The sequence below is a fragment of the Arthrobacter sp. CJ23 genome (genome assembly GCF_024741795.1).
Lineage (GTDB): Bacteria > Actinomycetota > Actinomycetes > Actinomycetales > Micrococcaceae > Arthrobacter.
In genome coordinates this window covers 2118894-2176564 of the sequence record NZ_CP102950.1, presented here as the reverse complement: position 1 = coordinate 2176564, position 57671 = coordinate 2118894, and the positions used below count along the sequence as shown (strand labels likewise).

At 66.5% G+C, this 57671-nt stretch carries 42 protein-coding genes (2 of these 42 cut by a window edge); 17 read left to right on the top strand and 25 right to left on the bottom strand.

Translation table 11 applies throughout. From position 1 onward, the window contains the following. The 9 genes from NVV90_RS09590 to NVV90_RS09550 form a co-directional block, all read right to left on the bottom strand. Window positions 1-1036: the 5' portion of a DUF5605 domain-containing protein gene (locus NVV90_RS09590; RefSeq protein ID WP_258440912.1), read on the bottom strand. 740 nt of this gene lie to the left of the window's left edge; 1036 of the gene's 1776 nt are visible here — the first part of the coding sequence; it begins with the start codon at window positions 1034-1036; the stop codon falls past the left edge of the window. Between the two features lie 31 nt (window positions 1037-1067). Next, window positions 1068-3944 carry an alpha-L-rhamnosidase gene (locus tag NVV90_RS09585; protein ID WP_258440911.1) on the bottom strand — a complete coding sequence of 959 codons (2877 nt, stop codon included), beginning with the start codon at window positions 3942-3944 and terminating at the stop codon, window positions 1068-1070. Between the two features lie 53 nt (window positions 3945-3997). Beyond that, window positions 3998-5560, bottom strand: coding sequence for a glycoside hydrolase family 43 protein (locus tag NVV90_RS09580; protein ID WP_258440910.1), 1563 nt, complete (start codon window positions 5558-5560; stop codon window positions 3998-4000). Continuing rightward, entirely contained in the window at window positions 5557-8070 is a 2514-nt protein-coding gene (locus NVV90_RS09575; RefSeq protein WP_258441129.1) for a beta-glucosidase, read from the bottom strand. Before NVV90_RS09575 ends, NVV90_RS09580 begins: the two co-directional genes overlap by 4 nt. 41 nt (window positions 8071-8111) lie before the next feature. Beyond that, entirely contained in the window at window positions 8112-9578 is a 1467-nt protein-coding gene (locus NVV90_RS09570; RefSeq protein WP_258440909.1) for a GH1 family beta-glucosidase, read from the bottom strand. Window positions 9579-9620: 42 nt separating this feature from the next. Further along, window positions 9621-10481: an ATP-binding cassette domain-containing protein gene (locus NVV90_RS09565; RefSeq protein WP_258440908.1), complete on the bottom strand. Its 861-nt coding sequence runs from the start codon at window positions 10479-10481 to the stop codon at window positions 9621-9623. Beyond that, window positions 10478-12337 (bottom strand): dipeptide/oligopeptide/nickel ABC transporter permease/ATP-binding protein, encoded by a 1860-nt coding sequence (locus NVV90_RS09560; protein WP_258440907.1) that lies wholly within the window; start codon window positions 12335-12337, stop codon window positions 10478-10480. Before NVV90_RS09560 ends, NVV90_RS09565 begins: the two co-directional genes overlap by 4 nt. After that, the gene (locus NVV90_RS09555; protein WP_258440906.1) at window positions 12334-13275 is read right to left on the bottom strand and encodes an ABC transporter permease; all 942 of its coding nucleotides are present in this window, start codon (window positions 13273-13275) and stop codon (window positions 12334-12336) included. The genes NVV90_RS09560 and NVV90_RS09555 overlap by 4 nt, the downstream gene beginning before the upstream one ends. Window positions 13276-13351: 76 nt before the next feature. Then, window positions 13352-14872 (bottom strand): ABC transporter substrate-binding protein, encoded by a 1521-nt coding sequence (locus tag NVV90_RS09550; protein ID WP_258440905.1) that lies wholly within the window; start codon window positions 14870-14872, stop codon window positions 13352-13354. Between the two features lie 185 nt (window positions 14873-15057). On the opposite strand from NVV90_RS09550, the gene NVV90_RS09545 reads away from it, so the two are divergent. Further along, complete coding sequence (locus NVV90_RS09545; RefSeq protein ID WP_258440904.1) at window positions 15058-15696, top strand: TetR/AcrR family transcriptional regulator; 639 nt, start codon at window positions 15058-15060, stop codon at window positions 15694-15696. Between the two features lie 16 nt (window positions 15697-15712). On the opposite strand, the gene NVV90_RS09540 is transcribed toward NVV90_RS09545, so the two are convergent. From NVV90_RS09540 to NVV90_RS09530, 3 genes are all read right to left on the bottom strand, one after another. After that, window positions 15713-16468 carry an SDR family NAD(P)-dependent oxidoreductase gene (locus NVV90_RS09540; RefSeq protein WP_258440903.1) on the bottom strand — a complete coding sequence of 252 codons (756 nt, stop codon included), beginning with the start codon at window positions 16466-16468 and terminating at the stop codon, window positions 15713-15715. 91 nt (window positions 16469-16559) lie between these two features. After that, entirely contained in the window at window positions 16560-18476 is a 1917-nt protein-coding gene (locus tag NVV90_RS09535) for a hypothetical protein (protein WP_258440902.1), read from the bottom strand. Window positions 18477-18652: 176 nt separating this feature from the next. Beyond that, window positions 18653-19396, bottom strand: a complete 744-nt coding sequence (locus NVV90_RS09530) for a FadR/GntR family transcriptional regulator (protein WP_258440901.1) — start codon at window positions 19394-19396, stop codon at window positions 18653-18655. A gap of 209 nt (window positions 19397-19605) precedes the next feature. Between NVV90_RS09530 and NVV90_RS09525 the strand changes: the two genes are divergently transcribed. The 6 genes from NVV90_RS09525 (at window position 19606) to NVV90_RS09500 (ending at window position 25822) form a co-directional block, all read left to right on the top strand. Beyond that, on the top strand, window positions 19606-20973 hold the full coding sequence (locus NVV90_RS09525) for an MFS transporter (RefSeq protein WP_258440900.1): 1368 nt from the start codon (window positions 19606-19608) through the stop codon (window positions 20971-20973). Between the two features lie 115 nt (window positions 20974-21088). Then, the gene (locus NVV90_RS09520; RefSeq protein WP_258440899.1) at window positions 21089-22876 is read left to right on the top strand and encodes a dihydroxyacetone kinase family protein; all 1788 of its coding nucleotides are present in this window, start codon (window positions 21089-21091) and stop codon (window positions 22874-22876) included. Continuing rightward, window positions 22873-23343, top strand: a complete 471-nt coding sequence (locus NVV90_RS09515) for a ribose-5-phosphate isomerase (protein ID WP_258440898.1) — start codon at window positions 22873-22875, stop codon at window positions 23341-23343. The genes NVV90_RS09520 and NVV90_RS09515 overlap by 4 nt, the downstream gene beginning before the upstream one ends. After that, complete coding sequence (locus NVV90_RS09510) at window positions 23327-24136, top strand: triose-phosphate isomerase family protein (protein ID WP_258440897.1); 810 nt, start codon at window positions 23327-23329, stop codon at window positions 24134-24136. The genes NVV90_RS09515 and NVV90_RS09510 overlap by 17 nt, the downstream gene beginning before the upstream one ends. Further along, entirely contained in the window at window positions 24133-24960 is an 828-nt protein-coding gene (locus tag NVV90_RS09505; RefSeq protein WP_258440896.1) for a sugar phosphate isomerase/epimerase, read from the top strand. Before NVV90_RS09510 ends, NVV90_RS09505 begins: the two co-directional genes overlap by 4 nt. 1 nt (window position 24961) lies before the next feature. Next, on the top strand, window positions 24962-25822 hold the full coding sequence (locus NVV90_RS09500) for a phosphogluconate dehydrogenase C-terminal domain-containing protein (protein ID WP_258440895.1): 861 nt from the start codon (window positions 24962-24964) through the stop codon (window positions 25820-25822). Between the two features lie 85 nt (window positions 25823-25907). Here NVV90_RS09500 and NVV90_RS09495 read toward each other — a convergent pair whose 3' ends face one another. The 3 genes from NVV90_RS09495 to rhaI are packed head-to-tail and all read right to left on the bottom strand — an operon-like array spanning window position 25908 to window position 30598. Next, on the bottom strand, window positions 25908-27383 hold the full coding sequence (locus tag NVV90_RS09495) for a rhamnulokinase family protein (protein WP_258440894.1): 1476 nt from the start codon (window positions 27381-27383) through the stop codon (window positions 25908-25910). Continuing rightward, a complete protein-coding gene (locus NVV90_RS09490; protein WP_258440893.1) occupies window positions 27380-29422 on the bottom strand; it encodes a bifunctional aldolase/short-chain dehydrogenase in 2043 nt (680 codons plus the stop codon). Before NVV90_RS09490 ends, NVV90_RS09495 begins: the two co-directional genes overlap by 4 nt. A gap of 9 nt (window positions 29423-29431) precedes the next feature. Further along, window positions 29432-30598: an L-rhamnose isomerase gene (gene rhaI, locus NVV90_RS09485; protein WP_258440892.1), complete on the bottom strand. Its 1167-nt coding sequence runs from the start codon at window positions 30596-30598 to the stop codon at window positions 29432-29434. Window positions 30599-30738: 140 nt separating this feature from the next. On the opposite strand from rhaI, the gene NVV90_RS09480 reads away from it, so the two are divergent. Further along, entirely contained in the window at window positions 30739-31806 is a 1068-nt protein-coding gene (locus NVV90_RS09480) for a LacI family DNA-binding transcriptional regulator (RefSeq protein ID WP_258440891.1), read from the top strand. Between the two features lie 25 nt (window positions 31807-31831). On the opposite strand, the gene NVV90_RS09475 is transcribed toward NVV90_RS09480, so the two are convergent. After that, window positions 31832-33052, bottom strand: a complete 1221-nt coding sequence (locus NVV90_RS09475) for an ROK family protein (RefSeq protein WP_258440890.1) — start codon at window positions 33050-33052, stop codon at window positions 31832-31834. Window positions 33053-33062: 10 nt separating this feature from the next. Further along, window positions 33063-34334 carry an FAD-binding protein gene (locus tag NVV90_RS09470; RefSeq protein WP_258440889.1) on the bottom strand — a complete coding sequence of 424 codons (1272 nt, stop codon included), beginning with the start codon at window positions 34332-34334 and terminating at the stop codon, window positions 33063-33065. 239 nt (window positions 34335-34573) lie between these two features. On the opposite strand from NVV90_RS09470, the gene xylA reads away from it, so the two are divergent. From xylA to NVV90_RS09455, 3 genes are all read left to right on the top strand, one after another. After that, window positions 34574-35764 carry a xylose isomerase gene (gene xylA / locus NVV90_RS09465; protein ID WP_258440888.1) on the top strand — a complete coding sequence of 397 codons (1191 nt, stop codon included), beginning with the start codon at window positions 34574-34576 and terminating at the stop codon, window positions 35762-35764. A gap of 19 nt (window positions 35765-35783) precedes the next feature. Further along, window positions 35784-37268, top strand: coding sequence for a xylulokinase (xylB, locus tag NVV90_RS09460; RefSeq protein ID WP_258441127.1), 1485 nt, complete (start codon window positions 35784-35786; stop codon window positions 37266-37268). Window positions 37269-37552: 284 nt separating this feature from the next. Beyond that, a complete protein-coding gene (locus tag NVV90_RS09455; RefSeq protein ID WP_258440887.1) occupies window positions 37553-38638 on the top strand; it encodes an AAA family ATPase in 1086 nt (361 codons plus the stop codon). An 899-nt stretch (window positions 38639-39537) separates the two neighbouring features. Here the strand turns inward: NVV90_RS09455 and NVV90_RS09450 are convergent. Beyond that, window positions 39538-40161: a hypothetical protein gene (locus NVV90_RS09450; protein WP_258440886.1), complete on the bottom strand. Its 624-nt coding sequence runs from the start codon at window positions 40159-40161 to the stop codon at window positions 39538-39540. A gap of 633 nt (window positions 40162-40794) precedes the next feature. Here NVV90_RS09450 and NVV90_RS09445 point away from each other — a divergent pair. Continuing rightward, the gene (locus NVV90_RS09445) at window positions 40795-42024 is read left to right on the top strand and encodes an IS110 family transposase (protein WP_258441126.1); all 1230 of its coding nucleotides are present in this window, start codon (window positions 40795-40797) and stop codon (window positions 42022-42024) included. A gap of 264 nt (window positions 42025-42288) precedes the next feature. On the opposite strand, the gene NVV90_RS09440 is transcribed toward NVV90_RS09445, so the two are convergent. Together NVV90_RS09440 and NVV90_RS09435 are read right to left on the bottom strand one after the other, a co-directional pair. After that, complete coding sequence (locus tag NVV90_RS09440; protein ID WP_258440885.1) at window positions 42289-42996, bottom strand: RraA family protein; 708 nt, start codon at window positions 42994-42996, stop codon at window positions 42289-42291. A gap of 39 nt (window positions 42997-43035) precedes the next feature. Continuing rightward, complete coding sequence (locus tag NVV90_RS09435; RefSeq protein WP_258440884.1) at window positions 43036-43653, bottom strand: LysE family translocator; 618 nt, start codon at window positions 43651-43653, stop codon at window positions 43036-43038. Between the two features lie 125 nt (window positions 43654-43778). Here NVV90_RS09435 and NVV90_RS09430 point away from each other — a divergent pair, with 125 nt between their 5' ends. The 5 genes from NVV90_RS09430 (at window position 43779) to NVV90_RS09410 (ending at window position 51508) form a co-directional block, all read left to right on the top strand. Beyond that, complete coding sequence (locus NVV90_RS09430; protein WP_258440883.1) at window positions 43779-44231, top strand: Lrp/AsnC family transcriptional regulator; 453 nt, start codon at window positions 43779-43781, stop codon at window positions 44229-44231. Window positions 44232-44620: 389 nt separating this feature from the next. Then, window positions 44621-45214 carry a molybdopterin-dependent oxidoreductase gene (locus NVV90_RS09425; protein ID WP_258441125.1) on the top strand — a complete coding sequence of 198 codons (594 nt, stop codon included), beginning with the start codon at window positions 44621-44623 and terminating at the stop codon, window positions 45212-45214. Window positions 45215-45224: 10 nt separating this feature from the next. Further along, the gene (locus NVV90_RS09420; protein WP_258440882.1) at window positions 45225-45962 is read left to right on the top strand and encodes a ferredoxin reductase; all 738 of its coding nucleotides are present in this window, start codon (window positions 45225-45227) and stop codon (window positions 45960-45962) included. After that, on the top strand, window positions 45959-46306 hold the full coding sequence (locus NVV90_RS09415; RefSeq protein ID WP_258440881.1) for a DUF6510 family protein: 348 nt from the start codon (window positions 45959-45961) through the stop codon (window positions 46304-46306). The genes NVV90_RS09420 and NVV90_RS09415 overlap by 4 nt, the downstream gene beginning before the upstream one ends. 351 nt (window positions 46307-46657) lie before the next feature. Continuing rightward, window positions 46658-51508 carry an NAD-glutamate dehydrogenase gene (locus tag NVV90_RS09410; protein WP_258440880.1) on the top strand — a complete coding sequence of 1617 codons (4851 nt, stop codon included), beginning with the start codon at window positions 46658-46660 and terminating at the stop codon, window positions 51506-51508. A gap of 8 nt (window positions 51509-51516) precedes the next feature. Here the strand turns inward: NVV90_RS09410 and NVV90_RS09405 are convergent, their stop codons facing one another. From NVV90_RS09405 to NVV90_RS09385, 5 genes are all read right to left on the bottom strand, one after another. After that, window positions 51517-52644 carry an acetyl-CoA C-acyltransferase gene (locus NVV90_RS09405; RefSeq protein WP_258441124.1) on the bottom strand — a complete coding sequence of 376 codons (1128 nt, stop codon included), beginning with the start codon at window positions 52642-52644 and terminating at the stop codon, window positions 51517-51519. Window positions 52645-52829: 185 nt separating this feature from the next. After that, entirely contained in the window at window positions 52830-54887 is a 2058-nt protein-coding gene (locus tag NVV90_RS09400; protein ID WP_258440879.1) for a 3-hydroxyacyl-CoA dehydrogenase NAD-binding domain-containing protein, read from the bottom strand. A 113-nt stretch (window positions 54888-55000) separates the two neighbouring features. Further along, window positions 55001-56161, bottom strand: a complete 1161-nt coding sequence (locus NVV90_RS09395; RefSeq protein WP_396125394.1) for an acyl-CoA dehydrogenase family protein — start codon at window positions 56159-56161, stop codon at window positions 55001-55003. Then, window positions 56161-57396 (bottom strand): CaiB/BaiF CoA-transferase family protein, encoded by a 1236-nt coding sequence (locus tag NVV90_RS09390; RefSeq protein WP_258440877.1) that lies wholly within the window; start codon window positions 57394-57396, stop codon window positions 56161-56163. Before NVV90_RS09390 ends, NVV90_RS09395 begins: the two co-directional genes overlap by 1 nt. Before the next feature lie 33 nt (window positions 57397-57429). After that, window positions 57430-57671: the 3' end of an MFS transporter gene (locus NVV90_RS09385; RefSeq protein WP_258440876.1), read on the bottom strand. Its footprint extends 1042 nt past the window's final position; 242 of the gene's 1284 nt are visible here — the last part of the coding sequence; its start codon lies off the right edge, out of view; its stop codon occupies window positions 57430-57432.

Genomic DNA, 57671 nt, shown 5'->3' with positions numbered 1-57671 from the left:
TCCGGTGCGACGCCAGCCGGGCCACCACATACTTCAGGTAGCGGTCATCCTGGCCCGGGGTCATGGCGGAGAAACCCCAGCGGTCGTAGGCGTGGAACAGGATGAGGTCAGCTTCGATGCCGAGTTCGTCCAGCTGGCTGATGCGCTGTTCGAGGTGGCGGTAGAACGCCGGGTTGGGCCGCTCGTAGTCGAAGCCGGCAGACAGCGATCCCTCGAAGGGGTAGAACTCAGGCTCGTTCTCGTTGAACAGGTAGGACTTCGGGAAGACGCACATGCGCATCTTGTTGAACGGTCCTGCGGCGAGCGTGTCCAGTGTCTGCTTCTCCAGGGCATCGCCCTGGTGGGTCCAGGCGTAGGCGGTGGTGCCGATCGGCAGGTAGGGCGTGCCGTCCTGGTACGCGAAGTGGAAGGTGTTGGCCACCCGCACCACGCCCCGCACGCCGGCCGCGGCCTCCCCTGCAGCGAACGAACCGGTGATGCCGTCCAGCGAGCGGGCGTTGCTGAAGGTGGCAAAGGTCCAGTCCCCCGTTTCCGGGAGCAGGAGCCTGGCCTTGTAATTGCCGTCGCCGTCGTAGAAGCCGGGGACGCTGAGCACCGTGCCGGACGGGGCGGTGAACTCCACACGGAGTTCGACGTCGGTGAACGGGTTCCCGTGCGAGGGCCCGGCGAGGGCCACTTCGAAGCGTGCCTGCGCGGCCGCCGTCGTGGGCAGCGTCACGGCGGCGCTGGCGCGTTCCACGGTTTCCGGCTCGTAGCCGGCATCCGGGGCGGGGACGTCGACGGCGGCTGCCGCCTCGCGCTGGGCGGCGGTGTCCTCGGGTTCCAGCTCGCCGATCAGGCGGAGGATCTCCGCGACGTCGGCGGGCTTCCCCTTCAAGGCCTCTTCCGTCCCCAGGATCATGCCCACCTCATGGAAGTACAGGGTGTGCAGCAGCGGGTTGTTCGTCAGCGTGGGGACGCGTTCATTCAGGATGCGGTGGCCTTCGGCGTGCCGCATGACGAAGTACAGGGGGCTCTCAGCGGTGAAAGTTGTCATTGGTGCCTTCTTGATTTCGGGGCTTGGGAGGTCAGGAGTTTTCGGTGGTACGTGCGGAGCGTTTGGTGGAGAGGGCGGCCAGTGCGGCGGCGATGTCCGCTTTGACTGCGGGCTGGGTGAAGATCAGGCTCTGGTCCAGGGTGGTCTGCCGGTACCAGACGGTGTCCTTGCGGAACGCTGTCGCCCCGGCGGGATCGTGGGCTTCCATGGCCTGCCACGCCGCGGCATAGGCTGCGGGGTCGTCCATGATGTCCGCCAGCGGGGAGTGCAGCGAGACCGCGCCAGGTTCCGGAGCCGCCGCCGCGGCGGGAACGTCCCAGCGGTGCCGGCCCGAGCCCACCACAAATTCTGCGGAACCGTCAGGGAGTGAGACCTCGGCCGTGGTGCCCGGCGGAACGGTGGCGTCCACCAGGATCCGGTCCCCGTCGTGCTTCCACGCCACCCGGGCCAGCCCGTAGGGGGTTTCGTGCGAGGTCGAAGCGTGCTGCAGGCTGCGCAGCGGGCGTGGTGCGATGCGGAGTTTCCGGTAGCCTGGCGCGGCCGGGGCCAGGCCAGCCACGGTGCGGTGCATCCAGTCGGCGATGGCGCCCAGCGCGTAGTGGTTGAAGGAGGTCATTTCGCCGGGGTTGACACTGCCGTCCTCCAGGATGGAGTCCCAGCGTTCCCAGATGGTGGTGGCGCCCTGCGTGACAGGGTACAGCCAGGACGGGCACTCGGTCTGGGTGAGCAGCCGTTCGGCGGCCTCCAGGTGCCCGGTGGCGGTCAGGGCGTCGGCGATCAGCGGTGTGCCCACGAATCCGGTGGCGATCCGGTAGCCACCCAGCCGGGCGAGCTCGGCGAGCCGGTCGCCCAGGGCCTGGCGCTGAACCGGACCGGTGCTGATGCCGAACATGAGGGCCAGCGAGTAGGCGGTCTGGGCGTCCGACACCATGCGGCCGGCGGGCGTGACGTACTCGGCCAGGAACGCCTGCCGGGTCTCCTCGGCGAGCGCAGCGTAGGTGCCGTGGTCGTCGTCGTTGTCCAGGACGGCGGCCGCCCGGGCGACGAGGTCCAGGGAGCGGAACAGGTAGGCGCTGGCCACGATGTCGCCATGGGTGCGGGCGGCGCCGGGCTTGTCCGGCGGTGCGGCGGGGTCCAGCCAGTCGCCCAGCTGCATCTGGCCCTGCCACAGCCCGGAACCGTCCCGGACCTTCAGCAGGGCGTCGGCCCAGTCCCGCATGCTGGCGTATTGCCGGCGGAGCAGTCCGGTGTCCCCGAAGCGTTCGAACAGCACCCAGGGGACCACCGTGGCGGCGTCGCCCCAGGCAGCCACCGGTGATTCGAGCATGCCCAGCACGGACGGGACGATGATGGGGACCACGCCGTTGCGGTGGCCCTGTTCGAGGGCGAGGTCCTGCAGCCAGGAGCCGAGGAAGCCCAGCGAGTCGTACAGGTAGCTGGCGGTGGGGCTGAAGACCTGGATGTCGCCGGTCCATCCCAGCCGTTCGTCGCGCTGCGGGCAGTCGGTGGGGAGTGCCAGGAAGTTGCCGCGCATGCCCCAGAGGGCGTTTTCGTGGAGGCGGTTGAGCAGCGGCTCGGAGCACTCGAACCAGCCGGTGCGGCGCATGTCGTTATGGATCACGACGGCGGTGATCGCCGCCGGGTCCAGCCCGCCGGGCCAGTTGTCCACCTGGGCATAGCGGAAGCCGTGGAAGGTGAAGCGTGGTTCCCATTCCTCTTGACCGTTGCCGGCGAGGGTGTAGCTGTCGGTGGCGGCCGCCTGGCGCAGGGGGCGGAGGGACAGCTCGCCGTCTTCGAGCACCTCGGCATGCCGGAGCGTGATGGTACGGCCTGCTTCGCCGCTGACCCTGATCCGCAGCCGGCCCACCAGGTTCTGGCCGAAGTCCAGCACGGTGGCGCCGGAGGGCGTGGTCAGCACCTCCACCACGGACAGCTCCTCGATGCGGCGCACGGGCGGGGCGATGGCCGGGGTGGCCTCCGCCCAGTCGCCCTCGGTGAGCGGCGCGGGGAGCCAGTGGGCGTCGTCGAAGCCGGCTGCGGACCAGCCGGCCTCGGCCCGGCGGGCGTCGTGGGCTTCGCCCGCATAGATGCCGCTGGAGACGAGCGGCCCGCCGGTGGTGGCGCGCCAGCCCTGGCCGCTGGCCACGGTTTCCCGCCACCCATCAAGGTATTCGAGCAGCAGCTCCACCTTCACGGCAGGCTGCTCCCCATAGAAGGGTTTGGCGAAGCCATGGAAGCCGTACTTTTCGGTGAACCAGCCGCCGGCCAGCCAGATGCCGATGGCATTGGCGCCCGGCGTCAGGAGTGCCGTGACATCCGTGGTTTCGTGGCTGAGGCGGTCCGCGTAGGCCGTCCAGCCCGGTTTGAGGACTTGGTCATCCACCTCCGTCCCATTGATCTCGGCCTGGTAGACGCCGTGGGCGGTGGCGAACAGCGTGGCCTTGGCCAGCCCCTCCCCCACCGTGAATTCATGCCGGAGCTGGCCGGGCTGTCCCAGCGGCACATCCCCGGCGGGTGCCGGCAGGCCGATGGCCTGCGCCTGCCAGGGACCACCCAGCCAGCCGCCCACCAGGGTCAACGGCCCGCTCCACTCGGTCGTGCCGCCGTCGTTCCCGGTGACCCGGACTTCCACGTCCACCTGCTCGCCCGCGGAGATGGCCCCGAAGGGCCACTCCACCAGCACGGACTCCGGGCCCTCGCAGACCGTGGACTCCACGGCGCCGGCACGGGTGATCCGGAGCTCCGCCCGCGTCTGCTGCCAGTCGCGGCTGTCCGTGGCGGTGACCCAGCTGAGCCGGGGCCGGGGCACAGCCACGACCGGGGTGTCCTGCCGGTACTCGGCCGTGAACCGGCTGACGGCTGCCTGCTGGCGGATGGCTGACTGCGGCGTCAGGGACGTGGATGTCACGGAAGGCCTTTCGGAAGGAGGAGCAAGGTATCGAGGCTGCTGCGGTGCCTGGCCTAACTGGGTTCGCGGCCTGTGCTGCGGAACCAGTCGAAGGCCACGGCGCCGCGGCTGGCGTAGACGCCCGACACCCGGCCGGTGAAGGACGCGGCGGTTTCGGCCGAGAGGTACCGGCCGTCGAGTTCGGCGAGGGTCACCGTTTCGCCGTCGATGACCGCCTGCAGCGCGATGGTGTCCGGGCTCAGGTGGTTCAGGCCCGCGCCGCGTTCAGGCTCGCGGGTCTCGATCCGGAGTTCCAGCGGCCCGGCGGGCGCAGCGTGGGTCCAGCTCTGCTCGATCGAGGAGATCCGGGCCCGCGCGGTGATGGTGGTGCCGTCGGTTTCGATGGAGTAGTGGTGGGCCTCGTCGTAGCGGACGGCCAGGCCGCCTGCGCCGTTCCCTGACTCGGACGACCCCGCGGATTCACGAACGCCCGCGTCCACCAGCGCGGAGATCGTCTCCACCTGGGACTGCTGGCGGCGGCCCAGGAACGCGGGCCGGGCATCGTCCAGGCCGGCGCCGTCGCTGCTGAGCGTGAGGCGGCCGGGGTCTTTTTCGGTGGAGGCGAACGCGCCGGGGAAGCGCCGCACGGCGATCCAGCCGCCGTCGAGCTCCGCGTCGGCAAAGTCATCCTCGTACGAGAACCCGCCCTCGCGGGGGTTCAGGATGACGGGCTCCGCGACGGGCCAGCCGTCCTCCCAGGTGACGGGGGTGATGAACGTTTCCCGGCCCAGCGCGGAGAAGGCGCGGGTCATTCCCTTGGGCCGCATGCCCAGGAGCACCATGGCCCAGCCCCCGTCGGGGGTTTCCACCAGGTCGCCGTGGCCGGTGTTCTGGATGGGACGGTCGGTGCTCCGGGCGCTCAGGATGGGGTTGGCCGGGTTGCCCTCGAACGGCCCGGCCGGGGAGGTTCCGCGGGCGATGCTGACGCTGTGGCCGCGCTCGGTGCCGCCCTCGGCGATCATGAGGTACCAGTAGTCGCCGCGCTTGTAGAGGTGCGGCGCCTCGGGGAACATCAGGCCGGTGCCGGACCAGACGCTCCGGGGTTCCTCCAGCGCCTTGCCCGTTTCCAGATCGACGCGGACTTGGAGGATGCCGCCGTGCCCGTCGATGGTCCCGCTGACCGTGTCCAGCCCGGAGTAGCTCATGTAGGCGGTTCCGTCCTCGTCCCAGGCGAGGTCCTGGTCGATGCCGATGGCGCCCTCGATGGCGAGTCCGTCGCTCCAGGGGCCGGCAGGGTCCGTGGCCGTGAACACCAGGGTGCCGCGTGCCATGGCGTCGGTGACGGCCACGTAGAACAGGCCGTCGTGGAAGCGGATGGTGGGCGCCCAAGCACCGCCCAGGGTGGGCACGTCGCGGGAGTCCAGCTGGCCTTCCCGGTCCACCACGTGGCCGATCCGCGTCCAGCTGAGCAGGTCTGTGCTGTGGTAGACCGGGATGCCGGGCAGGTATTCGAAGGTGGAGGTGGCCAGGTAGTAGTCGCCGCCCACCTTGACGATGCTGGGGTCCGGGTTGAAGCCGGGGATCAGCGGGTTGGGCAGTGCTCCCGCGGGCAGCTTTGCGGGGTCAAGCGGGGTCATGCGGCACCTTCCAGGGTTGTTGCGGACGCGGTCAGGGCGAGGGTGGTTTCCAGCGGCAGTTCGCTCACGGAGGTGCCGATGCGGAGGGTGTAGTCGCCGGGTTCGTAGCTCCAGCCGTTGTCCCAGTAGGCCAGAAGCCGGGTGGGGACGTCCAGGACGGCGGTGACGCTTTCGCCGGCTTCACCCCAGACGGGGGCGGAGGCCACGAGCCAGCGGACCGGGCGGTCCACGGCGGAGCCGTTCTTCTCGGCGTAGACCTGCACCACGTTCTTTCCGGGCCGGCTGCCGGTGTTGGACAGGGTGACGGTGAGCGGAACGATTGCGCCGGGTGTGGCGGTGGCGGGAGCCTGCAGGGAATCGAGGCTCCAGTCCGTGTAGCCGAGCCCGAAGCCGAATTCGTAGGCCGGCCGGGCGCCTGCCCTGAGCCAGGCCCGGTAGCCGATGTGGATGCCTTCGTCATAGCTGAGGGTACCGTCGGCCGCGGGGGTCACGTTGATGACGGGAACGTCTTCCTGGATGGCGGGCCAGGTGGTGGGGAGCCGGCCGCCGGGTTCGCTGGTGCCGGTGAGGATGTCCGTGAGGGCGTGGCCGAATTCCTGGCCGCCGAAGTAGCCGATCAGGATGGCGGCCACTTCGTCCCGCCAGGGCAGCAGCACCGGCGAGCCGGAGTTCACGATCACCACGGTGCGCGGGTTGGCGGCAGCCACTGCGTGGACCAGCCGGTCCTGCAGGCCCGGCAGGTCCAGGGAGGTCCGGTCGTAGCCTTCGGATTCGACGCGGGAGTTGGTACCCACCACGACGACGGCGACGTCAGCCGCGCGGGCGGCCTCCACGGCGTCGTTGATGAGCGCGTCAGGATCTGCGTTGTCCGCTTCGACGCCGATGGTGATGGCCAGGGCGTTGGACAGGGCGCCGGTGCGGTCATTGGTGTCCAGTTCGATCCGGACGTCCAGCGGTACCCCGGCGGTGGCCTGCACGGCCACGGAAGCGGACGGCGGGGCAAGGAAGGCCGCGCCCAGGTCCGTGCCGGTCGCCTCAATGGTGGCCTCGCGGGCCAGGACGCCGTCCACGAAGATCCGGCCCCGGCCCACTGTGGAGAAGCCCAGGCGGACCGGTCCGGTTTCGTCCGGGGTGTAGTTGGTGTGGAACTGGACCATGGAGGACGCCGCGATGGGGGCGTCCCCGCCGAACCAGACCAGGGCGGTGGAGCGGCGGTCTTCGGCGAAGAGCTCCTGGCCGCCGGCGTCCAGGAAGCGCACGCGCAGGCCCGGGCCGCCGGTGGCGGGGTTGGTGAGTTGCTCCAGGGGCAGCTCGGCGATGCCTTCCTGGACCACGGCGCCCACGCTGTAGCTGACCTTGTCCGCACCGAAGGCGGCACGGATGCCCTCCAGCGGGGTGACGATCTTTTCCGGAACCACGGTGGCGGAGCCGCCGCCCTGGGTCCGGGCGTAGCGGGCGTTGTGCCCGATCACGGCGATGCGTGACGCAGCGGACGCATCCATTGTGGACGCAGCCAGCGGCAGCACGCCGTCGTTCTTCACCATCACGGTGCCGGCGGCGGACGCTTCGCGGGCGAACGCGATGGGGTCTTCCAGCTCCACCGGTTCCGCCTGCACGGCGTCGAAGCCCTCCAACGCGCCCACGCGGGCGGCGAGCTGCAGGATTCGCAGGACCTTGCGGTCGATGGCGGACTCCGCCACGTCCCCGGCCCTGACGGCGGCCACGAGCGCGTCGCCCCAGGGACCGTCCGGGCCCGGCATGGCCAGGTCCTGGGAGGCGTTGGCGCTGTTGATGCTGCGCACGGCGGTCCAGTCGCTGATGACCACGCCGTCGAAGCCCCATTCGCTGTTCAGCGGGGTTTCCAGCAGCTCGTGTTCGGTGGCGGTGGCGCCGTTGATGGAGTTGTAGGCGCTCATGACCAGCCAGGCCTTGGAGTCCACAATGGCCTTCTCGAACGCGAGCAGGTAGAGCTCGCGCAGCGGCCGCTCGTCCACCTTCACGTCCACCGTGAAACGGTCCGTTTCGGAATCGTTGGCGACGTAGTGCTTCGGGGTGGCGCCCACGCCGTTGCGCTGCACACCGGACACATAGGCCGCGGCAAGTTCCGCCGTCAGGACCGGATCCTCGCTGAACGCCTCGAAGTGGCGGCCGCCCAGCGGCGAGCGGTGCAGGTTGATGGTGGGGCCAAGGACAACGTCCACGCCCTTGCGGCGGGCCTCGACGGCGGACGCGGCGCCCAGCCGGTCCGCGATGGCCGGATCCCAGGAGGAGCTGATGGCCGCGGCGGAGGGGAAGTTCATGGACGGCTCGCGCTCGTCCCACACCTCGCCCCGGACCCCGGTGGGCCCGTCGGAGAACAGCATGCGGCGCAGGCCGATCTTTTCCAGCGGCCAGGTGGTCCAGAAGTCGCGGCCGGTCAGCAGCTGGACCTTTTCATCGAGGGTGAGTTCGGCGAGGAGGGATTCCAGGCGCAGTTCCGTGGCGCGGTGGTCTGGGGTGAGGGTTTCCATGGTGGCTTTCCTAGCTGTTCCGGTGGCGGAGGTATCGATGCTCATGCTGTGGCACCGGCGGTGGCGGGGGTTGCATTAGCGGCGCTGTGTAGGCCGGTACTCTGGGAACCGGCGCTGTGGGCGGCGATGGTGTCCCGGTACCAGTAGGCGCTCTGCTTGGGGATGCGGGTTTGCGTGCGGTAGTCCACATAGACCAGTCCGAAGCGCTTGTCGTAGCCTTCGGCCCATTCGAAGTTGTCCATGAAGGACCAGGCAAAGTAGCCGCGTACGTCCACGCCGTCCGTGATCGCCTCGCCCACCGCGGAGATGTAGCCGCGGAGGTAGTCGATGCGCCGGGGGTCCCGGACCTCGCCGTTCGGGTCCACATAGTCGTGGAAGGTCACGCCGTTCTCGGTGACGTACAGCGGCAGCTGCGTGTATTCGGCGGCCACCCGCTTGAGGACTGCCTTGAGGGCGCCGGGCGTGTTGGACCAGCCGAAGGAGGACGGTGCCGGCTGGACGTGGGTCCAGTTGGGCGTCCCGTCGGCGCCGGGCCCTGCGGAGACCAGCATGTTGGTGTAGTGGTTGATGCCGGCGAAGTCGCCCGGCGCGGAGATGATCTCCAGGTCGCCCGGCTGGACCAGGTCCCCGGGGCCGGCGCCTTCGCCCGTGGCGGTCAGGCCGAACTGACCGTACGCCGCAACCGTGGAGTCGGCGTAGCGGCCGCGGTAGACGGGGTCCAGGAAGATCCGGTTGCTGATGGCATCCCAGTATTCGGTGGCCTCACGGTCCGCCGGCGAATCGCTGGCCGGGTTCAGGTTGCCGATGATGTTGGTGATGCCCAGCTTGGTGCCGGGCCGGCGGGTGCGGAATTCGGCCAGTGCCAGGCCGTGGGCCAGGAGCAGGTGGTGCGCGGCGGGGACGGCCAGGCTGTCGTCCCTGAAACCGGGGGCCTGCATGCCCCACGAGTGGCCCAGGAACGCGGCGCACATCGGTTCGTTGATGGTGATCCAGTGTTCGGCGAGGTCGCCCAGGGCCTCGGCCACCAGTCCGGCGTAGTCGCCGAAACGGTAGGCCGTCTGCCGGGCCGGCCAGCCGCCGTCGTCCTGCAATGCCTGCGGCAGGTCCCAGTGGTACAGCGTCACATAGGGGGTGATGCCGCGGGCCATGCAGCCTGCCAGGAGGTCCCGGTAGAAGCGGACGCCGTCGGGGTTCAGCGGGCCGGTGCCGGTGGGCTGGAGGCGGGACCAGGACAGCGAGAGGCGGTAGGAGGGAATCCCCAGGTCCGCCATGAGATCCAGGTCCGCTTCCCAGCGGTGGTAATGGTCGCAGGCAATATCGCCGTTGTCGCCGTTGATGGTCGTGCCGGGCCGGTGCGAGAACGTGTCCCAGATGCTGGGGCCCCGGCCGCCTTCGTTGACGCCGCCTTCGATCTGGTAGGCGGCGGTGGCCACGCCCCAGGCGAAGCCGGGCGGGAAGCTTGCATCGGAGGATAGCTCGGGGCGTGCGGGGGCTGCTGGCTCCGTCATGGGCGCGCCTTTCATGTGGTGTGGACTGTGGTGGGATGGTGCTCAGGCGACGCCGGCTTGGACGTCCTGCTCCTGCTGGAGTTCCAGGAGCCGGAGCCTGTCCGCGCGGTGCTTGGCCTGCCGGTCGGGATCGGGGATGGGCGCGGCCATGAAGAGCCGCTGCGTGTAGGGGTGTTCGGGGGCGCCGGTGACCTGCTCGCCGTCACCCCATTCCACGATCTCCCCGTGGTACATCACGGCCACGCGGTGGCTGAGGTGCCGCACCACGGCCAGGTCGTGGGAAACAAAGAGGTAAGCCACGCCGGTGCGTTCCTGGATCTCGATGAAGAGCTCCATGACGCGGGCCTGGGTGGAGAGGTCCAGGGCGGAGACGGGTTCGTCGCAGACGATCAGCTTGGGATCCAGGGCCAGGGCGCGGGCGATGGCCACGCGCTGGCGCTGGCCGCCCGAGAACTCGCGCGGCAGCCGGTGCGCGGCACCGTGCGGCAGCCGGACCTGGTCCAGCAGCTCGGCCACGCGCTTGTTGGCGGCCTGGCGGTCCACTTTCCGGACCGTGAGCGGCTCGGTGAGGATCTGCTCGATGGTCATGGACGGGTTCAGGGAGGTGTAGGGGTCCTGGAACACCACCTGGATCTCATGGCTGAGCTCCTTGCGCTGCGCGCGGCTGGCCTGGGAGATCTCCTGGCCGCGGTACTTGATACTGCCGCCGGTGACCGGCGCCAGGCCCAGCACGGCGCGGCCCAGGGTGGTCTTGCCGGAACCGGATTCGCCCACCAGGCCAACGGTCTCGCCCGGGCGGATGTCCAGGGAGACGCCCCTGAGGGCTTTGAACGGTGCTCGGCGGAATCCCTTGAGCGGGTATTCGACGACGACGTCTTTGATGTCGAGCAGTGCCTCGCTCATGACGTCACTCCTTTCAATGTCTTGGGTCCGGCAGCGGTGGACCGGCCACCTGCAGCCGGCTGGCCGCCGGTGTTGAGCGGTCCGCGCGGAGCGGTGTCTTCGAGGATCGCGTCCAGCAACTGCCGGGTGTACGGGTGGCGGGCGTCGTTGAAGATGGCCCGGACGGGCCCGGTTTCCACTACCCGGCCGCTCTGCATCACAGAGACGCGGTCGCACAGATCGGCCACCACGCCGAAGTTGTGCGTTACTAGGATGACGCCCATGTTCAGCTCGGCCTGCAGCTCGCGGAGCAGGTTCAGGACTTCGGCCTGCACGGTGACGTCCAGGGCCGTGGTGGGCTCGTCGGCAATCAGCAGGTCCGGTTCGCAGGACACGGCGCCGGCGATCAGCACGCGCTGGGCCATGCCGCCGGAGACCTGGTGGGGGTAGGAATTGAACGTGCGTTCCGGGTTGGGGATGCCCACCTTGGCCAGCAGCGCGAGTGCACGCTTGCGGGCTTCGGCCTTGGAGATCCCCAGGCAGACGCGCATGGGCTCCATCAGCTGGCTGCCGATGGTGAAGGCACCGTCCAGGTTGGACATGGGTTCCTGCGGGATGTACGCGATGCGCTTCCCGCGGACCTTGGTCATCTGCTTCTCGGAGAGCCGTGCCAGGTCCTCACCCTCGAAGAAGATGGAGCCGCCCGTGATGCGCCCGCCCTGCGGGAGGAGCCTCAGGATGGAGAACGCGGTCTGGGTCTTGCCCGAACCGGATTCACCCACCAGGCCGTGCACTTCGCCGCGGCGGACGGCCAAGCCAACATGGTTCACAACATGGGTGGTGGAACCGTCCGGCTGGTCGTAGCCCACCCCCAGCTCCGTGACCTCCAGGAGCAGCTCACCGGCGTTCTCATTCGGCTCTTCGGGATGCACGACGGCGGCCTCGCCGCGCTTCGCTGCCGCCTCGGCGGCCGCGGTGGCGGCATCGGTGGTGGCGGCCTTACGGCGCTTGACCGGCCCGCGGCTGCGTTCCAGTTCATCGCGCATGGCGTTGGCCAGGAGCGTCAGTGCGATGCAGACGAGCCCGATGATCAGGGCGGGCCACAGGACCAGCGTGGGCGACTTGAAGATGTTGATGAAGCCGTCGTTGAGCATGCTGCCCCAGGTGGGGATGTTGAGATCGCCCAGGCCCAGGAACTCCAGGCCTGCCTGGATGGCAATGGCGATGCCCAGGATCATGGCGGACTGGATGATGACGGGTGCCCGGACCACGGTGAGTATGTGGCGGCCGATGATCCGGAAATCGCTGAGCCCGGAGACGCGGGCCGCGTCCACGTACAGTTCGTTGCGGACGGCAGTGACCGAGGCGTAGACCAGCCGGAAGTAGGCGGGCGAGAGCATGATGCCGAAGATCATCATGGACAGCCACATGGACGGGCCCAGGACTGCCCGGGCTGCCAGCAGCACCACCATGCCGGGGAGGGCCATCAGCAGGCCGGTGAGCCAGGACGAGGCGGAGTCGAACCAGCCACCGTAATAGCCGGCGACCAGGCCGCCGGTCACGCCCAGGACAAGCGCCACGCCCAGGGCGACGAGGGCCCCGGCGAGGCTGAACTGGCCGGCGAAGAGCAGCCTGCTCAGCACGTCCCGGCCGGCGCTGTCGGCACCGAGCAGGTGCTCGGACCCCGCCTTGGCCAGCACGTCCTGCAGGCTCGCGGTGTTGGGGTCGTGGGTAGCCAGGAGGGGCGCCAGGATGGCGGCGAGGGCCACCACCAGCAGGACCAGCATGGATGCGGCGCCAGTGGGGTTGGTGAGAAGCCTGCGGAACAGGGAAACCTTGGCTGCCGTGGTGGGCAGTGCGATGGGAGTGTCGATCATGACAGCCGAACTTTCGGATTGAGCCAGCCCTGGGCGAGGTCGATGATGAGGTTGACGGTCACCACGATGGCGGCCGTCGCGACGACGACTCCCATCACAACCGGGATGTCTCCCTGGCCGGTGGCGGTGACGGTGATCTGCCCCAGGCCGGGAAGTGCGAAGATCTGTTCCACAATGACGGCGCCGCCGAGCAGGCCGATGAACTGCACGGCCAGCACGGCGAGGGCGGGGCCGCCGGCGTTGCGCAGCACGTGCTTGTAGACCACACGGTTGAAGGACAGGCCGCGGGCGCGGAGCGTGCGGACGTAGTCCTGGCGGAGTGCGTCGATGAGCGAGCCGCGGACCTGCTGGACGATCGCCGCGATGCACCCGATGGACAGGGCAATGATCGGGAGGGTGACGGTGGCCGCCCAGCCGCCGAACGACGTCGTGATCGGAACGTAGCCGGTGGCCTTGAACAACTTCAGGTTCAGGGCGAACAGGGAGACGAGCCCCAGCGCGATGAGGAAGCCCGGGATGGCGTGGCCCAGCACGCCGACGAACTGCGCCACCCGGTCAACCCAGCCCCGGCGGACAGCTGCCAGGACTCCGAGGACCACCGAGATGACGGCCGCGATGATGGTGGCGCCGATGACCAGGGACAGGGTCACGGAAACCCGGCCGGTGACGCCGGTGCTGACCAGCTGGCCGTTGAACCAGGAGCGGCCCAGGTCACCGGTCACGGCGTTGCTGAGCCAGTCCCAGTATTGGACCAGCAGTGGACGGTCAAGGCCCAGCTGGCTGGCCTTCAGTGCCACCTGGGCATCGCTGGCAGTGGGGCCGACGATGCGGCGGGCGATGTCGCCGCCGCCGGCATACAGCAGCAGGTAGGCGACCGTTGTAATGACGAACAGCAGGAGGACGCCGGAGAACAGGCGCCGCAGCACGAAACGGTACATCGAAAGTTCCTTAGGGAAGGTTCCTGGGGCTGCGGGGCCGGGCCGCCGTGTTGCGGCCCGGCCCCGCAGCTCTCCGCTAGGAGGCGGGGGTGAAGGACCAGATGAACGGGTAGGCGTTCCCGGTCTGGACCTCGACGTTGGTCTTGGCGTCGGTGACGTAGCTGGACTGCGGGCGGAACCACGGGGCGAACCAGGCCTGCTCCACGATGTACTTGTTCAGTTCCTTGGCCGCGGCCTTCTGCTCGTCCACGGAGCCGAGGTGGATCTTGTTGACCAGCTCATCCACCTTGGGATCCTCGTAGTTGTACGGGTTCCACGGGGCGCCGGGGGTGAGCTTCATGTTGATCAGCTGCCAGTCGGACTGCTGCTCCAGGATCATGTAGCTCACGCCGTACTTCGGTGCCAGGAGGTCGGCGATGAAGTTGTTGCCGGTGTCGGTGAACTCGGCGGTGATGCCGACATCCTTGAGTTGCTGCGTGATGAGTGCCGGAATGGTGGTGCCTAGGAGGGTCGAGGACGGCAGCGACAGGGTCAGGCCGCTGGCATAGCCTGCCTCGGCCAGAAGTGCCTTGGCCTTCGCGGGGTCGTAGGCGTAGCGGGAGTCCAGAGCCTTGTCATAGGCGTCCGACGACGGCGGGAACACCTGGGCGGTCTGCTCGCCGTGGCCCTGGCCGATGGACTGCAGCAGCGCCTTCGTGTCGAAGGCGTAGTTGAGTGCCTGGCGGACGCGGACGTCCTTGAGGGCCGGGTTGGTGGTGCCGGCGCGGTCGAACAGGATCAGGCCGGACCAGTTCAGGGCCAGGGGGTTGACCTTGTAGCCCGCGGCCTCGATCTCCGTGAGCGTGTTGTTGTCAATGGTGTTGGCGCCGTTGAGGGTTCCGGACTTGATGGCGTTCAGCAGGGACGTCTGGTCGAGGTAGACGTTCAGGACGAGGTTGTCGTAGTGCTGGAGATCCTTGGCCCAGTAGTCCGGGTTTCGCTTGTAGGCGTAGGAGGTGCCGGTGACGGTGGCTGCGGTGTCCAGGATGTACGGGCCGGAACCAACGGGGTTGGTGGCGATGTCCGCATTGGCGAAGGAGGCCGGGCTCTGCATGAACGATGCGTCCTTGGAGAGGTAGTTCAGGAAGGCCGGATCCGGGGCCGAAAGCGTCAACTCGAGGGTGGTGGCGTCCACGGCCGTGGCGGTCTTGAGTGCGGCCAGGAACTGGGCGTCCGGGGAGGTTCCGGCTTTGAAGCGTTCGAGGTTCTTCTTGGCGGCGTCCGCGTTGAAAGCCGTCCCATCGGTGAACTTCACGTCGTCTCGGAGCTTCAGGGTCAGGACGGTCTTGTCGTCGTTGTATTTCCACTCCGTTGCCAGCATGGGCACAAGCGTGCCGTCCGGCTGCATGCGGATCAGTGTGTCGTAGACGGCCTGGTAGAAGGGCGAGAGGTTGGCGAACTCGGACTGGCTGGCATCGAAGGTCTTGGGTGACTGGATGGCGCCGAGGGTGAGGGTCTGCGAGGCTGCATCCTGGGAGCTGCTGCCGGCGGCTGAACAGCCGGTGAGGCTCAGGGCAACGGCGGCAACAAGGGCGGCCATTCGCTTGGATCGGAACATCTTTGGTCCCTTTCACGGTCAGTGGCGTCCACCATGGACTGCCATTGGGAAAGACCGTAACATGAAAACCTAGTGGGTGGTAGGTTTTTGTTTTCGATTTTTGAATCGTTATGAAATGTGACGTCACACACAGCGGTTGACCAATTGCTTCCACCGCTCCGGAACGAGCTTGTTAGGGTAATGAGATGACAGACACACCAGCCGGCCTGGTGGCCGAGGCACCCCGGCGAGGCCGCCCGCGGGGCAGCTACGCCAAGACCGAGGCCCGTCGGCAGGAGATCCTGGCCGCGGCCTTTGAGGTGTTTTCGACGTCGGGCTACCGCGCGGGGTCACTGAAGGACGTTGCCGACAAAGTGGGCCTAAGCCAGGCCGGACTGCTCCACCACTTCCCCAGCAAGGAGGCCCTGCTGGAGGCCGTCCTGACGCTGCGCGACGAGGACTCGGTGATCCGCACGCGCTCCCTGACCACCACGGGGATCGACATGCTGCGCGGCCTGGTGGAGCTCACGCACTACAACACCACCATCCCCGGGCTCGTGGCCCTCTATTGCATCCTGTCGGCCGAGGCCACAGATCCCGACCATCCGGCCCACGGTTACTTCCAACGGCGCTATGCGTGGGTCCGCGGCACCATGACCGAGGCGTTCACGGAGATGCAACGGCGCAGCCAGCTGCGGCCCGGCATCGTTCCCACCGCAGCGGCCCGCCAGCTCACGGCCCTGATGGACGGCCTGCAGGTGCAGTGGCTGCTGGACAATGACTCCGTGGACATGCCCGCCGAAGTGGCGGCCTACCTCGAAGCCGTCACCACGGAAAAGTTCTAAGCTGGGCCAAGAGCGCCTACAGCGCTGTCAGGCCGCCGTCCACGGTGAAGAGTCCCCCGGTGGCATAGGCGGAGTCGTCGCTGGCCAGGAACACCATGATCCCCTCCACATCCGCCGCCGTACCGGGCCGTCCAAGCATGGTGGAGTCCACCAGCCCGGCACGGCTGACGGGATCGGCAGCGATGGCCTGCACCAGCGGCGTCTCGGTGTAGCCCGGAACCACGGTGTTGACCCGGATTCCGGCGTGCGCGTAGTCGGCGGCCACCACACGGGCCAGGCCGTGCACCCCGGCCTTGGAGCTGCTGTAGGCCGTGAACGTCTGCCCGCAGGCCACCACGGCGGTGGGGCTGCCGGTGCAGATGATGGAGCCGCCATGGCGTTCCATGGCCCGGACGGCGTGCTTGAGGGTGAGGAAGGCGCCGCGCTGGTTGATGCTGACGGTCTTCTCCCAGACGGCCAGCTCCAGCTCACCCACTTTGGCATCCTGGCCGAAGAGCTGCACCCCGGCGTTCGCCACCACCACATCCAGCGGCCCGGCTCCGGTCACCGCCGCGTAGGCAGCAGCCACGCTGTCCTCGTCGGAAATGTCCATGCGCAGGGCCCGGGCCAGCGGGGAAGCTGTGGCCCCGGCGGCCTGTTCGGCCGCCGCCATGTTGATGTCTGCAAAATAGACGGTGGCTCCTTCGGCCACGAACCGTTGGGCGACGGCCAGGCCGATGCCGGATCCCGCCCCGGTCACCAGGGCTGTTTTTCCTTCAAGTCGCAGACCCATGGGGTCTCCTTTCGTTGGTGTAGCACCGCCGTCGGACGGTGCAAAAGTGTGGGGTCCACTGTTCGCGGACAGCGGTTCAGCGGACGGCCATTCAGCCGAAAGCGGGAAAGCGGACGACGCCGACGGACCAGGGACCGAGGGTCAGGCGCCCGGCGCCCGTTCCGCCGTCGTCCTCGGCCCCGCCCTCGTTAGCTGCCGTGAAGCCCATGGCCGAGCCGCGGTCCTGCCCGAAAACAGTGCACACGCCCGCTGCGGCGGTTGCGCCGTCAGGCAGCCGCACCTCCACGTCCAGGGCGGATGCGGAGAGATTCCCGGCGAAGAGGGCCAGCCCGCCGGATGACACCACGGGATAGAGGGTCATGGACGATGGCGCCCCGCCATGGACAGCCAGCACGGCGCTGCCCCGGAGGGCGGCGAGTTCCATCAGGAGTTCGCCGGCCGGAGCGAGCCGGCCGCCGGAGTCGGAAATTCCCCTCGGGCCGGAGGCCTCGAAGTAGCTGAGGGATTCCACTCCGTCCAGGGTCAGCGCGTCGATGCTCGCCAGGGTCCATGCCGCCGTGAATGGTTCCGCCTGGAGTTCATCCGACTCGGCCTCGGATGCTGCCCCGGAGGTGGACACGGCATTGAAGCGCGGCAGCAGGGTCACCGGCCCCACGTGGACCGGCCTTCCGCCGCCCAGCCGGAGGGCATTCCTGGCCACAAGCCGCTGCATGGGCACGGTGTCGATGATGTGCGCGGCCTCGGTGCTGTGCATCTGCGGGGTGATGCTGAACGTGAGGCCGTCGGAGTCCGACGGCGTGCGGCCGCTGTTGCGGTTGAGTTCCGTGAAATGCGAACGGACGCCGGCAAGGAGCGCTCCGCGGTAACCGGCGCCCTGCAGTGAGGCCTTGAGCTCCTGCCAGGTCTCCGGCTCGGTGAGCTGGCTGGACGGGTGGAACACCGCCAGCCGCCTGGTCCGGGAAAGATGCGGAGCAAGCTCCGCCACCACTGTGCCGGGGTCCGCGGTCACGGCCCGGATGTCCAGGCCTGCGCCATGGACGGCCGCCTCGTCCGCGGCGTCCTGCAGCCGGGCAGCCCAGCCGGACCGTGGTGCGGCACCGCCTTCGTCAACGAGTTCCACCAGGATTGCGTCCAGCCCGGGAATCGGCGGAAGCACCCCGGCCCGGGGTCCTGCACCCACGGCCAGCCCGGGAACACGGGCGGCCGCAGGGCCCAACGTCACGGTCTCCGGCACCGCGGGGGTGGCGGTGTTCAGTGTGGCGGCGTCCAGGGCCGCGCCATCCAGCACGGTTGCGTCCAGGCGCACCACGTGCCGCACGGCATCACCGGCCGTGACGTCCACGGGGAACGGCCGGGCCAGCGGAGTGCCATAGGTCTTGAAGGAACCGTCGGTCCAGTTGCGTTGATCCTCCGTCTCGAAGACATCGCCGGCGAAGGACAGCCGGAAGGCGGTCCCGGCGGCGGTCCATTCGAGGGCGGCGATGTCCATGAACGGCTGGTGCGGGCTGATGTCGCGGGGGAACTGCGCCGCCGTGCTGCCGCCGTCGGGATGCACCACGGTGATGTCCCGTCCGGCATCGGCAGGCGGGTGGAGCACCACCAGGCCGATCCTGTTGCTGCGGAACGCATGGAGGGCCGTTCCGTCGAACGCGATCTCCACCGCCTCAACCGTGAAGTCTGCCCTCAGCCGGCCGATGTACTCCACGCCGTGGCCGGCATAGCGGACGGTCCAGTCCGCCCGCAGTCGCTCGCCGTCCTGGGTGACATCAACGGTGCGGACGGCCGGCTGCGGGGTCTGCCAGTCCTGGTCCCGGACCACGGCTTTGACGGCCCGCAGCACAGGCCGCCCCAAGTAGCTGATGTGGGCCAGTTCGTCGCCGACGAGCTCAGCAGACCAGGGGCCCGCCGATAGGGCCCGCCGGGCGGGCGTCAGGCGCGAGGGGCCCGCAAGTGAAGATTCGGGGACGGACAGGCCGGGTTCGGCATCCGGAAGGGATTGGAAAGACACGTCGCTGCTCTCTGCCGGCCGGGGCTGCTGCGGCCCGGGTGCCCGGCGTGGCCAGTGCAAACTCAAGGACGGCCTGTGAGCCAGGCCATATCCGATTATGGAATCACATCCCACCACAAGTCAACCGGTTGACCAATATTGCCGGCGGGTCAGGCTCGCGAGCCGCCCTCCAGAGGCTACTGCGCGGCGTCGAAGCCGGCGAGCAGACGCCGCGAGGCGGTCTCCATGTGCGAGCGCATGGTCGCCGTAACCGCCGAGGCGTCGCGGGCCTGAAGCGCCGCGAAAATCGCCGCATGTTCTTTCAGGGCGGCCGCGGCATGACCTTCGTCGGTCAGCGCCCGGTCCACCCAGATCCGCAGCAGGGAGCGGATGCTTTGCAGCAATTCCTGCAGGACCTGGTTTCCCGAACTGGCCGCAATCTCCTTATGGAAGGCGGCGTCGGCCTCGACGAAGGCCGCCAGGTTGTCAAGGTTCGCCTCCATGGAATCAAGGTTGGAGCGCATGCGCGCCAGGGCCTCGTCGCCGATCCTTGCCGCCGCCAGCTCCACGGCCTGGACTTCCAGTCCGCTCCGCAGTTCAACAAGCTCGCGGGTCCGCGGCTCCCCCAGCATGAGCCCCCAGCTGAGGGTCCGCGGCAGGAGTTCGGAGACGCCGTCGCGCAGGTAGGTGCCCGATCCCGGGCGGACAATGACGATGCCCAGGATTTCCAGGGCGGCGAGCGCCTCGCGCACCGCCGAACGTCCGACGCCGAGAGATGCCGCCAACTGGCGTTCGGCTGGCAGGCGGGTTCCAGGCGCAATGTCTCCGCTGGTGAAGTAGGCGAGCAACCTCTCCGCCACCTCGGACACAACGGAGCCTTGCTCCATGGGGGCAAGAGCTGCCGTCATATGGGCCGCTGCTGCGGCGGAGTTCGCTGACACCTTCACAGCGTAGCAACCGGATGACCAATTATCGCTCGCCAAACGGGCGTCGAGAATCCCAAACTCATCAACCGGTTGACCAATTTAGAATCCGGTCTTATGGTTTAAATCACAAGCTTCGCCATCGCCGGACCCCACCGGCAATGCCACGGGTCAGCCCGGCGCATCCAGTGCAGGATCGGCCGGGACATAAATCTCTAGGAGTCAACGTGGACACCACACAATCGGTGGTCGAAAAATCCGCAATCAGGAAAGTGGCGATACGGCTGGTGCCGTTCGTCGCCCTGATGTTCTTCATCAATTACCTGGACCGTACGGCCATCTCGTTCGCCGGCCCCAACGGCATGAACTCGGACCTTGCCCTCTCGGCGGCCCAGTTCGGCTTCGCGTCCGGCGTGTTCTTCATCGGCTATATCCTCCTGGAGGTTCCCAGCAACCTCGCGCTGCACAGGTTCGGCGCCCGCCGCTGGCTCGCCCGGATCATGGTCAGCTGGGGCATCGTGTCCCTGCTGTTCACGTGGGTGGGCAACGTCGAGCAGCTCTACATCCTGCGCTTCATCCTGGGCGTGGCCGAGGCCGGCTTCTTCCCCGGTGCCATCCTCTTCCTGAGCCTGTGGGTTCCGTCCAAGCACCGCAGCAAGATCCTCGCCCTCTTCTACTTGGCCCAGCCGCTGACCACGGTGATCGGCGCTCCGCTTGCCGGCGCCTTGATCCAGCAGCACGGTCTCTTCTTCGGCCTCGAAGGCTGGCGCTTCATGTTTTTCGGCGTTGCCATCCCCGCGATCATCGTCGGCATCATCGCCTGGTTCTACCTGGCCGACTCCCCCGCCAAGGCCAAGTGGCTCACCTCTGAGGAGAAGACCTGGCTGACAGGCGCCCTGGAAAAGGAAAAGAAGGAAACTGCCGCCAGCAACAAGCACGTCAGCGTCCGCACCGTATTCGGCAACGGCCGCGTCTGGATGCTCTCCCTGATCTACTTCGGCTTCATCTACGGCCTCTACGCCCTGGGCTTCTTCCTGCCGACCATCATCGCCGCCTTCGAGGGCCTCTACGGCACCAAGTTCGATGTCTTCCAGAAGGGCCTGATCACGGCCATCCCGTACCTGCCGGCCGCCTTCGCCTTGTACTTCTGGTCCAAGGACGCCACCAAGCGCGGCGTCAAGACGTGGCACATTGCCCTTCCCGCCCTGACCGGCGCCGTCAGCATCCCGCTGGCCCTGTTCGCTGGTTCCCCGGCGGCAACCATCGCCGTCATCACCATCACGGCCATGTCCATCTTCGCGGCACTGCCGAACTTCTGGACCGTTCCCACGCAATTCCTCACCGGCGCAGCAGCCGCAGCCGGTATCGCGCTGATCAACACGGTGGGCAACCTGGCAGGCTTCAGCGCCGGCTACATCACGGGTTGGCTCAAGGACCTGACCGGCGGCTACGCGGTCCCCATGTTTGTCGTGGGCGGCTTCATGTTGCTCTCCTCGATCCTCATGGTGGTCCTCAGCCGGTCCGGCAAGACCAGCGAAGGCATCCCCGCCGAGGCCCTCGACCCCGCAGGCGCCGGCCACTACGCAGAACCGTAACCCACCCCCGCAGTCCGGGGCGCCCTCCCTGAGGGCGGGCGCCCCGTTCCGAACTCCCGCCGTTCCGGCAACAGCCAGAACCACGATTTCCACTGATAGCTCCAGGAGCCTCCGCATGACCCGCTTGTTCAATGAACCCGCAGCTTTCGCCGACGAGATGATCGAAGGATTCGTCGCATCGCACGGCCGCTGGGTCCGCCGCGTTCCTGGCGGCGTCGCCCGCAGCACGCAGAGCACCCCTGAAACCGTGGCGCTCGTGATCGGCGGCGGCTCCGGCCACTACCCCGCCTTCGCCGGGCTCGTCGGACAGGGCCTGGCCCACGGCGCCGCGATGGGCAACCTCTTCGCCTCGCCGTCGGCACAACAGGTGTACAACGTTGCCAAGGCAGCGGACAACGGCTCTGGTGTGCTCCTCGGCTACGGCAACTACGCCGGCGATGTCCTGCACTTCACCCAGGCCCAGGACAAGCTCCGCGCCGAGGGCATCGACTGCCGCAGCATCGCCGTCACCGATGACATCTCCTCCGCCCCGCCTGCCGAACGTCGCAAGCGCCGCGGCATCGCCGGTGACCTGACGGTGTTCAAGGTGGCCGCCGCGGCCGCCGAGGCCGGTTACTCCATGGACACCGTGCTGGAGGTGGCCGAACGCGCGAATGAGCGCACACGCTCCTTCGGGGTCGCCTTCACGGGCTGCACCCTGCCGGGCGCGGACCACCCGCTCTTCTCCGTTCCCGCGGGCCGCATGGCCGTGGGCATGGGCATCCACGGTGAACCCGGCATCGGCGAAACGGACATCCCGACGGCGGATGAACTCGCCGAACTCATGGTCGGCAAGCTACTGACCGAGGTCCCGGACGGCATCCCGTCGCCGCTCGACACCAACAAACCCTCCCGCGTGGTCCCCATCCTCAACGGCCTGGGCGGCGTGAAGTACGAGGAACTCTTCGTCCTCTACCGCCGCGTGTCGCAGTTGCTTGCCGAGGCCGGCATCGAGGCTGTGGACCCGCAGGTGGGCGAACTGGTCACCAGCTTCGACATGGCCGGCACCTCCCTCACCTTGTTCTGGCTGGACGCGGAACTGGAAGAACTCTGGAACGCTCCCGCGGACGCCCCGGCCTTCCGCCGCGGCGCGGTCACCGCGGCAGCGCTGGAAGGCTCGGACGGCGGCTTTGCCGACGTCGAGCTTTCCATCCCGGACGCCACCGCTGAGTCCCGCATCGGGGCCGTCCGCGTCCTCGCCGCCCTGGACGCCGCGAAGGCCGTGGTCGACGCGAACGTGGCCGAGCTTGGCCGGATCGATGCGATCGCCGGCGACGGCGACCATGGCATCGGCATGGAACGCGGCATCCGCGCCGCCGTGGCAGCGGCGGCAGACGCCGTCGAACGCGGCGCCGGCGCCGCCACCACCCTGCACGTCGCCGGGGACGCGTGGGCAGACAAGGCCGGCGGAACGTCGGGCGCCCTGTGGGGCCTGGCCCTGCGGGCCGTGGGCGACGCACTCGGGAACACCACCGCCCCCGACGCCGCTGCCGTCGCAGCCGGAGTGGCCGACGCCACCGCCGCCATCATGAACTTCGGCAAGGCCACCGTGGGCGACAAGACCATGGTGGACGTCCTGGTCCCGTTCCGCGACGCACTGGCCACGGGAGTGAATGACGGGCAGTCCCTCACCGAGGCGTGGGGCGCCGCCGCCACGGTTGCGCAACTGTCCGCCGACGATACGAGCCGGCTGCTGCCCCTCATGGGCCGCGCCCGCCCGCACGCCGAGAAGAGTCTCGGAACCCCCGACGCCGGAGCCATTTCACTGGCGCTGATCGTCCGGGCCATCCACACCACCCTCGTCGAAAACACCGCCGAGAAGACCACAGCAGCTGAGAAAGCCCGAGTAAAGGAGACAGCATGAGCGCCAAACTGCGCCTGGTGATCGGAGCCGACGACGCCGGATTCGAGTACAAGGAGGCCCTGAAGGCCGATCTGGAAGCGAATCCCCTGGTCGAATCGGTGACGGACGTTGGAGTGGACGCCGAGTCCCACACTCCTTACCCCTCTGTGGCCATCGCTGCCGCTGAACTGATCGCCGCCGGCAAGGCCGACCGCGCGCTCCTGGTGTGCGGCACGGGTTTGGGAGTCGCGATTGCCGCGAACAAGGTCCCCGGCATCCGCGCCGTCACCGCCCACGACTCCTTCTCCGTGGAACGCTCGGTGCTCAGCAACAACGCCCAGGTCCTCACCTTCGGCCAGCGCGTGGTCGGCCTGGAACTGGCCCGGCGCCTGGCCAAGGAATGGCTCGGCTACACCTTCGACGAGAACTCTGCCTCGGCAGAGAAAGTCACTCTGATTAAGGACTACGAGGGTGTCACTTCCTGCTAAGCCTTCACGCCCCAAAGCGGTGATCGGCGTCAGCCTGAAGATGTACTTCGGCTACCAGCGCTCTGTGGACTACTGCCGGGACGTCGCCACGATCGCTTTCAAGCACCCGGCGGTGGTGAGCGGCGACATCGAACTGTTTGTGCTGCCCACCCTGCCGGTCCTGCCCGACGCAGCGAGGATCCTGGGCGCGGCCGGCGTTGGCACCGGAGCGCAGGACATTTTCTGGGAAGACGAAGGCGCCTACACTGGCGAGGTCAGTGGGAGGACCGTTGCCGAGCTCGGGGGCCGGTATGTCGAGGTAGGCCATGCGGAGCGCCGCCGGATTTTCGCCGAAGACGAGCGGATCATCGGCCTGAAGACCGCCGCGGGGTACCGCAACGGCCTCACCCCGGTGCTCTGCGTCGGGGAACTGACCGCTGGCTCCCCGGAGGAAGCCATTGTCCAGTGCACGGCCGAGATCGACGCCGCCCTCAACCGGGCGGGAAAGCTCGGAGCTGTTGGACGTACCATCGTGGCCTACGAGCCGCAGTGGGCCATCGGCGCTCCGGAACCGGCGACACCCGGGTACATCAGTGCCGTGGTACGTGGTTTGGACGAATACCTCCGCACACTGCGGGGGCAGGAAGACAGCAGGGTCATCTACGGCGGCAGCGCCGGGCCCGGGCTCATCACGGAACTGGACACCGCCGTGGCGGGCTTGTTCCTGGGCCGCTTCGCGCACGATCCCGCAGCGCTCAAGACCATCCTGGACGAGACGGCTGCACGCCTTGCGGCGAAGGCGGTGGCGGCATGAGCCGTATCGAGCAGAGCAGGATTGGCCAGAGCCGCATTGGCCTCAGCAGCTACGCGTTCTTCTGGCAGCTCTCCGACCAGGTCAGCGAACCGCTGAGCATCCACCAGGCCCTGCAGATGACCGCGGAGCTGGGCGTGGACCTCTTCCAGATCTGCGATTACGCGCCGCTGGAAGACATGAACGACCACGAGCTCGCCGCCGTCCGCGGCACGGCCGAGGAGCTGGGGATCACCCTGGAGCTTGGGACGAAGGGCATCCGGCCGGAACACCTGCGGAAGTTTCTGCACATCGCGCAGGTTCTGGGATCGGATCTGCTGCGGACCATGTTCAACGTTCCCGGCCACAGCCCGGACAACGAGGAAGCAACCCGGATCTTCACCGAAGTCCTGCCGGAGTTCGAAGCAGCCGGAGTGAGGATCGCCGTCGAGACCTATGAACAGGTCCCCACGGAACGGATCCTCGACGTCGTCCGCCGCGTCAACAGCCCCTACCTGGGCATCTGCAGCGACCCCGCCAACACCGTGGCTGCACTGGAGATGCCGCGTCAGGTGATTGACGCCGTCGGGCCCTATGTCCTGAACATGCACATCAAAGACTTTGCGTTCAGCCGCAAGCAGGGATGGGTCGGGTTCACGTACTCGGGCGCACCCCTCGGCGAAGGCCTTCTCGACTACGACTACATGGTCGCGAAGATCCAGCCCAAAGAAAGAAACATCAACCAGATCGTGGAGCACTGGCTCCCGTGGCAGGACTCCGAAGCGGAGACCATCCGCCTCGAAAACCAGTGGACCCAGCAAAGCCTCGATTTCCTAAGGAGCAAGTGAAATGTCAGCAGAGCAATTGACCGTCGCCGTTGTCGGAGCCGGTGGCAAAATGGGGATGCGCGTTTCCGCCAACCTCCAGAAGTCCAACCACACCGTCTTCTACAGCGAGAACTCCCCCGCCGGCCAGGACCGCGTCCGCGCCGAAGGCCGCGAAATCACCGCCACTGACGACGCCGTCAAGGGCGCCGACGTCGTGATCCTCGCCGTCCCGGACACCGTGCTGGGCATCGTCTCCGAGGGCGTCGTCCCGCAGATGAAGTCCGGCGCGATCCTCCTCACCCTGGACCCGGCCGCCGCCTACGCTGGCCTGCTGGCCAAGCGCGATGACGTGGTGCAGGCCGTTGCGCACCCGTGCCACCCGTCCGTGTTCCTGGAGCGCACCACCAAGGAAGAATGGGCCGACACCTTCGGCGGCCAGGGCGCCCCGCAGAACGTCGTGGCAGCCATCGACGAGAACGCCCCGGAAGACACCAAGGCAGCCGCCGAAGCCACCATCCGCACCATCTACGCACCCGTCATCGACGTCCACTGGGTCACAGTGAAGCAGCTCGCCGTCCTCGAACCCACCCTGGTGGAAACCGTCGCCTGCATGATCGGCACCCTGCTCAACGAGGCCCTGCACGAGACGGTCCACACCGCCGGCGTCCCCGAGGAGGCGGCCAAGGCCATGCTCTTCGGCCACGTCCAGATCGCCCTCACCAACGCGCTGCGCGGTTCCAACCCGTTCTCCGAGGCCTGCGAAATCGCCATCCAGTACGGCAAGGACACCATCATCAAGGACGACTGGAAGAAGATCTTCGACGACTCCGAGCTGGACGGCGTCATCGCCAAGATGCTCAAGCTGGAGTCCGTCAAGCGGTAGGCGGTGCCATCCAAAAGACCCCGGGCCGCCCACACACCTCAACGGTGGTGTGGGCGGCCCGGGGTTTCCTTTGTTGGGAGTGGTGCTAGTGCTGTTCAGACAGGGCGTTGGCCGGTTCGAACCGTTCAAGGCTCGTTCCAGCGGACACCAGGGTGCGCAGCTCAGCAAGCCCGCCGTCCACCACGCCGGCAGCCCGGGCCTGGACCAAGACGTTGCCGAGGGCCGTGGCTTCCACGGGACCGGCAATCACCGGCTTGCCCGTGGCATCCGCGGTCAGCTGGCACAGGAGCCGGTTCTGGGACCCGCCGCCCACGATGTGCACCACGTCAACGGTCCGGCCCGCGAGGCGTTCGGCGTCGGTGATAGTGCGGGCGTAAGCGGCGGCAAGGCTGTCCATGATGCAACGCACGACGGCGGCGGGCCGGCCCGGGAGCACCGCACCGGTGTTGCGCACGGCCGCGCGGATGCGCTCCGGCATGTTGTCCGGCGCGGTGAAGGCGGGGTCGTCGGCGTTGATCTGCGGTCCGCCTGCCGGGAGGGCCGCAGCGGCGTCGAGCAGTTCCTCCAAGGTGGCCGGGTGGCCCTGGGCGGCCCACGAGCGTTGGGATTCGCTGAGCAGCCAGAGTCCGCCGACGTTGCGCAGGTAGCGGATGGTGCCGTCCACACCGCGTTCGTTGGTGAAGTTGGCCTTCCGGCTGGCCTCGCCTAGCACCGGGCCGTCCAGCTCGATGCCCACCAGGGACCAGGTCCCGGAGGAGATGTAGGCGAAGTCGTCCTGCCCAGCCGGGACGGCGGCCACCGCCGAGGCCGTGTCATGCGAACCGACAGCCACCACCTTGGTGTCCGCGGGAAGACCGGTCCGTTCCACGATCCCCGGCAGGAGCCTGCCGATGGTTTCACCCGGCTGGATGAGCGGCGGGAAGATGTCCCGCCGCAGGCCCAGAGCGTCCAGGAACTTGGCGGCCCACTCCCCCGCTACGGCATCGAACAGTCCGGTGGTGGAAGCGTTCGTGGCCTCTGTCCGGCGCTCGCCGGTGAGCAGGAAGGCGATCAGGTCCGGGATCAGGAGTGCCTGCAGCCCGTCCAGGTCCTTCTCCGTGGCGAGCTGGTAAACGGTGTTGAACTGCAGGTACTGCAGGCCCGTGGTGGCGTAGAGGCGCGCAGGATCCAGCGTCCGGTGGACCCGGGCCACGGCGGCGCGGCTGCGTTCATCCCGGTAGCTGTACGGCTGGGCCGTCAGCTCCCCGGCGGCGTTGACCAGCCCATAGTCCACGGCCCAGGTATCGATGCCGATGCTGGCGATGGTTTCGCCGTTTGCCTCCGCGGCAGCAACGGCGGCCGCCAGGCCCGTCAGCAGCTCGGCGAACAGGGCGTCGAAGTCCCAGCGGAGGCCGCCGTCCAGCTCCACCACGCCGTTGGGAAAGCGGTGGACCGTCTCCAGGGCGACCCCTGTTGAGGGAGAGACGCTGCCGAGCATGACGCGGCCGGAGGACGCACCGATGTCGACCGCGGCGAACACCCCGCCGCCGGAAACGGCGCCGCTCATGGCAAGAGCGCTCATCGCAGGAAGGCCGCCGCGACGCCGGCGTCCACGGGGATGTGCAGGCCGGTGGTGTGGGACAGTTCGGCGCTGGTGAGCACCGCACAGGCGTTGGCCACGTGTTCAGGCAGGACTTCACGCTTGAGCAAGGTGCGCTGGGCGTAGTACTTGCCCAGTTCCTGCTCGTCCACGCCGTAGACCGCGGCGCGCTTGGCGCCCCAGCCGCCGGCGAAGATCCCGGAGCCCCGGACCACGCCGTCGGGGTTGATGCCGTTGACACGGATGCCGTACTCGCCCAGTTCCGCGGCGAGCAGCCGGACCTGGTGGGCCTGGTCGGCCTTGGTGGCGGAGTAGGCGATATTGTTCGGGCCGGCGAACACGGAGTTCTTGGAGGAAATGTAGACGATGTCCCCGCCCATGTCCTGGTCAATCATGACCTTGGCCGCGGCCTTGGCCACCAAGAAGGAGCCCTTGGCCATGACGTTGTGCTGCAGGTCCCAGTCCTTCCCGGTGGTTTCCAGCAGCGGCTTGGAGATGGAGAGCCCGGCGTTGTTGACCACCAGATCCAGGCCACCGAAGGCGAGCACGGCTTCCTGGATGGCAGCGGCGATCTGAGCTTCGTCGGTCACGTCGGCCTGGACGCCGATGGCGACGTCGGGACCGCCCAGTTCCGCGGCGACGGCCTGGGCGTTCTCAAGGTTCAGGTCGGCAATCACCACGCACGCGCCGTCGGACGCCAAGCGGGTCGCGATCGCCTTGCCGATGCCCGACGCCGCGCCGGTCACCAGCGCGATGCGGGTGGCGTGGGACGTGGGCTTGGGCAGGCGGGCCAGCTTGGCCTCCTCCAACGACCAGTACTCGATCCGGAACTTCTCGGATTCCTCGATCGGGGCATAGCTGGAGATGGCCTCGGCGCCGCGCATCACGTTGATGGCGTTGAGGTAGAACTCGCCGGCCACCCGGGCGGTCTGCTTGTTCGCTCCGTACGAGAACATGCCCACCCCCGGGACCAGCACGATGGCCGGGTCCGCGCCGCGCATGGCGGGGCTGTCCTGGGTGGCGTGGCGGTCGTAGTATGCCTGGTAGTCCTCGCGGTAGGCCGCGTGCAGTTCCCTCAGGCGGCCTACCGCTTGTTCCAGCGGGGCGTCGGCGGGGAGGTCCATGACCAGGGGCTTGACCTTGGTGCGCAGGAAGTGGTCCGGGCAGGAGGTGCCCAGCGCGCCCAGGCGCGGGTGTTCGGCGGACTCCAGGAAGTCAAGCACGACGGCGTCATCGCTGAAGTGCCCCAGCTGCGGCTTGTCCGTGGAGGCCAGGCCGCGGATCACGGGGGCGAGGGCGGCGGCCTTGGCTCGCCGTTCCGCCTCAGGAAGCGCGGCGTAGCCGGGGAGCTTGGCGCCGAAGGGTTCGGCCTTGCCGTTCTCCGCGATGAACTTCTCGGCCTGGTCAATGATCCAGAGCGAGTTGCCCTCGGCCTCTTCGCTGGTGCCGCCCCAGGCGGTGATGCCGTGGCCGCCCAGGATGGTGCCGATGGCCTGCGGGTTGGCTTCCTTGACCGCGGCGATGTCCAGGCCCAGCTGGAAACCGGGGCGACGCCACGGAACCCACACCACCTTGTCGCCGAAGATCTTGGAGGTCAGCGCCTCGCCGTCCGCCGCCGTCGCAACCGCGATGCCCGAGTCCGGGTGCAGGTGGTCGACATGCGTTGCGTCCACCAGGCCGTGCATGGCGGTGTCGATTGAGGGCGCCGCGCCGCCCTTGCCGTGCAGGCAGTAATCGAACGCGGCCACCATTTCGTCTTCACGCTCGACGCCGGGGTAAACATCCTTGAGTGCCTGCAGCCGGTCGAGCCGGAGTACAGCCAGGTTCTCGGCCTTCAGCGTGCCGAGGTCCCCGCCCGAGCCCTTGACCCAGAGCAGTTCGACGTCCTGGCCCGTGACCGGGTCCTTTTCGGTGCCCTTGGCGGAGGTGTTGCCGCCGGCGAAGTTGGTGTTCCGTTTGTCCGCGCCGAGGCGGTTGGAACGGGAGATCAGTTCTTCAACAGTCGTGGCTGTGTTCTGCATGTTCATGCCTTAAGCGCCCCATCCGGCTTGCTGGCCGCCTGCGCGGTCCTCGTTGATCTTCTTCTGGTATCCGCTGGCCTTGTAGGCGGCCATCGGGTCTGCGGGCAGGCCGCGGGATTCGCGCCACTCGGCCAGGACCGGGCGGACGTCGGTGTAGAAGGCATCGTTGAAGATGCCGTTGGCGGCCAGGACGTCCCCGGCTCGCTGGGCTTCGGCCAGTGCGGCGGTGTCCACCAGCAGGGCGCGGGCCGTCATTTCCTGGACGTTCAGGACCGAGCGGATCTGGCCCGGGATCTTCTCTTCCAGGTTGTGGCACTGGTCCAGCATCAGGGAGACACCGGAGTCCTTGCCGAAGCCGCCACCGCGGATGACCTCGTGCATGATCCGGAAGAGCTGGAACGGATCGGCCGCGCCGACGATCAGGTCGTCGTCCGCGTAGAAGCGGGAGTTGAAGTCGAAGGAGCCCAGCTTGCCCAGGCGCAGCAGCTGCATCACGATGAACTCGATGTTGGTTCCCGGTGCGTGGTGGCCGGTGTCCAGGCAGACGAAGGCCTTCTGGCCAAGGGCAAGGGTCTGCGCGTAGGAGGTGCCCCAGTCCGGAACATCGGTGTGGTAGAAAGCGGGCTCGAAGAACTTGTATTCCAGGACCAGGCGTTGCTCGTCACCGAGGCCCGCATAGATTTCCTGGAGGCTTTCCGCGAGACGGTCCTGGCGTCCGCGGATGTCGTCCTGGCCCGGGTAGTTGGTGCCGTCGGCCAGCCAGATCTTCAGGTCCTTGGAACCGGTGGCGTGCATGATCTCGATGCACTCAAGGTGGTGGTCGATGGCCCGGCGCCGCACGGACTCGTTGGACGAGGTGAGGGAGCCGAGCTTGTACTCGTCATCCTGGAACGTGTTGGAGTTGACCGTGCCCAGCCCAACGCCCAGCTCGGCGGCGTATTCGCGCAGGGCAGCGTAGTCATCCACCTTGTCCCACGGGATGTGCAGAGCGACCGTGGGGGCCAGGCCGGTGAGCTCATGGACCTTGGCGGCGTCGGCGATCTTTTCCTGGACGGTGCGGGGAGTGCCCGGGGTGCCGAAGACCTTGAAGCGGGTCCCGGAATTTCCGTAGGCCCAGGACGGCACCTCGATGGCCAGTTCCTCAAGGCGGCCCAGTGCCGTTGCTGTGGTGTTCATCGTTGTTCCTTTGGGTTTTGGGCTGGCGTCTGAGAATCAGCTGCAACATGCCGGCCGAATCCCAGGTTTGAATCGTTTCATTGAGTCGATTCAAAGTATCCTAGGACGCGAATGGGTGTCAAGGGTGAAGGATGGGAACAATGGCAAGATCAGCCAGTGTCAAGGATGTGGCGAATCACGCCGGGGTCGCCGTCGGCACAGTCTCCAACGTGCTCAACTACCCGGAGCGGGTCGCGGAGAAGACCAGGAAAAGGGTCCAGGCGGCTATCGACGAACTCGGTTTCGTGCGCAATGATGCAGCCCGGCAATTGCGCGCGGGGCACAGCAGGGCCATCGGGATGGTCGTCCTGGATGTGGGCAACCCCTTCTTTACCGCCGTCGTCCGGGCCGCCGAGGACGCGGCGCAACGCAGTGGCAGCGCCATCCTCCTCGGGGACAGCGGGCAGGACACGGCCCGCGAAGCGCACTATGTCGAACTGTTCCAGGAACAGCGCGTCCAAGGCCTCCTGATTTCACCGATAGGTGACGTCAGCGAGTCGATCAAACGCCTGCGTGAAGGCGGAGTGCCCACGGTCCTGGTGGATCGGCTCGGCGATGGGACCACATCGAGTTCCGTTTCCGTGGACGACGAGGCCGGCGGTTTTCTTGCCGCCGAACACCTCCTCTCGACCGGACGGCGGCGGCTCGCCTTTGTCGGCGGCCCGGGTTCCATCCGGCAGATCGCCGACCGGCTCAGCGGCGCCCGGCGTGCGGTGGACCAGGTACCTGATGCCACGTTGGAGGTGGTCGATTCACAGGGCCAGTCCGTCGTAGCGGGCAGGCGCGCAGGTGATGCCTTGGCAGACCGTAAGCGGGAGGAATTTCCGGACGCCATCTTCTGCGCCAACGACCTCCTGGCCCTGGGCGTCATGCAGTCCCTAACGATGCTGCGCACCTTCCGCATCCCCCAAGATGTCGCCCTGATCGGCTATGACGACATCGATTTCGCGGCGTCCGCCGTGGTGCCGCTCTCCTCCATACGCCAGCCCACCGAGGAAATAGGCCGCACAGCCATTGAATTGCTGACCAGCGAACTCGAGAGCGACACGCCGATGTTCAAGTCAGTGGTTCTGTCCCCGGAACTGGTGGTGCGCCAGAGTTCTGCCGCCGCCGGCCTGCCGGCATCGTCTGCCCCAGGCGCGAAGGGTGACGGCAGCCCGGTGCGGTGAACACGGTGATCCATCTCCGGGCACTTCAGCCTTTTCGTGGACCGGGGGCGGAAACCAGTCCCGCACCGGTAGGGTCGGCCAGGAACGGGCTGAAGGCCAGTTCCGCGGCCCCGATCATCATCAGGTCCGAACCGAGTGCGGCTCGGCGGATGCTGACCTGGGCGGCCAGCCCATCCATGGCCTGTGACGCGAGGAACTCATTCAGCGCCGCAGGAGAGAGGGCATGCAGCGTGCCCAGGAAGCCGTCGAGCACAATGACCTCAGGGTTGAAGGTGTTCACAGCATTACGCAATGCAATGCCCAAGTACTCGAGCTGCCGGGCCACTTCAGTTGATACCTCGGGGCTGTTGTTCCGGCGAAGTGCCTGTTCGAGCTGACTGGCATCGCCGCCCGACAGCCCGGCAAGTTCGAACAGCCGGGATTGGGAGACTTCGGTTTCCAGGCAGCCTGTGGCACCGCAGTGGCACGTCTTGCCGGAAGTACGGACAAAGGTATGTCCGAGTTCGCCGGCGTAGCCTGCGGCGCCGGAAAGCAATGCCCCGTTTGCAATGATGCCGCCGCCGATTCCACTGGCGCCCCCGTTGAGATAGATCAGGTTCTTCTGCCCGGCGCCGGCGCCAAATATCAGTTCAGCCTCGGCACCCAGGGACGCGTCGTTGGCAGCCTGGCAGTAGTACCCCGTAACGTCACCCATCATCGCGGCCACGGGCTCGTTTCGCCAGCCCAAATGCGGGGCGTGCAGCACCACGCCGTCGGCGCGGTTGACCAGACCGGGCACCGCCATGCCGATGCCCGTGATCCGGTAGGAGGCGTCGAGTTCAGACCGCATGCCTTCGACGACCGCGGCAGCGATATTCACCGCTTCCCTCGCCGTTGGTATCCGCTCGGTTTCGAAGCGGATCTTCTTCTGCACCTTCCCGCCGAGGCTGACAAGGCCGATTGTAACGGCGTCGATCTCCGGGTTGACGGCCAGGGCCGCCACCGCCTGGCTCGGGCGGACCTCCGGGCTCGGCCTGCCCACCTGTCCTTCGCCAGAAGGCGCCGTTTCATACACAAGGCCCAAGGCGAGGAGCTGACCCAGCAAGGTCCCTACGGTGGACCTGTTCAGCCCGGTCCGTTTAGTCAGTTGGGCGCGGCTGAGCACACCGTGGTGATGTACCAGGGTGGTGAGCAGCGCCAGGTTGTTGCGTCGCGATGGGTCCGGCTCGGCGACCGGGACGGTAGTTCGTGTAGAGGTCGGCATCATCGCGACACTATCAACTACCGAACACCGTGCGGTCCAAATAGGCATTGCGAAACTTTCCGGATGGATCCAGACGGTCCGAGAGAGCGATGAAGTCGCCCATGCGCGGGTAGAGCGGCGCGACTGCGGCGGCCCCGGCGTCGAACAGCTTGCCCCAGTGCGGCCTCGCTGAAAAAGGGGCCAGCTCTGCCTCGAGAAGCGGCAGGATCGCTTGGACGGCCGGCTCGTCCTGGCGCCACGTGAAGTGCAGGCCGATGCCGTCGCGGCCGTAGTTCGGGCTCAGCCATAGCGCATCGGCCGCGATCGTTCGAACCTCGGCGACCAGCAGAAGGGGCGAGACCACATCGGCGAGCCCGCGCATGGTTCGCAGGGCATTGGCGGCGTGCTCACGCGGTATCAAGTATTCGCTCTGCAGCTCATCGCCCTTGCTCGGGGTGAATTCCATCCGGAAATGTGCCAGCCGCTCGTGCCACGGGCCGCGGATGCCCAACTGCTGCGTACAGTTGCGGCCGGACACCCCGGGCAGCGGGTGCCGGGCTACCGTGGCCGGTTTCCCTCCGAAGAATTCCAAGGTAGGGTCCACCGGCATCGGGTCACTCGTACGGTACTTGAGCCATGCCTGGCCTATCGTTGCTCCGCTCCAGTCGGTGAACAGGCTCACGCTGTAGGCAGCGGAAGTAACCTGGTCAAAGTTCTCCAGCACCTGCTCCCAGTCGAGGTCTTCAAAGACCCTCTGGACGACATCAAACGTGGGCTCGATGTCCAGCGTCAGCTGGCTGACGACACCCAGCGCGCCGAGCCCCACCACCATGCCTTCGAAGTCCGCGTCACCACGCTGCGTGGCAAGGATGGTGCCGTCGGCAGTGACCATTTCAAGGCCCGTGACGGCGGTGGCGAGGTTGCCGTTGCCATCCCCGGATCCGTGCGTGGCTGTGGACACTGCCCCCGCCACGGAGATGTGGGGCAGCGAGGCCAGGTTATGAAGCGCGAAACCTTGACGCCAGAGTTCGGCCGCGAGGGTGCCGTAGCGTGTGCCGGCGCTGACGGCAACAGTCAGATTCCCGGCATCCACGTTGATGGCCGGGTCAAGCCGGTCAAGCACTGCCAAGGTCCCCGCGGTGTCCGCGATGGCGTTGAAGGAATGCCGGGAGCCCAGCGCGCGGACATTCTTGGCGCCGGCTACCAGAGCCTGGAGTTCATCCACGCTTGACGGGTGGACGATCCGCGGAGCCCGGTAACCGTAGTTGCCTGCCCAGTTGCGTTCCGCCACCAGTTGGTGAGTCATGGTTGCATCCTTCGTTAGGGTCCAGAGGCCATATTTGGTGTTTCCTACAACATACTAGGCGAATGAAGACCTCGCCGTAAAACACCCAGCAATTTGGCACACCCTCGGGGAACAGCCCTCACCGAAGGGTGGTTGACATCACATGAATCTGTAATATGTTTGGTAGCGAAACAATTCCAGATCCGCTGGCCGAACAAATGCTCGGCCAGGGCACCCCTACTAACTGCTCGGAGCACTCAATGGCGATTCAGCCCACCCGTGAAGACAAGTTTTCCTTCGGCCTCTGGACGGTCGGTTGGGAGGCCCAGGACCAGTTCGGCTCCGCCACCCGCCCGCCGCTGGACACGGTCGAAGCCGTCAACAGGCTCAGCGACCTCGGCGCCTACGGCATCACCTTCCATGACAACGATCTCTTTCCCTTCGGCTGCTCCGCCGCTGACCGGCAGCGCGAAATCGATCGCCTGACGGGCGCGCTGAAAGCCACCGGAATGATCGTTCCGATGGTCACCACCAACCTGTTCAGCCACCCTGTCTTCAAGGACGGCGGCTTCACCAGCAATGACCGCGGCGTCCGGCGCTTCGCCCTGCGCAAGGTTCTCGAGAACATCGACCTTGCCGCCGAGCTCGGTGCAGAAACGTTTGTCATGTGGGGCGGCCGCGAAGGCAGCGAATACGACGCCGCGAAGGACATCCGCGGCGCCCTGGAACGCTACCGCGAGGCCGTGAACCTGCTGGGCGACTACGTCACGGACAAGGGCTACAACATCCGCTTCGCCATCGAACCGAAGCCGAACGAACCCCGCGGCGACATCCTGCTCCCCACCCTTGGCCATGCCTTGGCGTTCATCGAGACCCTGGAGCGGCCGGAGCTCGTGGGCATCAACCCCGAGACCGGGCACGAACAAATGGCAGGACTCAACTTCACCCACGGCATTGCCCAGGCCCTGTACCAGGGCAAGCTCTTCCACATCGACCTCAACGGACAGCGCAGCATCAAGTTCGACCAGGACCTGGTGTTCGGCCACGGCGATCTGCAGAACGCCTTCTCCCTGGTGGACCTGCTTGAAAACGGCGGTCCCGACGGCGGCCCGTCCTACCAGGGGCCGCGCCACTTCGACTACAAGCCCTCCCGTACGGAGGACATCGACGGCGTCTGGGACTCTGCCGCAGCGAACATGCAGACCTACCTGCTCCTGAAGGAACGTGCCAAGGCATTCCGGGCAGATCCCGAGGTCCAGGCGGCCCTGGAGGCTTCGCGGGTGGCTGAAATCAATGAGCCCACGCTCAACCCGGGTGAAGGTTACCAGCAGCTCCTGGCAGACAAGTCCGCCTACGAGGAATTCGACGCCGATGCCTACTTTGGCGGCAAGGGCTTCGGATTCGTGAAGCTCCAGCAGCTGTTCATCGAACACCTGCTCGGAGCGCGCTGATTCCATGGCGGCGACTTCCTTGAACCTCGTTGCGGGAGTTGACTCCTCTACCCAAAGCTGCAAAGTGGTGGTCCTTGACACCCTGAGCGGCGCCCTTGTCCGCGAAGGCCGGGCGAGCCACCCGGACGGAACGGAAGTCCATCCGGACCACTGGTGGCGGGCGCTTTCCGAAGCGATCGACGATGCCGCCGGCTTGGCCGACGTCAGCGCGCTCTCCGTCGCAGGCCAGCAGCACGGCATGGTGTTGCTGGACCGAGACGGCAACGTGATCCGGCCGGCCTTGCTGTGGAATGACACCCGCTCGGCCGGATCGGCAGCGGATCTCACCGCCGAAGTAGGGGCGGAGGACTTCGCCCGGCGGACCGGGCTGGTGCCGGTGGCTTCCTTCACCATCACCAAGATCCGCTGGATCAGGGACCACGAACCCGAAAGCGCGGCCAGGGTGGCCGCCGTCGCACTCCCCCACGACTGGCTCATGTGGCGACTCCGCGGCTACGGCCCGGCAGGAGCCAGCCCCTTGGGGCCGGATCTCGAGGCGCTCACCACGGACCGCTCGGACGCCAGCGGAACCGGCTACTGGAGCCCGGCCACCGGCAGCTATGACCTGGACCTGTTCAAACTGGCGTTCGGCCAAAACGCCCGGGAAGCCTCAGGCGGGACAGCGACGGCGCCGCGCGGCGGCGTCGTGCTCCCCCGCGTGCTGGGCCCGGGCGAAGCCGCAGGCCGCGTGCACCCGGGGTGTTTCGGTGGCCCCGGCGCAAGCGGGGCGTTGGGTGGCGGGATCCTGCTGGGCGTGGGAGCCGGCGACAACGCTGCTGCCGCCCTTGGCTTGGGGGCCAAACCCGGCGACGTCGTCGTGTCCGTGGGCACCAGCGGCACCGTGTTCGCTGTCGACTCTTCGCCGGGGCAAGACGTGAGCGGAACCGTGGCGGGCTTCGCGGATGCCAGTGGTGAATACTTGCCGATCGCCGTGACGCTGAACGCCGCACGCGTGCTCACTTCCGTTGCGGCACTGCTCGACGTCGACTTCGACGAGCTGTCCCGGCTCGCCCTGGAGGCCGAACCGGGTTCGGGAGGCGTGGTGCTGGTACCGTATTTCGAGGGGGAACGGACGCCCAACCTGCCTCATGCAAAAGCCAGTTTCCACGGCCTCAGCATCGCCTCCACCACGCGGCCGAACATCGCCCGGGCGGCAATCGAAGGGATGCTGTGCGGCCTCGGCGGAGGCTTGGATGCCCTGCGTGCCGTGGGCGGCCACGCGGAACGCCTCTTGCTGATTGGCGGCGCCGTGCAGAATCCTGCCGTGCAGCAAATTGCGGCCCAGGTCTTTGATCTCCCTGTGTCCATTCCCAGCCCGGGCGAGTATGTGGCCCGGGGCGCCGCCGTGCAGGCGACGTGGGCACTCACCGGGGACCGGCCCACGTGGACGGTGGCGCTGTCTGCGGCCCCGGAACAGGACTTCCGGGAGCTGATAAGCACGAACTACAAGAGGGCGAGCGCCTGAATTGACGCCGGCGCCTGATCCGCCAGCGCGTCAAGGCCTGGCCTCCTGACCTCAGGGACAAAGGGTCCGGATTCGGCGGATCCGTTTGGTGGGAAGTCATTCCCACCAAACGGATCGCTTCCGTACGTGTCGAATCCGAAACCTGCGTCGGCACCGCCACTGTCATGGTTCAGCCGCACTGAACGAATCAACGCCTCGTCCGGGCTCCCTGATGACGAGCCTGCTAGACTGGCGAAAGTTTCACCAGTTTCACCAGTTTCACCCGCTTTCACCCCGGAGGCCTCGTGCAGAATCCATTCAAGCCAACCGCCGGAGCCACCCCACCGGACCTGATCGGGCGAGCAGGGCTCCTGGATGAATTCGAATACGGGCTGCAACAAGGATCAGGAGCTCCCGGGCTTCTCACCATCATCACCGGCTCCAGAGGTATCGGCAAGACTGTCATGCTGAGCGCAGCAGAAGCCATCGCCAGGAACCACGGCTGGGCCGTGATCTCCCGGACAGCCAATCCTGGCTTCCTGGCCAGAATCGGCGACGACATGCTCCGCCTTGCTGACGAACTCGGAGACGGGCCACCAACACGAAAGATCACCGCCTTCTCCGCGGCAGGGTTCGGGCTCACCACCCAACTCCCCCAGGAACGACTTCCGGACTGGCGCCGAACGGGGGAGACACTGCTTCAACTGCTCGACGCCAAAGCCACAGGCCTGGTCATCACTATTGACGAAATCCATGCCGTGGACCGGACCGAAATCTCCCAACTGGCCGCCGACGTGCAACACTTCATCCGCGACGGGCTACCCATTGGTCTGATCTTCGCCGGCCTCCCATCAGCCGTCTCCGACCTACTTAACGAAGGCGTGGCCACCTTCCTGCGGCGGGCCGACAGGATCAACCTCCACGAGGCCGCAATTGCCGAAGTCACCACCTCCTACCGGGAACTGTTCAAAGCCGGCGGCATCGACGTCTCCCCCGAACTGCTCAACGAGGCGGCAGAAGCCACCGAAGGCTATCCTTTCCTCATTCAACTCATTGGCTACTACCTCTGGATGGAGGCAGGCAAGGCCAACTGGACCTTGGATCAACACAGCGTTCGCACAGCCATCGCGGCCGCACAGCGACGGAACACGCTGGTCGTCGTCGAGTCCGCCCTCTCAGACCTCTCCGACAAGGACCGCGACTTCCTTCACGCCATGGCCGAACAGGACGGCCCCTCAACTGCCGCCCAGATCGGGCACATCATCAAATCCAAGCCCAATGTCGTTTCCAAATACCGCAACAGGCTCATCGCCGCAGGCCTGATCGAACCAGCCGGCTACGGCAAGGTCGACTTCGCCATCCCCGGGCTCCGGCAATACCTTCGAAGTTAGCCGCCATCAGATAGAGGCCCTCGCCGGGGCGACAGAGTCGAGCGACGCAACGGCATGGCACCGACAGCGGCTCACATCGCAACGCTTCAGGTCACCGCGCTGGCTGTCATTCCTCAATCTCCGCCGACAGCGCGCAAGTGCTGCCGGAACGTGAACTCTGCATTGGTTTCCCGGGCCGCGAGGTATTCGGCCAGGCGTCTGGGAACGGAAAGTCGTACCCATGTGCATCCCGGCCGCCTTGGAGCCCGGGCCATAGCTCCAAAGCGATGGCGATGACGGCACGAGAGGCCAGCCACGTCTGGATGCCGTCAAAATACTCAGCCCGGCGGTGCTGGAATGGACCAGCCGGGGCACTGGGGGCAGGTTGCAGCTGGGCGCTCAACTGTCTCAGACAAGGACCACGCCTCGAATGCTTCCTTTTCCTGCGCAAAAACTGCGCCAAAAGCTATGGAAAACCACGGCTGCTCTTGATCCACGGGTGGCACGGTTAATCCAGCGGCAGCCCAAGGAACCTAAGCCGCTGACGCGGCAGGCAATTAGCAAGACTCCGGGAGCAGGAGGAGCCATGAATCAGGCAGCACCCTTGGAAGAGGCCTCCGCCATAGCGTCCGGTCAGCGTGGCTGGCTGAAGTGAAGCGGATAGTAGCTTTCCGACCCGTCTGCAGTCCCTCCTGCGAAGGTACGGACGTTCAAGTGTCCAACGGGATCCGCTGCCCGGCCACGGCCTGGTGTACCCCGTCGACCGTTGCGAAAACCTCCGGTGACCGCATTCACGACGGCGGATCCGAAATCTGGCCTGACTGTCAGGACTGAAACCTTGCCCAGCGGTCAACAGACCCCTGAGCTGGGAAAACACGCCCCCAAAGGGGGACCGTGCACATTGTGCTTAGCCCTCTATACTATGCCTCCGGCACCGGTTCAATGCAGGCCACTGCAAAGGGTTTGGTCGCCGACCTCTGCAGCGGATGACGCAGGCGCGCCTGGTAAGGGCCATTCCGGAACGTGGCGCGTGGGTCCATCTGCACAACCAGGAGTGGTTCGGGGCGACCGGCATCCAGCCGTACGAGCATGCCGTCACGCTGGCCGCCAACGTAGAGCGGCGTCGCTGGCTCCACAGCGGTCTCCTTAAGGCGACCCCGATGCTCCGGGCTCGCTGCCAGGAAGAGGATTCCATGAGCGAGCCCAATCACCCTCAGCGGGACCACCCAGTCGGTCAGATGAGGTTGCGGGGTCTGGTACTTCTGCACAGGCGACGGCTTGGCCTCTTTCAAGAGCTGGGCGCATTCCTGGCACGGGCTACGTGCCCCGACCTCGGCCAACATTGCTACCAGCAGTCCCCTGGGAGCGGTACGCCACTTGTCGGCCACGGCCTGGCACCAACTGCTGTGGTAAGCCATCCCGTACTTCACCACGTAGACCTGATCTTCGCCTATGAGGGGCATTCCCTCCCGCCGAGCGGCCGGTTCGACCGGTTTGAGCTCACCGAAGTTCTTGACCTCTGAAGAGGGTGGGTGGCCGAGCATGAGGTGCCTACGGAACGGATTGAATCGCCGATTTGGTTTTGGAATGACGGGGCCTTTCCATCCGGCGGGAGCGATCTTCGGTCACTCCCCTGATTACCCCCTACCTAGTTTGCTGGCTTTTCTTGCGAGTTGCCAGTCGGGGACGGCTCGCGATTAGCAAAGAATCGTGGGCGTGACGCTGCGTCGGTTAAGGCTCATTGGGTACGAAAAAAGGCCCCAAAGGGGCCCATTCGTGAACATTTTGTCCACACTCAGCGGCCAACAGGCCCCTGAGCTGGGAAACACTGTGCCCGAGGTGGGACTCGAACCGGACTCCAGCCCCCCCCCCCCTGCAAACACTGGGCTCCCGCGGAAACATGCGGAATCCGGCCCGGTCCGGCGGCTGTACGACCCAGTCCAAAGCAAGGTCTGTAAAGAATGGGGAAGTGCCTTCCGCGTGCCGAGGGATGAGAATTGGGGTGCCGCTTGGCGACGTCGATTCACACTGGTGCGGGTGAGCCCGTAGAAGTGTATGACGCGGGGTTCTTGGGTGTGCCGGATTGTTGCCGTAGAGCACGTGGGTCTGTGTCCTGAACAGAGGATCCTCCAAGCGGCGCTGATATCGGTTCTCGCTTGGAAGGATTGGTGATTCTGATGGACGTGATGTTCACGCGCGTCGCCGGGTTGGACATCGGCAAGAAGTCGGTGACCGTGTGCGTGCGTATACCCGGGCCGGGCGGCGGTCGTCACAGCGAGACGCGGACGTTCCGGACCATGACGCGCTCACTTGAGCTGATGAGGGATTGGCTGGTCGGGCAAGGCGTGACCTTGGCGGCGATGGAGTCGACCAGCACGTACTGGAAGCCGGTGTTTTACGCTTTGGAGGAGCGGATGGAGTGCTGGCTGCTCAACGCCGCTCACATGAAGGCGGTCCCGGGTCGAAAGACCGATGTCAAGGACGCAGAGTGGATCGCCCAGTTGATGGAGCATGGTCTGGTTCGACCTTCGTTCGTGCCGCCGCCACCGATTCGCCGTCTGCGCCTGCTGACGCGTTACCGGGTGCAGCTGATGGGAGACCGGACGAGGGACTCTGGCCGGTTGGAGAAGATGCTCGAAGACGCCAGCATCAAGGTCTCCTCGGTCGCATCGTCGGTGACCACGGTTTCGGTTCGTGCCATGCTCGCGGCATTGATTGCCGGCGAGGCCGACCCTCAGGTCCTGGCGCAACTGGCCAAGGGAAGGATGCGGGCCAAGATCCCCGACCTGATCGAGGCTTTGACGGGCTACTTCGATGCGGATCATGCTCGGCTGGCTGCGGCGATGCTCGAACGACTGGACCGGGTCGAGGTCGCTCTGGCGACGCTGGATGAGACGATCGAAACCGCGTCGCGGCCGTGGGCCCACCAGATCGGGTTGCTGCAGACGATTCCGGGGGTAGGGCTGAAAGTCGCGCAGGTCATCATTGCCGAAACGGGCGGTGAGATGTCCCAGTTCCCGTCGGCGGCGCACTTGGCCGCTTGGGCCGGTGTCGCGCCGGCGATCCACGAGTCAGCCGGGCGCCGGAGTCCGGCCGGGGCCCGACACGGAAACAAATGGCTCACCTCGATGTTGGTAGAGGCAGCCGGGTCAGCGGCGCGCAGCAAGAACACCTACCTGTCCGCCCAACAATCCCGGATCGCTTCCCGGCGGGGCGCCAAACGGGCCCAGATCGCCGCCGCCCACTCAATCCTCGTCAGCGCCTACTACATGCTCAAGCGCGACGAACCCTACCGTGATCTCGGGCCCGAGTGGCTGCAGCACCGGCATGAGCAGGCCCACACCCGCCGCTTCGTCGCGCAGCTCGAACGTCTCGGTCACACCGTCGTCATCGACCCAGCTGCCTGATCCCGCGGGCCACCACCGACCGGAGCAGCGCCCCGGAGGGTCACCCACGCCCCGCAAAGGTTATTCACGGGTCTGTGGACAGTGTCCACACCCCCGATTCTCCGCTCCAAAGGCCTTGGTCCAACAGCAGCACCGCATAAAGTGGGCGCTGCATTTCGTTGCCCCGGGCAGAAAACCGAGCCCGCGGAAGAGGCCCCGCGTAGCGGCAACCCGGCATGTCCGTTGCAGGATCCGTGCGTAGGCCCCTTCAGGTCACGCTGGCTGTCATTCTTCGATCTCGCCGCCCACGGCGCGCAGGTGCTGCCGGAAGGTGAACTCTGCATCGGCTTCCCGGGCAGCGAGGTACTCCCCCAAACGGGCCTGGGACCGGAACGTCGTCCCCATGTGCATCCGGGCGGCCTGCGAGCGTTCCGTGTCGCGGATGGCAGTTGCCACGTCCGCTATATCGGCGGCGCGATCCAGGGGAAGGAACAGCACACCGTCATCGTCGCCCAGGACAAAGTCATCGGCGGTGACGACGTGTTCGCCGCACCGTGCGGACACCAAGGCTGCGGAGTCACGTGGATCGAGGCGTTGCGGACCCACCGGCAGCGCCCCGGCACTAAACAGCGGCAGCCGGATGGTCCGCAACTCGGCGGTGTCACGGTGCAGTCCCCAAATGAGGATCCCGGCCAGGCCCGCGAGGCGTGCCTCCAGCGTCACAAGGTCCCCGACGCAGGCTTCGTCCTGCCGGCCGCCGTTGTCGACCACCAGGACGTCGCCAGGATCGGCGTGGTCGATTGCCTCCAGGAAGACGTCCACGCTGCCGTAGTGGCGCGCCGGACGGACCCGGCCGAGCAGGTGCGCGCCGCTCCACAACGGACGGGTATCTGCGGGGGCGCAGCGGACCGCAATGCCGAGCCGCATGCACGCATCCGCGACGTGCGGGGTTGTCAGGTCCATGAAGGTCCGGTGGAGCTGTTCTGCTTGCAAGGGTTGTTCTCCTCAATGTGTGGGGACTCTACGTTGGTGCTAGTGGATCAGTTGTTCCACCAGCAGGAACAGACCAATGGCGACCATCGCGGCACCGGAGATGCGAGTAACGGTCCGGGCAGCGGCGGGGCGGGCACGCAGCACCACGCGGGCACCGACGCCCACGCCTGTGTAGACGACGGCGCAGCTGGCCACGTGAATGAGGCCGAGTATTGCGACCTGCCCGGCGATGGGCCAGGAGCCGTTGGGGTCGGTGAATTGCGGCAGCAGCGCCAGGAACAACAGGAACACCTTCGGATTGAGCCCGCTGATCCCCGCGCCCTTCAGGGCCTGCCGCACCCACGATCCGGAGGCCTGTTCCTGCCCAGCCTCAGGGATCGATGGGTTCTTGAGCATGCCAATGCCCAAGCAGACTAAATACGCCGAACCGGCAACGGTCAGCGCTGTCAGTACCACCGGCGAGCCGCTCACCAGCGCGCCCACCCCGGCAGCGACGACGGCGGTGGCCACCACATGCCCGGACAGCAACCCTCCGACGGCGGGCAGCACGGTCCGGTGCCGGAGCCCGGCCGAGATGGCGTACGCCCAGTCCGCCCCCGGCGTCAGCACGAACAGGAAGGACACTGCCCAAAACGCCGCGACCATTCCGAAAGCCATGACTTCTCCTAGAGACTACTGACCATCATGACGTCCGAGGGTCTAAGAAAAGCCTAGGGAAATCAGAGGGGAAGCCGCTTCCAACTTCTACCTCCAGAGGAGCGATATGGGGAAGAATATTCTCTATGGATAACGTAGACAGGAAAATCCTTGCCGAACTCCAAAACGACGGCCGGATTTCCCTCACCGAGCTCGCCGACCGTGTCAACCTGAGCCTCTCGCCGTGCCACCGCCGCTTGCGCGCATTGGAGGAGTCCGGCGCCATCAGCGGCTACCGCGCCCAGCTCGACGCCAACGCCCTGGGCCTTGGCTTCGATGCCCTTGTCTTCGTCACCATGCGCGACGCCATCCGCGACACGGTGGAAGCGTTTGAGCAGGCCGTCGCCACCATCCCCAACGTCCTCCGGGCACAACGGCTCTTCGGAACCCCCGACTACCTGCTGGAAGTTGTCGCCCGCGACCTGCCCGCGTTCCAAAGGCTCTACGACGAGCGGATCTCCACCCTCCCCGGCGTCCAACAGCTAAGCTCGACCCTGGTCATGAAAAGCGTCGTCGAAAACCGCCCCCTGCCGCTGTGAAACGCCGGATCCACATACGGCCCCGCGCTGGCTGCTAGGCGTAAGGCCGTGTGTGATGAGACACCCAGCTCGGAAAACGCCGGAAGGCGGGTCGAAAGGCGAAGCGGAGGGCCAGCGGTTCAAAGGGCATATGGGGTGCGCAGGCGCCATGCGCCCGGTGTTGGTCATTCGAATCCAGGATCGCGTACAAAAGCGCTTCGGGCCTAGGCGCAGCTCAATCTTGGAACGCCGGTGGGCCATCACGGCGTCCTGCGTCACACTGATTGTTGATAGCGGAATCCGCTGAGCCGTTGAGTCAACGGTGAATGTCTGGACCCTGTCCGGCCGTTGCCCTATCGTGGGGGAACCGACCATAGTCGACCGGTGGAGTTCCGCAGCGGAGGCACATGATGGGAATCATTTCATCTGGTTTTCATGGAAAACGTCAGACAGGCAATCCAGCGATACCGCCAGGCCAATACGAGACGGGAAGCTTTCCCGTGCTCACCGCCGGGCCTGCACCCCATATCCCTACGGAGGACTGGGAATTCTTCATCACCACTGAGGCAGGGCGGCGCCATGCCTGGTCATGGGATGCGTTTATGGCTCTGCCGCAGGTTGATATCCGGACCGACATTCACTGCGTGACCAGTTGGTCCAAGCTGGGCACCTCATGGCGGGGTGTGTCACTGGATACTCTGTTCGAGGATGTGGAAACGACGTTAGACTTCACCACGGCCCACTCCTACGGCGGCTACACGACCAACATCCCACTGCCGGACCTTCTTGGCGGCCGCGCGTGGATCGCTTGGGAATTCGAGGGTGCGCCACTCGAGCGAGCCCACGGCGGACCTGCTCGGCTGCTTGTACCGCACCTCTATTTTTGGAAGAGCGCCAAGTGGGTCAACGGCCTCGAGCTGACGCAGGACGATATCCCCGGCTTCTGGGAATCGAACGGCTACCACCTCCACGGCGACCCGTGGCGTGAAGAGCGCTATTCATGAGGCCGGCCAGATGAGCACCCTGTGGCGCGTCGCCGACGTCGTCAGCGGTGTTCCCGAAACGAAAACCGCCAGAACAATCGGCCTCCGGGTAGACGGTCTGAACGGCAACCTCGCGGGCCAGCACATCGATATCCGCCTCACCGCAGCCGACGGTTACACGGCGGTGCGCTCCTACTCCGTGGCTTCAGCCGGCATGGACGAAACCATAGAGATCACCGTCGACGAACTGGCCAACGGGGAAGTCTCCCCCTATCTGGTCAGGAACCTGGCGGTCGGCGACCAGTTGGAGATCCGCGGGCCCGTAGGCGGCTGGTTTGTTTGGCGCCCGACGGCCACGAACCCGGCGCAGCTGATCGCAGGCGGATCCGGCATCGTGCCGCTTATGTCCATGATCCGTGCGCATGAAGCATCTGAGAATCCGTCACAGTTCCGGCTGCTGTACTCGCTTAGATCACCGGAGGCGGGGTTCTATCGGGAGGAGCTACGCACCTTGGGCCAAGAATCCCACAAACTCACCGTCGACTACGTATACACACGCAAAGTGCCACAAGTCTGGCCAACCGCTCCGAAACGGCTCACGGCAGAAACCCTGCTGGCGAACATCCTGCCGGCGGACGCCGCCCCTGACACCTTCATCTGTGGTCAGACGGTATTTGTAGAGACGGTCGCAGAATGGCTCGTGCAGGCGGGCTATCCCGCTGCCTCGATCAAGACCGAACGCTTCGGCGGAACAGGAGGAACCCCGTGACCGGCAACAACGGCTCCGCTTCTCCGGGCGCTGAGGACCCGCGCCTCGAGGACCAGGACATCGCCGGAATTGCGGGCAATCCGATACCTCATCTCGACGGAAACGCGGCGGCAGGACCGCTGTGGGAGCTGTTCCGCATCGATATCATCGCAGCTATCGGACGGTGCAAGCACTGCGGTGCGGTCCGGGCCTTCGGGGAGGCATCGGTCTATACTGACGCCCCGGGAATCGTTGTACGCTGCAGTTCCTGCGAGGGCATCCTGCTGCGCCTGGTAGAGACGCCCACCCAGTTCTGGCTGGATGTGAGCGGACTCAGCTATCTGCAGATCGACCGCGAGGGCTAGAGCGAGCTCTTCTCGGCAGGGCTGACTGGCCAATCCGAATGCCGGGTGGAGCTCCGATCACGTGAATCCAGGAAGTCTTTCGGTGCAGCGTGCCACGCGTGAACCTGAAGGCGACCACCGAACCACTGAGCGGCTTGACGGAGTCGCCAAAAGTCACCGTATTGGGCTCGCCCAAACTGGGGGCGGCGAAACGTCCGGTACCGGGAAGGACGAGTTCAAACCGATGAGAGAACCCGGGAAGCGGTGGCTCTGGACGTGTTTCCGGGTGGCGGCGATGATGAAAACATGCGCGGCGACGAGACAATCAACCGCAGTTTGAGCTAGCACCCCGCGTTGTGGAGGCGCATTGGCATGTCACCCAAATCAGGCCGCGCGGGGCATACTGCTGCTGCCGGCGCCATCAAGCCCGACGGGCACTTCCTGGCTGACTACTACGCTCATGTAGCCACGGAGGACGTGCAGGGCTACAGCTCCGAAACCCTCCGGGCCAGAGCGGCGCACCATCTCTCGGTGGCGTCGTCGCGACGCCCCGGACAGGCCGCAGTCGGCATCCTGAACGAGCTGGACGCGAGCATCGTTGCAGTGGTTGCCGAGGATATGCCATATCTGGTTCACTCCGTGATGGCGGAGCTCACCCGTGATGACGCCTCGATCCGGCTGCTCGTGCATCCGACCTTCCAGGTGCTGCGCGATCCAGATTCCTACAAGCTGCTGGGCGTCCGCCCCGGCCGTTCCAGAGAAGGTCTCCGGGAAGAGTCCGTGCCGCCAGCCTGTGGAACATCCGAGATCTGGGTGGCCGTGGAAATCGGCAAACTGGCAGATGATGCAGCCACGAGCAAGCTCACAGAACGCCTGCAAAGGGTGTTGGACGGCGTGCGCGTTGTCGCCGAGGACGCCGCTGCCATCCACGGCAAAGTCTCGGAGGCCGTCGCCTCGGTGGACGGATTCCCGCAGGCTGTTGTGCCGCCACAGGAGCAGCTCCGTCAGTTGCTCCTGTGGCTCGACGAGGGCAACTTTCTGTTTCTTGGGTACACCGAATATGAACTTACGACGGCGGGCGGCCAGGAGCTGCTTGCTGAGCGGCAAGGTTCCCCGCTGGGTCTGCTGAGGCAGCCCGAAGGGGACGCTGCTGGGCAGGCGCCAGGGCTGGCCCAGCTTGGTGGACCCCAGACACTCACGGTTGCCACCTCTGAGGTACGGTCAACCGTCCTGCGGGCGTCTTATCTGGACGAGTTGCGCCTGCAGGTGCTCAACGAAGCCGGGAGGGTAATCGGCGAACGGCGGTTCGTAGGGCTTTTCACGCCCGGCGCCGCACAGCAGTCGGTCCAGCGGATTCCGGTGATTCGCGAAAAGGTTCAGTCCGTCACGGAACGCCTTGGACTCACACCTCGGTCCCGCCGGCGTAAGGAGGTATTGGCCATTCTGGAAACCCTTCCCCGGAATGAGCTGTTTCACATTGAGGCAGATGAACTTGCACGGCTGGCGGGCGAGATACTTCGTCCCGAGGCGCTGCAGCGGATACGTGTGTTCCTTCGGCCCGACAGTTTTGGCCGATTTGTGTCCGCGTTGGTGTTCTTCCCGCGTCGCCGATACAACACGGCTGTGCGGCTACGCATGGAGCAGGAACTCAGGCAGGCCTTCAGGGCGACATCCGTCGAGTTCGAGGTCATGCTGACCGAATCTGCCATGGCCAGGATGTTCTTCCGGATCCAAATAGGTAGTGCCGCGCCGGAAGCCGCAGCGTCCGGCACCACCGTCGTCGACCCTTCCGAAATTGAGCGGCTCCTGACATCTGCCACTCGCTCTTGGTCGGACGGACTCGACGAAATGATCCGTAACCGCTTCCCAGCGGCCGAGGCCGCACGGCTCTCCGAACTGTGGTCGGACGCTTTCCCGCCTGGTTATCGTGCGGTTTATGAGGCGGACGTTGCGGTTGGCGACATCGTCAATTTCGAGACGTTCGACTTGGGCGGCACAAGCGGTAGACACTATGGGGATCCGCTGCTTACGGTTTACGTCAAGAAGGACGGCGCCGCGCCCACGCTGGAGGAGCACGCCCGGATCCGCCTTTATCTGACCAAGCCCAAGAGCCTGACTCAGATCCTGCCGTTCCTGCACAACCTCGGGCTCGAGGTACTGGACCAGCGACCTTTCGAGCTTCGGCGCGGGAGCGGGAGCGGCCAGGATGTGTTTCTTTACGACCTCGGCGTGAAGTATCCGGCCGGCGTTGACCCCGAGGCTAGCAGCGAACTTCTTGCCGACGCTTTCGCCGCTGCCATGCGGGGGGACGTCGAATCGGACCGGATTGACGCGCTCATCATCCGGGAGGGGGTGGGCTGGCGGCAGACGGCGATCCTGCGAAGCTATGCGAAGTACCTCCAGCAGTTGGGGACAACCCACTCGTACGGATTCATCGCGGACACGCTGATAGGCAACGCCCGGGCGACACACGCGCTCCTGGCCTTGTTCCACGGGAAATTCGATCCCGGGCTGGACGGGCCCAACCGGTTCAGGGTCTCAGCTGTCGCAACGAAGGAACTCCTGGCTGCGATCGAGGAGATCCCTGTGCTCGACGCCGACCGGCTCCTTCGCACCCTCATGAACCTGGTGGAAGCAACCCTTCGTACCAACTACTTCCTGGACAAGCCCTACCTGAGCTTTAAGCTGAATCCAGCCGCAATCGCCAACGCACCGTTTCCCCGGCCGAAGTACGAGATCTGGGTCTACTCACCCCGCGTTGAAGGCGTCCACCTCCGCTTCGGAGCCCTGGCCCGCGGGGGTCTGCGCTGGTCCGAGCGAAGCGAGGATTTCCGTACCGAGGTCCTGGGACTGGTCAAGGCGCAGAACGTGAAGAACTCCGTCATTGTGCCGACCGGAGCCAAGGGAGGGTTCTATCCCAAGCACCTCCCCGACCCCGCCGCGGACCGGGAGGCGTGGCTGGCCGAAGGCCTGGACTGCTACCGGACTTTCATCAGCGGGCTGCTGGACCTGACGGACAACCTGGTCACGTCCGCCGGCGGCGAAGAGGTGGTCCCGCCCGAGCGCGTGGTGCGCCACGACGGTGACGACTACTACCTGGTTGTGGCGGCCGACAAGGGAACAGCGTCCTTTTCCGATGCCGCGAACGCCGTGGCGCACGAGTACGGCTTCTGGCTGGGAGACGCCTTCGCTTCCGGCGGATCCGTGGGATACGACCACAAGCAGATGGGCATCACGGCCCGAGGCGCATGGGAATCAGTGAAGCACCATTTCCGCGAGCTGGGCATGGATCCGCAAAGCGAGGACTTCACCGTCGCCGGCATCGGAGACCTGAGCGGCGATGTCTTCGGGAACGGGATGCTGCTCTCGCCCCACATACGACTGGTGGCGGCATTCGACCACCGGCACATCTTCCTTGACCCGACCCCTGATGCGGGAGAGTCCTTCGAGGAACGCAAGCGTCTCTTCGGTCTCCCCCGCTCCTCCTGGACCGACTACGATTCCTCGCTGATCGGCGAAGGCGGGGGCGTCTATTCCCGCCGGGCCAAGGCCATCGCAATCACGGAACAGGTACGGATCTCCTTGGGCCTGGAGCCGGGAGTGGCGTCACTGCCGCCTTACGGGCTCATGCAGGCTATTCTCCGGGCCCCCGTGGACCTGCTCTACAACGGTGGCATCGGAACCTACGTCAAAGCGGCCACGGAAGGCCACACGGAAGTTGGCGACAAAGCCAACGACGCCATCCGGGTCAACGGCAACGAACTGAGGGCCAGGATCGTTGTCGAGGGCGGGAACCTGGGCGTGACCCAGCGCGGACGGATCGAAGCGGCCCTGAACGGCGTGCTGCTTAACACCGATGCGATCGACAACTCGGCCGGCGTGGACTGCTCGGACCACGAGGTCAACATCAAGATTTTCGTGGACAGGATGATCGCGGCCGGCAAAATGCCGGCGTCGGAACGGGCAAGCTTCCTGCACTCCCTGACCGATGAGGTAACCCGCCTTGTCCTGGAAAACAACGTGGACCAGAACATCCTCCTTTTCAACGACCGGCACCTGGTGCTGGAGTGGAGCCCCGGATTCGAGCGGATGATGGACTGGCTGGAGAACGCCGGGGACCTGGACCGCGGTCTGGAGGCGCTGCCGAGCACGGAGCAACTCCACGAGCGGCTGCGGACAGGTAAGGGACTGACCACCCCGGAACTGTCCGTGCTAGCCGCCTATGCCAAGATCGAGCTGGCCAGGGAACTCACCGCCAGAGACTTCGCCGACGATCCGTGGTTCACCCGGGTACTCCGCGGCTACTTCCCTCGCCAGCTGTCGGAGCGCTTTGACGCTGCGCTGGACGAACACCCACTGCGCCGGCAGATCATCTGCACCGTGCTGGCCAACGACATGATCAATGTGGGAGGAATCACCTTCGCGTTCCGCGCCATCGAGGAAACCACCGCAACTGCGGCGGCCGTAGCCAAGGCCTTCGTGGTCATCCGAGAGGCCTACGAGCTGCGTTGGATAACAGGCATGTTGGCCGCACTTCCCCCCAGTATTCCCGGCGAATACGCCGCAGAGGTGGCGCTGTATATGCGCAGGGCGCTGGACCGGGCGACACGGTGGTACGTGACTCACGACCACCGGGACCAGCCCGTCGCCGAGGCCCTGGGCAGAATCGCGCCGACGTTTGGGCTGCTGCTGACCAGGACGCTGGAGTTTCTGCGCGGCTCCGATCGTGACCATACCGAGGATCGGCTGGCGCGTTGGGACGACGTCGGCCTGCCACGCGAATTCGGGAAACGCGCCGCTAATCTGCTGGAAAGCTTCGGGCTGCTGGACATCTCACTCGTGTCGGAGCAGGTGGATGAAACCGTCACCGCAATCGCCGAGCTGTATTACGCGGTTTTCCATCGGATCGGTGCGTTGAGTCTACTGCTGCGCATTACCGACCTGCCCCGGCAGAACCGGTGGGAGGCCCTGGCCCGGGCCGCATTGCGCGACGATGTGTACTCCGCCGTGGCCGACATGACCGTTTCCGTCATGCAGACCACCCAGGGCCTTAATGCTGCAGGTGCCAGTGCGGTGGAACGAATTGTGGAGTGGGAGCGCGGGCACCAGGAGCAACTGGTTCGCATCAAGGAGACCTTCGCGGAGGTCACCAAACCCGGGCAAGTGGACATCGATTCCATCTCCGTGGCGCTGAAACTCCTGCGGACCATGGTGCGGCGGTGAGGCCTGGGTCAACGTGACAGGAGCAGCGCTTCGCCCTGGCCGCCGCCACCGCAGAGTGCTACGGCTGCCTTGCCGGTGCCGCGGCGCTGGAGCTCGTACGCGGCGGCCACCACAACCCGCGCACCGGAGGTACCAATGGGATGGCCGAGGGCGATCGCTCCGCCGTTAACGTTGACTCTGTCCATGCCGATCCCGAGCAGTGTCGCCGAATGCAGGGCTACCGAGGCAAATGCCTCATTGATCTCCACGAAGTCCAGATCCTCCACGCTCCAGCCTGCCGTCTCGAGTGCCTTGCCGATGGCACGGGCGGGTTTGTCCGGCAGCGAGGTGTCCGGGCCGGCCGTTTGTCCCGGGGCACCGAGTACCGCCATGATCTCGAGGCCGTGGGCCTCTGCGTAGCCGCGGGTTGTCAGGACGACGGCGGCCGCGCCGTCGTTGAGCGGCGAGGCATTGCCGGCGGTAACCGTGCCGGATGCGGAGAACGCTGGTCTGAGCCTGCCGAGCGACTCCTCGTTGCTGTCCGGACGCACACCCTCGTCTTTACCTGCAAGCGCGGCCTCCCCGCGGGGCCGCGGCACCTTGACCGGGACAATCTCCGCATCGAAGTGCCCGGCGGCCTGCGCGACCGCTGCCCGCCGGTGGGAGTCGGCCGCAGCCTTGTCCTGTGCGGTGCGGGGAATCCCCAACGCCTCATTGGCACGGTCCGTGGCCAGGCCCATGGCCTGGTGATCGAACGCATCGGTGAGTCCGTCGTGGGCCACAGAGTCGATGAGCGCCGCGTCGCCGTAGAGGTGCCCGGCGCGCGAACCCGGCAGCAGATGCGGGGCGTTGCTCATTGATTCTTGTCCGCCGGCGACCACCACTGCAGCTTCCCCCAACCGCAGCAGCCGGCTCGCGTCGATGATGGCGCTCAGCCCGGACAGGCACACCTTATTGACGGTAGCGGCGTGGGCGCTGAGCGGTATGCCCCCGGCGGCGGCTGCCTGCCGGGCAGGATTCTGTCCTGCCCCCGCCTGGAGTACGTGTCCCATGATGACGGCGTCGACCGCGTCGGGGCGGATGTTGGACCGGTCAAGGGCCGCGGCGATCGCGGTGCCGCCGAGATCGACGGCGGTCAGCGAGGCGAGTTGTCCCATCAGCCTGCCTTGCGGCGTGCGGGCAGCCCCGACGATGACGACATCTGTACTGCGGTTCACTTCTTCTCTCCTTGGACGAGGCTGGATGGAGGGCCGGTTCGCCGGCATGGGTGCGACCCGGTTACCCGGCGGCGGGGTTGCCCGGCGGCGGGGCTACCCGGCGGCGGAGCTACCCGGCGGCGGGGCTACCCGGCGGCGGGGACCGGGACGCGCAGCCCCGGATGGAACTCGGTGCCTGCTTTCCGGTCAAGCAGAGGGGTCAGCCCACCGGTGTGGAACGGGTAATTGGCGCCGAGGATCATGCACAGGTCGATCTGCTCGGGTCCGCTCACCACGCCCTCATCGAGCATCGCTGTGACTTCCTGGGCCAGCGCGGCCAGGATTCTGGCGCGGACCGCGCCGGCATCTGTCGGGTTCGACGCCGGCAGCAACGCGGCCGCGGCGGGCGAGATTCCGCCGTCGTTGTCCAAATAGCCCGGGAGCCCCGCGGCCACGAGCGCCGCCAGGCTGGGGCTCACACCAAAGCGCTGCGGGTACGCCCGGTGCATGGCCTGGCAGATATGCAGCTGCACGGCCGGGCCGATGAACTGGAGCAGCCGCAGCGGAGCCATGGGCAGGCCCAGCGGGTCCAAGGCATCGTTCACGACAGCGGGATCGGCGCCGTCGTCGACCAAGGACAAGACCTCGTCAAGCAGCCGCGTCAGCACGCGGTTCACCACGAAGCCGGCTGTATCAGTGGCGAGTACGGCCGTCTTGCGCAGCCGCCGGGCCAGCTCAAACGCCGTCGCAAGCGTCGTCTCGTCCGTATGCCGCGCGGTGATGATTTCGACCAGTGGGAGCACGGCCACGGGGTTGAAGAAGTGGAAGCCGATCAGCCGCCCCGGGCGGGTGAGGGCAGCGCCCATGGCCTCAATGGACAGCGAGGAAGTGTTGGTCAACAGCAGGGCCTCCGACCGCAGCAGCGGTTCGAGCTCAGCGAACACCGCACGCTTGAGCTCCAGTTCCTCAAAGACCGCCTCGATGACCACGTCGCAGTCCGCGAAAGCTGCCTTGTCCGTTCCTCCGGTGACCAGGGCGCGGATGGCGTCAGCGTCGGCGGCTTGCATGCGCCCCCGGCGAACGAGTTTGTCCAGCTGCCCGCCGATCCAGTCCATCGCGGCATCGATGCGCTCCTGGGACAGGTCCGTGATCCGTACCGGGACGCGCAGTTGCTGCGCGAAGAGAAGGGCGAGCTGGCTGGCCATCAGCCCGGCACCGACGACGCCCACCGATCGCACCGGCAGCGGCTCGGCGGTCGGCCTGCCCGCGGGTTTCTTCGCCAGGGACTGAGTGAGGTGGAAAGCGTAAATGCTGGCGCGGGCCTCATCGGAGAGCAGCAGCTCGCCGAAGGCCCGGATCTCCGCCGCCTCTCCGGCCGGTACGGCGGTAAGGGCTGGGGCGGCCGCCGCCGCGGCGAGCAGCTCCAGGGCGCGGTAGGGGGCGGGAGCGGCACCGTGTAGGCGGGCGTCGATCTGCATCCGTAGGGCCTCCAGCGCTGCGGATCCTGCGACGGCGCCTGAGGTCTCCTGCTCCGCCCTGTCGCCGGCGCGGGCCGCCACGGCCGTGCCGGAGAGGATGCCGACGGCGAATTCCAGGGATGCCGCCAGGAATCCGTCTTCCGGCAGCACGGCATCGACCAGGCTAAGCTCGGCCGCGGTGCGGGCGGAGAGGTTGTTGCCCGCGAGGGAATCCGTGACCACCAAACGGGCCGCCTGCGCGGGCCCGAGTAGTGCCGTTGTGCGCGGGATGCCGCCCCAGCCAGGCACCAGGCCGAGGCGGACCTCGGGAAAGCCCAGGGCCCGGACCGAGTCCGCGGCCGTGCGGTAGTCCGTGTGGAGAGCGAGTTCCAGCCCCCCGCCCAGTGCGGTCCCGTTGACGAACGCGAACGTGGGCACCGGAAGAGACGCCAGCCGGCCGAGCACCTCCAAGCCCCGCCGCGCCACGTCCTCGGCCTGCTCCGGCGTGGCAGTCTCCGTCATCATATTCAGGTCCGCGCCGGCGCAGAAGACCGAGCCCTTGCCCGTCACGGCCACGGCATCCACTCCGGACAGGTCCAAGGCGCACACTGCCGCATCAAAGTTGGCCAGCGACGCCGGGCCCAGGGTCACGGGGCGGTGGCCGGGGTTCTCCAGGGTCAGAACGGCAAAGCGGAAACCGGCATGGTCAACATAGGCGGTGCAGGTCTCGGTAACGGTTTCTGGCACAAGACTTCCTTCACACATAGATAAGGAGAGGACAGCAGGACCCGACACTTGAGGGGTCAGGGTTGCGAAAGCGCAGGGCAGGGGAATCCCCGGGCTGCGGAATCGCCGCGGCGCTACGAGAAGCTCGGGACGCCGGTGATCGCGCGGCCCATGATCAGCGTATGGATCTCGTCGGTCCCCTCATAGGTGCGCACGCTTTCGAGATTGTTGGCGTGCCGCAGCGGTGAGTATTCGAGGGTGATCCCGTTTCCGCCGAGCATAGTGCGGGCGGAACGGCAGATCTCGATCGCCTGGCGGACGTTGTTTAGCTTGCCGAAGGAGATCTGCTCCGGTCGCAGCCTGCCGGCGTCCTTGAGCCGCCCGGTCTGGAGGGCCACGAGCGTTCCCTTCTGGATCTCCAGGACCATGTCCACCAGCTTTTGCTGGGTGAGCTGGAACGAGGAGACCGGTTTGCCGAACTGGGTCCGCTGGTTCGCGTACGCCAAGGCGGTCTGGTAAGCGTCACGGGCGGCTCCCATGGCGCCCCACAGGATGCCGTACCTCGCCTCGTTAAGGCAGGAGAAAGGACCACGGAGACCGACCACGTCGGGCAGTACGGCGCCCTCAGGCAAATGGACGTCCTCCAGGGTGATGTCGCACTGGATGGAGGCGCGCATCGAAAGCTTCTCGGAGATCGGGGTGGCCAGGAAGCCCGGGGTGTCGGTAGGCACGACGAAGCCGCGGATGCCGTCCTCGGTGCCCGCCCAGATGATCGCAACGTCGGCGATGGAGGCGAGACCAATCCAGCGTTTGGCTCCGTTCAGCACCCAGCCCGACCCAACACGATCGGCCCGGGTGAGCATGTTGGCGGGATCGCTGCCCGCGGTTGGCTCGGTGAGGCCGAAGCAGCCGATCAGCTCACCCGCGGCCATGCCAGGCAACCACTGCTGCTTGTGCTCCTCGGAACCGAACTTGGAGATCGCGCTCATGGCCAGCGATCCCTGCACCGACACGAAGGTGCGGATGCCGGAGTCGCCGGCTTCGAGCTCCATGGCTGCGATCCCGTACTCGACGGCGCTGCGGCCGCCGCAGCCATACCCCGTCAGGTGCATGCCCAGCAGGCCCAGGCTCCCCATTTCCTTGACCAGATCCTGGGGGAAGACCGCGTCCTCGTACCAGGCGTTGATGTTGGGTCGGATGCGGTCGTCGACGAACTGGCGGACCTGGCTGCGCAGGTCGATCTCCTGCTGGCTGAGCAGGGAGTCGATGTCGAGGTAGTCGGTGGCGAGGTCGATCACTGGTGTGCTCCCATTGGCTGGTTGTTGATGCTGTGGTGGTGTTGCGGGGGTTCGATGGCAGGCGGACCGTTAAGCCAGGCGCGCACTTCGTCGGCGTGTTGCCCGAGCCGTGGTGGCCGCCGAAGGTAGGAGACCGGCGTGTCGGACAGGGTGATCGGGTTGGCAGCAAGGTCCACGCTGTCCTGGTCGGTGCCCACGGTGATACGGGCAGTCAGCCCAAGCTCGCTGGCCATGGCGAACGCTTGTGAGATGTCGTTGACGGGACCGCAGGGAATCCCATGGGCTGACAGCACCCGGTACCAGTGGGCAGCAGTCTGCTCCACGGTCCGTGCCGCTATGGTCCGATCCAGTTCATCGATGTGGGCGACGCGGGCCGTGTTGGTTGCGAAACGGGGATCGTTCCCTGCCTCGGGGATTCCAAGCGCCGCGCATAGTTGCGCGAACTGCCGGTCGTTGCCGACCGCTATGACGACCGGCCGGTCGGAAGTCGGGAACAGCTGGTAGGGCGCGATGGAAGGATGCCGGTTCCCCAGGATGCCGGGGACCGCGCCCCCGGCCGTGTAGCCGACGCTCTGGTTGACCATGCTGGACAGCAAAGTACTGAGCAGGTTGACCTCGACGAGCTGGCCCCTGCCGGTGGTCTCGCGTGCACGCAGGGCGGCCAGCACACCGATCGCAGCGTGCAAGCCCGTCAGCACATCGACCAAGGCAACGCCGGCCTTGACCGGCTCACCCGGGCCCGGACCGGTAACGCTCATCAGTCCTCCCACGGCCTGCACCAGCAGGTCGTAGCCCGGCAGGGCGGCGGCTGCCCCTTCCGAGCCGAACCCGGTGACCGAGCAATACACCAGCCGCGGGTTGATCGCGGCGAGCTGCTCATAGGACAACCCGTGCCGTGCCATCGTGCCGGGACGAAAGTTCTCGATCAACACGTCAGCACGCCGAATCAGCTCGACCAGATCGTCGTGATCTGCCTGTTCCGACATATCGGCCGTGAACGATCGCTTGTTGCGGTTCACCGACAAGAAGTACGTCGCCTCATGATCATCAGTGAACGGTGGCCCCCAATGACGGGTGTCGTCACCAGACCCGGGACGCTCTACTTTGATCACGTCGGCACCAAGGTCACCGAACAACATCGTCGCATAGGGCGCCGCCAGCACCCTGCTGAAATCGGCGACGACGATCCCCGTCAGGGCGCCGAGAGGCGGATCTTGCGAATCAGCAGTCATTTGACTCTCCTTACGTGGCGATTAGCAGGGTGATCAGTGGGTGGCCGCGCGGGCCGCGTTGTTGAATAGGGAGGGCCGCACGATTACCATGATCGCGGCGGCCACCAGGGGCAGCGCCGTGACCTGCAGCAAGCCGGCTCCCTGCCAGCCGAGCATCGGCACCAGCGCCGCGAACAGCAGCCCCGAGAAGGCGGCCGAGCCGTAGTAGCAAGTGACGAACAGACCGGCGGCTCGCCCGACTTGGTGCGGACGGACCGCCCGCTGGATCGCACTGT

What these genes read in the sequence shown, in the direction of transcription:
- NVV90_RS09540 (WP_258440903.1), bottom strand. Translation starts at nt 16,468, where the DNA reads ATGGGTCTGCGACTTGAAGGAAAAACAGCCCTGGTGACCGGGGCGGGA.
- NVV90_RS09500 (WP_258440895.1), top strand. Translation starts at nt 24,962, where the DNA reads ATGTCAGCAGAGCAATTGACCGTCGCCGTTGTCGGAGCCGGTGGCAAA.
- NVV90_RS09580 (WP_258440910.1), bottom strand. Translation starts at nt 5,560, where the DNA reads ATGACCCCGCTTGACCCCGCAAAGCTGCCCGCGGGAGCACTGCCCAAC.
- NVV90_RS09550 (WP_258440905.1), bottom strand. Translation starts at nt 14,872, where the DNA reads ATGTTCCGATCCAAGCGAATGGCCGCCCTTGTTGCCGCCGTTGCCCTG.
- NVV90_RS09475 (WP_258440890.1), bottom strand. Translation starts at nt 33,052, where the DNA reads ATGATGCCGACCTCTACACGAACTACCGTCCCGGTCGCCGAGCCGGAC.
- NVV90_RS09505 (WP_258440896.1), top strand. Translation starts at nt 24,133, where the DNA reads ATGAGCCGTATCGAGCAGAGCAGGATTGGCCAGAGCCGCATTGGCCTC.
- NVV90_RS09480 (WP_258440891.1), top strand. Translation starts at nt 30,739, where the DNA reads ATGGCAAGATCAGCCAGTGTCAAGGATGTGGCGAATCACGCCGGGGTC.
- NVV90_RS09520 (WP_258440899.1), top strand. Translation starts at nt 21,089, where the DNA reads ATGACCCGCTTGTTCAATGAACCCGCAGCTTTCGCCGACGAGATGATC.
- NVV90_RS09560 (WP_258440907.1), bottom strand. Translation starts at nt 12,337, where the DNA reads ATGATCGACACTCCCATCGCACTGCCCACCACGGCAGCCAAGGTTTCC.
- NVV90_RS09565 (WP_258440908.1), bottom strand. Translation starts at nt 10,481, where the DNA reads ATGAGCGAGGCACTGCTCGACATCAAAGACGTCGTCGTCGAATACCCG.
- NVV90_RS09450 (WP_258440886.1), bottom strand. Translation starts at nt 40,161, where the DNA reads ATGCTCGGCCACCCACCCTCTTCAGAGGTCAAGAACTTCGGTGAGCTC.
- NVV90_RS09495 (WP_258440894.1), bottom strand. Translation starts at nt 27,383, where the DNA reads ATGAGCGCTCTTGCCATGAGCGGCGCCGTTTCCGGCGGCGGGGTGTTC.
- NVV90_RS09575 (WP_258441129.1), bottom strand. Translation starts at nt 8,070, where the DNA reads ATGGAAACCCTCACCCCAGACCACCGCGCCACGGAACTGCGCCTGGAA.
- NVV90_RS09435 (WP_258440884.1), bottom strand. Translation starts at nt 43,653, where the DNA reads ATGGCTTTCGGAATGGTCGCGGCGTTTTGGGCAGTGTCCTTCCTGTTC.
- NVV90_RS09445 (WP_258441126.1), top strand. Translation starts at nt 40,795, where the DNA reads ATGGACGTGATGTTCACGCGCGTCGCCGGGTTGGACATCGGCAAGAAG.
- NVV90_RS09430 (WP_258440883.1), top strand. Translation starts at nt 43,779, where the DNA reads ATGGATAACGTAGACAGGAAAATCCTTGCCGAACTCCAAAACGACGGC.
- NVV90_RS09405 (WP_258441124.1), bottom strand. Translation starts at nt 52,644, where the DNA reads ATGGGACAACTCGCCTCGCTGACCGCCGTCGATCTCGGCGGCACCGCG.
- NVV90_RS09555 (WP_258440906.1), bottom strand. Translation starts at nt 13,275, where the DNA reads ATGTACCGTTTCGTGCTGCGGCGCCTGTTCTCCGGCGTCCTCCTGCTG.
- NVV90_RS09425 (WP_258441125.1), top strand. Translation starts at nt 44,621, where the DNA reads ATGGGAATCATTTCATCTGGTTTTCATGGAAAACGTCAGACAGGCAAT.
- NVV90_RS09515 (WP_258440898.1), top strand. Translation starts at nt 22,873, where the DNA reads ATGAGCGCCAAACTGCGCCTGGTGATCGGAGCCGACGACGCCGGATTC.
- xylA (WP_258440888.1), top strand. Translation starts at nt 34,574, where the DNA reads ATGGCGATTCAGCCCACCCGTGAAGACAAGTTTTCCTTCGGCCTCTGG.
- NVV90_RS09490 (WP_258440893.1), bottom strand. Translation starts at nt 29,422, where the DNA reads ATGCAGAACACAGCCACGACTGTTGAAGAACTGATCTCCCGTTCCAAC.
- NVV90_RS09545 (WP_258440904.1), top strand. Translation starts at nt 15,058, where the DNA reads ATGACAGACACACCAGCCGGCCTGGTGGCCGAGGCACCCCGGCGAGGC.
- NVV90_RS09470 (WP_258440889.1), bottom strand. Translation starts at nt 34,334, where the DNA reads ATGACTCACCAACTGGTGGCGGAACGCAACTGGGCAGGCAACTACGGT.
- NVV90_RS09410 (WP_258440880.1), top strand. Translation starts at nt 46,658, where the DNA reads ATGTCACCCAAATCAGGCCGCGCGGGGCATACTGCTGCTGCCGGCGCC.
- NVV90_RS09420 (WP_258440882.1), top strand. Translation starts at nt 45,225, where the DNA reads ATGAGCACCCTGTGGCGCGTCGCCGACGTCGTCAGCGGTGTTCCCGAA.
- rhaI (WP_258440892.1), bottom strand. Translation starts at nt 30,598, where the DNA reads ATGAACACCACAGCAACGGCACTGGGCCGCCTTGAGGAACTGGCCATC.
- NVV90_RS09390 (WP_258440877.1), bottom strand. Translation starts at nt 57,396, where the DNA reads ATGACTGCTGATTCGCAAGATCCGCCTCTCGGCGCCCTGACGGGGATC.
- NVV90_RS09570 (WP_258440909.1), bottom strand. Translation starts at nt 9,578, where the DNA reads ATGACGGAGCCAGCAGCCCCCGCACGCCCCGAGCTATCCTCCGATGCA.